This window comes from Janthinobacterium sp. GW822-FHT07H10 (assembly GCF_058798675.1).
On record NZ_JBXAKS010000019.1, the window covers coordinates 1 to 57,428 of the forward strand.

At 65.5% G+C, this 57,428-nt stretch carries 45 protein-coding genes and 4 tRNA genes (1 of these 49 running past the window's edge); 26 read left to right on the forward strand and 23 right to left on the reverse strand.

What is annotated here, in order from left to right:
• From AC1RDJ_RS26430 to aqpZ, 9 genes are all read left to right on the forward strand, one after another.
• Positions 1-76 (forward strand) — tRNA-Glu (locus AC1RDJ_RS26430).
• A 77-nt stretch (positions 77-153) separates the two neighbouring features.
• Positions 154-229: transfer RNA gene (locus tag AC1RDJ_RS26435), tRNA-Glu, on the forward strand.
• 97 nt (positions 230-326) lie between these two features.
• The gene (gene earP, locus AC1RDJ_RS26440; RefSeq protein WP_493029214.1) at positions 327-1,496 is read left to right on the forward strand and encodes an elongation factor P maturation arginine rhamnosyltransferase EarP; all 1,170 of its coding nucleotides are present in this window, start codon (positions 327-329) and stop codon (positions 1,494-1,496) included.
• A gap of 135 nt (positions 1,497-1,631) precedes the next feature.
• Positions 1,632-2,207, forward strand: a complete 576-nt coding sequence (locus tag AC1RDJ_RS26445; protein ID WP_034778059.1) for an elongation factor P — start codon at positions 1,632-1,634, stop codon at positions 2,205-2,207.
• 206 nt (positions 2,208-2,413) lie between these two features.
• Positions 2,414-3,595: an amidase family protein gene (locus AC1RDJ_RS26450; protein WP_493029216.1), complete on the forward strand. Its 1,182-nt coding sequence runs from the start codon at positions 2,414-2,416 to the stop codon at positions 3,593-3,595.
• Positions 3,596-3,629: 34 nt separating this feature from the next.
• The gene (locus AC1RDJ_RS26455) at positions 3,630-4,040 is read left to right on the forward strand and encodes a hypothetical protein (protein WP_289889074.1); all 411 of its coding nucleotides are present in this window, start codon (positions 3,630-3,632) and stop codon (positions 4,038-4,040) included.
• A gap of 69 nt (positions 4,041-4,109) precedes the next feature.
• Positions 4,110-4,568, forward strand: coding sequence for an Ivy family c-type lysozyme inhibitor (locus tag AC1RDJ_RS26460; RefSeq protein WP_071324447.1), 459 nt, complete (start codon positions 4,110-4,112; stop codon positions 4,566-4,568).
• A gap of 11 nt (positions 4,569-4,579) precedes the next feature.
• Positions 4,580-4,993, forward strand: coding sequence for a GNAT family N-acetyltransferase (locus AC1RDJ_RS26465; RefSeq protein WP_493029218.1), 414 nt, complete (start codon positions 4,580-4,582; stop codon positions 4,991-4,993).
• Positions 4,994-5,196: 203 nt separating this feature from the next.
• Positions 5,197-5,886, forward strand: a complete 690-nt coding sequence (gene aqpZ, locus AC1RDJ_RS26470) for an aquaporin Z (protein WP_071324445.1) — start codon at positions 5,197-5,199, stop codon at positions 5,884-5,886.
• An 80-nt stretch (positions 5,887-5,966) separates the two neighbouring features.
• Here aqpZ and AC1RDJ_RS26475 read toward each other — a convergent pair whose 3' ends face one another.
• Positions 5,967-6,794 carry an AraC family transcriptional regulator gene (locus AC1RDJ_RS26475; RefSeq protein ID WP_493029219.1) on the reverse strand — a complete coding sequence of 276 codons (828 nt, stop codon included), beginning with the start codon at positions 6,792-6,794 and terminating at the stop codon, positions 5,967-5,969.
• Positions 6,795-7,029: 235 nt separating this feature from the next.
• On the opposite strand from AC1RDJ_RS26475, the gene AC1RDJ_RS26480 reads away from it, so the two are divergent.
• The 4 genes from AC1RDJ_RS26480 to AC1RDJ_RS26495 all read left to right on the forward strand — a co-directional run bounded on the left by AC1RDJ_RS26480 (position 7,030) and on the right by AC1RDJ_RS26495 (position 10,971).
• A complete protein-coding gene (locus tag AC1RDJ_RS26480) occupies positions 7,030-8,181 on the forward strand; it encodes an MFS transporter (protein ID WP_071326577.1) in 1,152 nt (383 codons plus the stop codon).
• Between the two features lie 238 nt (positions 8,182-8,419).
• Complete coding sequence (gene cysS, locus AC1RDJ_RS26485; protein WP_493029221.1) at positions 8,420-9,796, forward strand: cysteine--tRNA ligase; 1,377 nt, start codon at positions 8,420-8,422, stop codon at positions 9,794-9,796.
• A 61-nt stretch (positions 9,797-9,857) separates the two neighbouring features.
• Entirely contained in the window at positions 9,858-10,427 is a 570-nt protein-coding gene (locus AC1RDJ_RS26490) for a hypothetical protein (RefSeq protein WP_493029223.1), read from the forward strand.
• A complete protein-coding gene (locus tag AC1RDJ_RS26495; RefSeq protein WP_493029224.1) occupies positions 10,420-10,971 on the forward strand; it encodes a hypothetical protein in 552 nt (183 codons plus the stop codon). The genes AC1RDJ_RS26490 and AC1RDJ_RS26495 overlap by 8 nt, the downstream gene beginning before the upstream one ends.
• On the opposite strand, the gene dbpA is transcribed toward AC1RDJ_RS26495, so the two are convergent.
• The 7 genes from dbpA to AC1RDJ_RS26530 form a co-directional block, all read right to left on the reverse strand.
• A complete protein-coding gene (dbpA, locus tag AC1RDJ_RS26500) occupies positions 10,958-12,385 on the reverse strand; it encodes an ATP-dependent RNA helicase DbpA (protein WP_289889067.1) in 1,428 nt (475 codons plus the stop codon). The two genes, AC1RDJ_RS26495 and dbpA, sit on opposite strands and share 14 nt — an antisense overlap.
• Before the next feature lie 107 nt (positions 12,386-12,492).
• Positions 12,493-12,729: a hypothetical protein gene (locus tag AC1RDJ_RS26505; RefSeq protein WP_071324439.1), complete on the reverse strand. Its 237-nt coding sequence runs from the start codon at positions 12,727-12,729 to the stop codon at positions 12,493-12,495.
• A 217-nt stretch (positions 12,730-12,946) separates the two neighbouring features.
• The gene (locus tag AC1RDJ_RS26510; RefSeq protein ID WP_071324438.1) at positions 12,947-14,611 is read right to left on the reverse strand and encodes an acid phosphatase; all 1,665 of its coding nucleotides are present in this window, start codon (positions 14,609-14,611) and stop codon (positions 12,947-12,949) included.
• 116 nt (positions 14,612-14,727) lie between these two features.
• A complete protein-coding gene (locus AC1RDJ_RS26515) occupies positions 14,728-17,184 on the reverse strand; it encodes a TonB-dependent siderophore receptor (RefSeq protein ID WP_493029225.1) in 2,457 nt (818 codons plus the stop codon).
• A gap of 159 nt (positions 17,185-17,343) precedes the next feature.
• Positions 17,344-18,351 (reverse strand): FecR domain-containing protein, encoded by a 1,008-nt coding sequence (locus AC1RDJ_RS26520; protein WP_493029226.1) that lies wholly within the window; start codon positions 18,349-18,351, stop codon positions 17,344-17,346.
• 1 nt (position 18,352) lies between these two features.
• Positions 18,353-18,871, reverse strand: a complete 519-nt coding sequence (locus AC1RDJ_RS26525; RefSeq protein WP_071324435.1) for a sigma-70 family RNA polymerase sigma factor — start codon at positions 18,869-18,871, stop codon at positions 18,353-18,355.
• Positions 18,872-18,885: 14 nt separating this feature from the next.
• Positions 18,886-19,050, reverse strand: coding sequence for a hypothetical protein (locus AC1RDJ_RS26530; protein ID WP_493029227.1), 165 nt, complete (start codon positions 19,048-19,050; stop codon positions 18,886-18,888).
• A 142-nt stretch (positions 19,051-19,192) separates the two neighbouring features.
• Between AC1RDJ_RS26530 and AC1RDJ_RS26535 the strand changes: the two genes are divergently transcribed.
• On the forward strand, positions 19,193-19,768 hold the full coding sequence (locus tag AC1RDJ_RS26535) for a hypothetical protein (protein WP_493029228.1): 576 nt from the start codon (positions 19,193-19,195) through the stop codon (positions 19,766-19,768).
• 59 nt (positions 19,769-19,827) lie between these two features.
• Here the strand turns inward: AC1RDJ_RS26535 and AC1RDJ_RS26540 are convergent.
• The 6 genes from AC1RDJ_RS26540 to AC1RDJ_RS26565 form a co-directional block, all read right to left on the reverse strand.
• Positions 19,828-19,904 (reverse strand) — tRNA-Met (locus AC1RDJ_RS26540).
• Positions 19,905-19,966: 62 nt separating this feature from the next.
• The gene (locus AC1RDJ_RS26545; RefSeq protein ID WP_493029229.1) at positions 19,967-20,458 is read right to left on the reverse strand and encodes a hypothetical protein; all 492 of its coding nucleotides are present in this window, start codon (positions 20,456-20,458) and stop codon (positions 19,967-19,969) included.
• A 107-nt stretch (positions 20,459-20,565) separates the two neighbouring features.
• A tRNA-Met gene (locus AC1RDJ_RS26550) sits at positions 20,566-20,642 on the reverse strand.
• 90 nt (positions 20,643-20,732) lie between these two features.
• Positions 20,733-21,911, reverse strand: coding sequence for a methyltransferase (locus AC1RDJ_RS26555; protein WP_493029230.1), 1,179 nt, complete (start codon positions 21,909-21,911; stop codon positions 20,733-20,735).
• Between the two features lie 59 nt (positions 21,912-21,970).
• Positions 21,971-22,819, reverse strand: a complete 849-nt coding sequence (locus tag AC1RDJ_RS26560; protein WP_493029231.1) for a hypothetical protein — start codon at positions 22,817-22,819, stop codon at positions 21,971-21,973.
• 61 nt (positions 22,820-22,880) lie between these two features.
• Positions 22,881-23,090 carry a hypothetical protein gene (locus AC1RDJ_RS26565; protein ID WP_034755039.1) on the reverse strand — a complete coding sequence of 70 codons (210 nt, stop codon included), beginning with the start codon at positions 23,088-23,090 and terminating at the stop codon, positions 22,881-22,883.
• A gap of 178 nt (positions 23,091-23,268) precedes the next feature.
• On the opposite strand from AC1RDJ_RS26565, the gene AC1RDJ_RS26570 reads away from it, so the two are divergent.
• Positions 23,269-23,436 (forward strand): hypothetical protein, encoded by a 168-nt coding sequence (locus AC1RDJ_RS26570; protein WP_493029232.1) that lies wholly within the window; start codon positions 23,269-23,271, stop codon positions 23,434-23,436.
• Positions 23,437-23,468: 32 nt separating this feature from the next.
• On the opposite strand, the gene AC1RDJ_RS26575 is transcribed toward AC1RDJ_RS26570, so the two are convergent.
• From AC1RDJ_RS26575 to AC1RDJ_RS26590, 4 genes are all read right to left on the reverse strand, one after another.
• On the reverse strand, positions 23,469-27,227 hold the full coding sequence (locus tag AC1RDJ_RS26575) for an AAA family ATPase (protein ID WP_493029233.1): 3,759 nt from the start codon (positions 27,225-27,227) through the stop codon (positions 23,469-23,471).
• 39 nt (positions 27,228-27,266) lie between these two features.
• Positions 27,267-27,908, reverse strand: a complete 642-nt coding sequence (locus AC1RDJ_RS26580) for a hypothetical protein (protein ID WP_071324429.1) — start codon at positions 27,906-27,908, stop codon at positions 27,267-27,269.
• A gap of 57 nt (positions 27,909-27,965) precedes the next feature.
• Positions 27,966-29,192 carry an exonuclease SbcCD subunit D C-terminal domain-containing protein gene (locus AC1RDJ_RS26585; protein WP_493029234.1) on the reverse strand — a complete coding sequence of 409 codons (1,227 nt, stop codon included), beginning with the start codon at positions 29,190-29,192 and terminating at the stop codon, positions 27,966-27,968.
• A 64-nt stretch (positions 29,193-29,256) separates the two neighbouring features.
• Positions 29,257-32,280 carry a PAS domain-containing protein gene (locus AC1RDJ_RS26590; protein ID WP_493029235.1) on the reverse strand — a complete coding sequence of 1,008 codons (3,024 nt, stop codon included), beginning with the start codon at positions 32,278-32,280 and terminating at the stop codon, positions 29,257-29,259.
• Between the two features lie 280 nt (positions 32,281-32,560).
• Between AC1RDJ_RS26590 and AC1RDJ_RS26595 the strand changes: the two genes are divergently transcribed.
• On the forward strand, positions 32,561-32,932 hold the full coding sequence (locus AC1RDJ_RS26595; RefSeq protein WP_034755042.1) for a YajD family HNH nuclease: 372 nt from the start codon (positions 32,561-32,563) through the stop codon (positions 32,930-32,932).
• A gap of 23 nt (positions 32,933-32,955) precedes the next feature.
• The gene (locus tag AC1RDJ_RS26600) at positions 32,956-33,624 is read left to right on the forward strand and encodes a response regulator (RefSeq protein ID WP_493029236.1); all 669 of its coding nucleotides are present in this window, start codon (positions 32,956-32,958) and stop codon (positions 33,622-33,624) included.
• A 62-nt stretch (positions 33,625-33,686) separates the two neighbouring features.
• Here AC1RDJ_RS26600 and AC1RDJ_RS26605 read toward each other — a convergent pair whose 3' ends face one another.
• Complete coding sequence (locus AC1RDJ_RS26605) at positions 33,687-35,840, reverse strand: TonB-dependent receptor domain-containing protein (protein WP_493029238.1); 2,154 nt, start codon at positions 35,838-35,840, stop codon at positions 33,687-33,689.
• A 249-nt stretch (positions 35,841-36,089) separates the two neighbouring features.
• On the opposite strand from AC1RDJ_RS26605, the gene AC1RDJ_RS26610 reads away from it, so the two are divergent.
• Positions 36,090-37,451, forward strand: coding sequence for a sensor histidine kinase (locus AC1RDJ_RS26610; RefSeq protein WP_493029239.1), 1,362 nt, complete (start codon positions 36,090-36,092; stop codon positions 37,449-37,451).
• A 27-nt stretch (positions 37,452-37,478) separates the two neighbouring features.
• Here the strand turns inward: AC1RDJ_RS26610 and AC1RDJ_RS26615 are convergent, their stop codons facing one another.
• A complete protein-coding gene (locus AC1RDJ_RS26615; RefSeq protein WP_493029240.1) occupies positions 37,479-40,694 on the reverse strand; it encodes a di-heme oxidoredictase family protein in 3,216 nt (1,071 codons plus the stop codon).
• A gap of 416 nt (positions 40,695-41,110) precedes the next feature.
• Here AC1RDJ_RS26615 and AC1RDJ_RS26620 point away from each other — a divergent pair, with 416 nt between their 5' ends.
• The 8 genes from AC1RDJ_RS26620 (at position 41,111) to AC1RDJ_RS26655 (ending at position 54,264) form a co-directional block, all read left to right on the forward strand.
• Positions 41,111-42,382: a winged helix-turn-helix domain-containing protein gene (locus AC1RDJ_RS26620; RefSeq protein ID WP_493029263.1), complete on the forward strand. Its 1,272-nt coding sequence runs from the start codon at positions 41,111-41,113 to the stop codon at positions 42,380-42,382.
• On the forward strand, positions 42,379-43,371 hold the full coding sequence (locus tag AC1RDJ_RS26625; RefSeq protein WP_071324422.1) for a DUF2804 domain-containing protein: 993 nt from the start codon (positions 42,379-42,381) through the stop codon (positions 43,369-43,371). Before AC1RDJ_RS26620 ends, AC1RDJ_RS26625 begins: the two co-directional genes overlap by 4 nt.
• A 260-nt stretch (positions 43,372-43,631) precedes the next feature.
• A complete protein-coding gene (locus AC1RDJ_RS26630; RefSeq protein WP_493029241.1) occupies positions 43,632-46,298 on the forward strand; it encodes a bifunctional acetate--CoA ligase family protein/GNAT family N-acetyltransferase in 2,667 nt (888 codons plus the stop codon).
• Positions 46,299-46,480: 182 nt separating this feature from the next.
• A complete protein-coding gene (locus AC1RDJ_RS26635) occupies positions 46,481-47,065 on the forward strand; it encodes a hemerythrin domain-containing protein (protein WP_071324420.1) in 585 nt (194 codons plus the stop codon).
• 191 nt (positions 47,066-47,256) lie between these two features.
• On the forward strand, positions 47,257-49,836 hold the full coding sequence (locus AC1RDJ_RS26640) for a DUF349 domain-containing protein (RefSeq protein ID WP_493029242.1): 2,580 nt from the start codon (positions 47,257-47,259) through the stop codon (positions 49,834-49,836).
• Positions 49,833-50,306, forward strand: coding sequence for a molybdopterin synthase catalytic subunit MoaE (moaE, locus tag AC1RDJ_RS26645; protein ID WP_493029243.1), 474 nt, complete (start codon positions 49,833-49,835; stop codon positions 50,304-50,306). Before AC1RDJ_RS26640 ends, moaE begins: the two co-directional genes overlap by 4 nt.
• Before the next feature lie 121 nt (positions 50,307-50,427).
• Positions 50,428-53,034, forward strand: a complete 2,607-nt coding sequence (gene clpB / locus AC1RDJ_RS26650) for an ATP-dependent chaperone ClpB (RefSeq protein WP_071324418.1) — start codon at positions 50,428-50,430, stop codon at positions 53,032-53,034.
• Positions 53,035-53,148: 114 nt separating this feature from the next.
• Positions 53,149-54,264, forward strand: coding sequence for a polyamine ABC transporter substrate-binding protein (locus AC1RDJ_RS26655; RefSeq protein ID WP_289889037.1), 1,116 nt, complete (start codon positions 53,149-53,151; stop codon positions 54,262-54,264).
• A gap of 207 nt (positions 54,265-54,471) precedes the next feature.
• On the opposite strand, the gene AC1RDJ_RS26660 is transcribed toward AC1RDJ_RS26655, so the two are convergent.
• The 3 genes from AC1RDJ_RS26660 to ppk1 form a co-directional block, all read right to left on the reverse strand.
• Positions 54,472-54,597: a hypothetical protein gene (locus AC1RDJ_RS26660; protein WP_257786856.1), complete on the reverse strand. Its 126-nt coding sequence runs from the start codon at positions 54,595-54,597 to the stop codon at positions 54,472-54,474.
• Positions 54,598-55,105: 508 nt separating this feature from the next.
• On the reverse strand, positions 55,106-55,564 hold the full coding sequence (gene sixA / locus AC1RDJ_RS26665) for a phosphohistidine phosphatase SixA (protein WP_070304180.1): 459 nt from the start codon (positions 55,562-55,564) through the stop codon (positions 55,106-55,108).
• A gap of 33 nt (positions 55,565-55,597) precedes the next feature.
• Positions 55,598-57,428 carry the 3' portion of a polyphosphate kinase 1 gene (gene ppk1 / locus AC1RDJ_RS26670; RefSeq protein ID WP_493029244.1) on the reverse strand. Its footprint extends 263 nt past the window's final position, so the window shows 1,831 of its 2,094 coding nt (coding positions 264-2,094); its start codon lies off the right edge, out of view — the gene reads right to left on this strand; the stop codon is at positions 55,598-55,600.

The window sequence follows — 57,428 nt, forward strand, 5'->3', positions numbered from 1 at the left end:
GTCCCCATCGTCTAGAGGCCTAGGACATCACCCTTTCACGGTGAGTACAGGGGTTCGAATCCCCTTGGGGACGCCAGATTCGCAAGTAGTCAAGCAAGTAGCAGTGTAAATAACAGGTCGGGGTGCAAAGCAGCGCATTCAGGACAGATTTCTGTCCCCATCGTCTAGAGGCCTAGGACATCACCCTTTCACGGTGAGTACAGGGGTTCGAATCCCCTTGGGGACGCCAGACCGGCTGAATCAGCCAACAACAAAGCCGCCTGGTAACAGCGCGGCTTTTTTGTTTTCCGCCGCTATGCCAACGTTACTCATTTTTTCGCTTATTCATGCCACTGCCTACCGATCACACGCCATCTCTGGCCATCTTCTGCAAAGTCGTCGACAACTACGGCGATATCGGCATTTGCTGGCGTCTGGCGCGGCAGTTGTGCGGCGAGCATGGCGTGGCCGTCACCTTGTGGGTCGATGATTTGTCCAGTTTCAAGCGCATCTGCCCCGATATCGATGTGCGCGCCGAAGTGCAGCAGGCATCCGGCGTGACGGTGCGGCACTGGCGCGGCCAGGATGGCGTGTTTGTGCCCGGCGACGTGGCCGACATCGTCATCGAGTTTTTTGCCTGCGACATTCCGCCCGGCTATATCGCCGCCATGGCGCAGTGTGCGCCGCACCCGGTGTGGCTGAACCTGGAAGGCTTGACGGCGGAAGAGTGGGTCGAGGGCTGCCATGCGCTGACGTCGCCGCGCCACGGCATGATCAAGCATTTCTTCTTTCCTGGCTTCACGCATAAAACGGGCGGCTTGCTGCGCGAGGCGGCGCTGGACGAGAAAAGGCTGGCGTTCCAGGCTGATGCGGGCGCCATGGCGGCATTCCTCGGGCAGTTCGGCGTGACGCCGGCAGAGATGGCCGCCTTGAAGGTATCGCTGTTCTGCTACCCGTCCGCCCCCGTCGCCGAGCTGTTTTCGGCCTGGAAGGCGGGAAGCGAGCCCGTGGTGTGCCTGGTGCCGGAAGGCGTTGCGTTCGATGCCGTTCAAGCCTTTATCGGCGACGATGCGGCTATCGCTGGCGCGGCCCGCACGCGCGGCGCGCTGACGGTGCGCATCTTGCCCTTCGTGCCGCAGGACGATTACGACCGCCTGCTGTGGGCTTGCGACGTCAACCTGGTGCGCGGCGAGGATAGCTTCGTGCGCGCGCAATGGGCCGGCAAGCCCTTCCTCTGGCATATCTACCTGCAAGATGAAAACTTGCATCACGTCAAGTTGCGTGCATTCCTGCAGCGTTATGCGATCGACGCCGAGGGGCCGATCGCCAGCCTGGTGCAGGCGGCGCTGGCCTGGAATGGCGCCGGCGCACAGGCGCTGGGCTGGGCGGCGCTGTGGCCCGCATTGCAGGCCGACATGCCGCGCATCGGCGCGCGCGCGCAGGACTGGCAGCGGCAGATGCAAGCCCATGGCGATCTGGCAAGTAACTTGCTGGCGTTCGCCGGTGCGACGAGATAGGCGCTTGCCAAAAATTAAGGTAAAATGCCCGGTTATTTCTAACGTATTTTTAACCGATCAAACGCAAGCTTGCGGCGCTGATGGCTCCGAAGCGGCAGATGGTCTTCATGCAACCCACTTTTTACGTACATTCCTATGAAACCCGCAAAAGAAATTCGTGTTGGCAATATCATCATGGTCGACAGCAAGCCAATGATCGTGTTGCGTTCTGATGTCAACGGTTCGAGCCGCACGGGCTTCACCTACAAATGGAAGATGAAAAATCTTCTGACGAACACCCCGATGGAAAACGTGTTCCGCGGCGACGACAAGTTCGACGTGGTCGTTCTGGATAAAAAGCCAGTGACGTACTCCTACTTCGCCGATCCGCTGTTCGTCTTCATGGACGCCGAGTACAACCAGTACGAAATCGAAGAAGAAAACCTGGGCGAAGCGCTGAACTACCTGAAAGATGGCATGGAATGCGAAGCCATTTTCTACGACGGCAAAGCCATCTCCGTTGAACTGCCTACGACCATCGCCCGTCAAGTGGTGTACTCGGAGCCTGCAGTCAAGGGCAATACGTCGGGCAACGTCCTGAAAGAAGCCAAGATCGAAAACGCCATCGACGCGCACCGCCACACCGTGCAAGTGCCACTGTTCGTTGCGCAAGACGATGTCATCGAAATCGACACCCGTACCAACGAATACAAGCGTGTCGTACGCAACTAAGAGAGCGTCATACTGCGTTGCATGCGGGGCCTGGCGAATGCCGGCCTGGCTTGCCCCAGTTGTCGATCATCAAGAAACGCTGCCTTCGGGCGGCGTTTTTTTTGCTTAAAAAATAATTCCTTATCGCAACTATTTGCTGGCCAGGACTGCTATGCTATGGCAAGCACACTGTTGCGTTAGCAACATTGAAGTTCTCTGGAGATAGCATGCAGCGCAGTCACCTGTTATGGAATGGCCCATCCCGGGGCGCGACGCCTGCCGTGACGGCTGTTCCGGCACGCGCCTCGCGTCCCGTGCTGGCCCGTGCCACGGCGCCAGCCAGCCCCATGGCCCATTTGCTCGATGCCGGGGTCTTGCCGCAGCAGCAGATGATGCAGGCGGGCAAGCTCAGTTCGCATGCGCTGACGTCGCAGTACCTGGCGCGCATCCGTTCGCTGTGCAGCATCGGCGCGCGCGCCTATCCCGGCATTGAAATCAATCCCGACGCCTTGAAAATTGCCCTGGAAATGGACCGCGAGCGGCAAGGGCGCAAGGTGCGCGGCCCCTTGCACGGCATCCCCGTCGTCTTGCGCGATAATATCGCCACGGGCGACCGCATGACGACGCGCACGCAGGCGCCGGCGGCCACGCATGCGCGCTGCGATTCCTTCGTCGCCGCCCGTTTGCGCGCGGCCGGCGCCGTCATCATCGGCAAGAGCAATTTGCGCCAGTGGGCCGCTGTCAGCGTGCCGCATGCGAGTGCCAGCTGGGCGGGCCTGACCATCCTGGCCGTCGACAGCGAGGCGGACGGCTCCATTGTCGCGCCCGCCTCCACGTGCGGCCTGGTCGCCATCCAGCCGACGGGCAGGGCAGCCGCCGGGCAGGCGGGCGAACCGGCCGCGGCAGGTCCGATGGCGCCCAGCGTGCGCGAGGCGGCCTGGCTGCTGGCCGCCCTGTGCGGCGATACGGCGACCCATGGCGCAGCGCTGGATGTTGCTGGCCTGCACGGGCGCCGCATCGGCGTGGCGCGCGGCCTGTTTGGCCGCTGCGCCGCGACCGATGCCGTGATCGAGCAGGCGCTGCAGGTATTGCGCGGGCAGGGCGCCGAACTGGTTGAACTGCCGCCGGCCTCCGTGCCGGGCGCCATCGAAGAATTGCTGCGCGCGCAGGCGCTCGATGCGCTGGTGGGCCCCACGTGCCACGCCGTGCCGCCGGCGCATGCCATCCAGCCGCAGATCACGGTACCGGCCGGCGCCGTGCGCGGCTTGCCGGTCGGCCTGTCTTTCATCGGGGCCTTGCATGCCGAGGCGCAGCTGATCGCCATGGCCTATGCGTATGAACAGGCGACCTTGCACCGGCGTACGCCTGCGTTGCCGTCCAGCATTACCCTGGCGCTGCGCCTGCCATGATTTATCCTTTCTTTTCGTTCTCTATTGACCTCCTATGCTTGCAACTTTGCTGCTGAGCGCGGCCGTGACTGCCGCTCCCGTACCGTTCGATGTCACGCAATTGTCGGGCAGCTGGTCCGACAGCTTCAATACGAATAGCGTGTGCGACGAAGCACGGCACTTTACGCGCATGCAGTTGTCTGATGATCATCAGCGGCTGGCGATCTTCAATGACCGTACCTGGAAAAGCAAGCTGGGCGAGACCAACCGCTTTGCCGCGACGGTGATGGCGGAAACGGAACGCAGCCTGACTTTGCGCTACGACAATGAAACCCGCACGAATGCGAATGGCAAGCTGGTGGAGTGGCAACTGATCTTCGTCGCCCCCGGCGTGTACCGCTGGCGCGAGACGGACTGGCCGGAAGGCAAGGTCAACGGCGTGGTCGGCATCCGCTGCTCGCCGTGATGCCGTGCCAGGGGTAAACATGCCATTCTGCTATGCTGTGCGCATTATTTGTTGCTTTCAGGAGATTTCATGCACGCACGTTCGCTAGTCCCCCTGTTCGTCAGCGCTGCCATGGCGCTGGCCGTCATGCCGGCGCAGGCGCGCACGCCCAAACTGTCGCTGATCGAGCAGGCGCAGAGCTGCGACGGCAGCTCGGCCTGCCCGTATTTCCCTGAGGTCTACAAGGCTGACTACGCATTTCGCACCGCCTTCAATGTGGGCTTGAAGAGGGCCGGGCTGAAGAAGCAACGCTGGGTGCCGAACGGCGTGACGAGTCCGCTCAAGCCCATCGAAATCGATGGCAAGGCGCTCCTCCTGACGAGTGTCTGCGAGCCGCACAATTGCGGTCACCGCTACAGCATCCTGTATGACCCGGCCCAGCGCAGCATGACGGGCGTGTATATCGGCAGCGACGACAAGGGCGGCGTGCGCACCGTGTACTTCGGTGAACCCAGCATCGCGGAAGCCGACGTGCTGATCAAGAACTGATGAAGGCGAGCATGCGCATCTCCACCGACCGCGGCGAGCTCGATGTCGCCATGATCCATCGCTACCTGAGCGAGCAATCGTACTGGAAGCGCGGCGTGGCGCTGGAAACGGTACGCAAGGGCATCGACAACGCCCTGTGTTTCGGCGGCTATGTGGATGGCCAGCAAGTGGCCTTCGCCAGGGTCATCACCGATTGCACGGACTTTGCGTACTTGCGCGACGTTTTCGTGCTGCCCGCCTGCCAGGGCAGGGGATATGGCAAGCAATTGGTGGCTGCCGTGCTCAATGACGAACGTTTGCGCGATGTTGCCTGGATGCTGGGCACCGATGACGCCCATGGCTTGTATGCGGGCTTCGGCTTCGCGCCACTGGCGGCGCCACACAAATACATGCGCCGCGAGGCGCGAGGAAAATTATCAAAATAGCCTTTAGGTGTCAAGAGAACCATTAACATTATTATACATAATAATGTTGCCTTGATAATGACGTTGTGTCATTATGCGCGCTCTGCGGCTCGATGTGGAGCGTTGCCTGCTGTCGTTGTGGCCATCCGGGTCGAACGGAGGCGGAACTGAAGTGCGGTTGGTCATCCCTAGCGCGTTTTCTCGTCACTTTGAAGGAATACATCATGAAACAATATGGAGCCGAGTTTCTCGGTACGTTCTGGCTGGTGCTGGGCGGCTGCGGCAGTGCGGTGCTGGCCGCCGCCTTCCCCGGCCTCGGTATCGGTTTTGCCGGCGTGGCGCTGGCGTTTGGCTTGACGGTGCTGACGATGGCCTACGCCATCGGCCACATCTCGGGTTGCCACCTGAATCCCGCCGTGTCGATCGGCCTGTGGGCCGGTGGCCGCTTTCCCGCCAATCAATTGCTGCCCTACATCATCGCGCAAGTGCTGGGCGCCATCGTGGCCGGCGGCGTGCTGTACGTGATCGCCAGCGGCCAGGCCGGTTTCGACGTCAGCAAGGGCTTTGCCTCGAACGGCTACGGTGCCCATTCGCCGGGCGGCTATTCGATGCTGTCGGCCCTCGTCATCGAAATCGTCCTGACGATGTTCTTCCTGATCGTCATCCTCGGCGCCACCGACAAGCGCGCCCCGGCCGGCTTCGCGCCATTGCCGATCGGCCTGGCGCTGACCCTGATTCACCTGATCAGCATTCCGGTCACCAATACCTCCGTCAATCCGGCCCGCAGCACGGGCGTGGCGCTGTACGTGGGCGACTGGGCCACGAGCCAGCTGTGGCTGTTCTGGCTGGCGCCTATCATCGGCGCCTTGCTCGGTGCACTGGCTTACCGCCTGATTTCCGGCGAGAAGAAGTAAGGCGGCTTAGTCCGCAGGGCGTAAGCCGACAGCCAGCGCAGCTTGTCGGCTTACGCGTGGCCTTGCCGCGCTAAGCCCAGCTACGCGCCGCGCCATTCGCCCAGGTAATGCTGCGGCGTGCGTCCCAGGATGCGGCGGAACATGGCGCTGAAGGCGCTGGGGCTGGCGTAGCCGAGCGCATAGGCGATGGCGGCCACGCCTTCGCCCCGGTCCAGGCGGCAGAAGGCCTCGGCCAGGTGGACTTGCTGCAGCCATTGACGGTAATGCAAGCCCGTTTCCTTGGGGAACAGGCGGATCAGCGTGCGCGCGCTGGCGCCCGCGTCATGGGCCCAGTCCTCGATGCTGCGCCGGCTGCCGGGCGCCGCCATGATGGCGGAACAGACGGCCACCAGACGCCGGTCGCGCGGCCAGGGGATGGCAATCGGCACGGTGTCGGCCAGGGTCAGTTCGGACAGGATCAGGTGCGCCAGCCAGTCGCCGCGGCCCGCCAGCGCGTACTCGACGGGCTCGGCCAGCAGCGCCAGGATCAGCTCGCGCAGCAGCCGGCTGACCTCGAGCACCTTGCAATCGGGGCCGAACGGGGTGGCCACCTGCGCATCGATGTACACGGTGCGCATGCTCAGTTCGCTAAGTATATGGACTTCATGCACGACGCCGACCGGTATCAGCAGGGCGCGGCGCGGCGGCAATATCCACACGCCGTGCTCGGCCGTTACGCGCATCACGCCTTCGGTGGCGTACAGCAGCTGGGCCCGCACATGATTGTGCGGCGCCGTATGGTCGCCCGCCGCGTATTGCTTGGACATGGCCGTCACGGGGCGCGGCACGTGCTGGTAGTCGTGCGCATTGGTGCTGCGGCTGAATGGGATGCCGTCCGGCTGGGCCAGGACAGGGTGGTCGGTATGCATGTGTTGTCTGTCGCCGGCCAGGTCGCCGCGCGTGTCTCAGGGTTGTCACTTAAGCGACGATTATTGGAAGTTATCAGTCCAGCGACCATACTATACTGCTTTCTTTGCCGGGCCGCCTGCCGGGCCCGATCACTGCGGATGAACCATGCACACAACCACACCTGCCCCGACATTGGCCACGCCGATGCCGGCGGCCCCTGCGCTCCATAATTCCCAACAACAATCAGGCCTGGCCATGCACATCCTGGGCGCCGTCGCCTTCGTGCATTTGCTCAATGACCTGATCCAGGCATTATTGCCGTCGATTTATCCGATGCTGAAAGCCGAGTTTTCACTCAGTTTTACCCAGGTCGGCCTCATCACCCTGACGTTCCAGTGCACGGCATCGCTGCTGCAGCCCTGGATCGGCTTGTACACGGACCGCCGTCCGCTGCCATTCCTGTTGCCTGTTGGCATGTGCTTTACCCTCGCCGGCGTGCTGATGCTGTCCGTCGTCACGACCTTCCCGACGCTGCTGATCGCCTCGGGCCTGATCGGCGTCGGCTCCTCGACTTTCCACCCGGAAGCATCGCGCGTGGCGCGCATGGCCTCCGGCGGGCGCTACGGCTTTGCCCAGTCGCTGTTCCAGGTGGGCGGCAACGTCGGCTCCGCGCTGGGCCCGCTGCTGGCGGCCGCCGTCATCGTGAACCGTGGCCACGGCAATATCGCCTGGTTCAGCCTGCTGGCCGTGCTGGCCATCGGCGTGCTGTACAAGGTCAGCCACTGGTATAGCGGCCACCTGGCCAGCTTCAAGCCGAAGGCGGGCGGCCAGGGGCCCAACCTGTCGCGCAATAAGGTGATGGGTGCGCTGGGCGTGCTGGCGCTGCTGGTGTTCTCGAAGTACATCTATATGGCCAGCCTGTCGAGCTATTACACGTTCTACCTGATCGACAAGTTCCACCTGTCGCTCGGCGATGCCCAGTTGTATTTGTTCCTCTTCCTCGCCGCCGTGGCGGCGGGCACCTTCATGGGCGGCCCCATCGGCGACCGCATCGGCCGCAAGCGCGTGATCTGGATTTCCATCCTGGGCGCGGCGCCATTTACCCTGTTGCTGCCATATGTCGACCTGTTCTGGACGGCCGTCTTGACGGTGATCATCGGTTTCGTGATTTCCTCCGCGTTTTCCGCCATCGTCGTTTTCGCGCAAGAACTGGTGCCGGGCAAGGTGGGCATGATCGCGGGGATCTTCTTCGGCCTGATGTTCGGCGTGTCCGGCATCGCGGCCGCCGCCATGGGCCACCTGGCCGACGTCTCGGGCATCGCCTATGTCTACAAGATTTGCTCCTACCTGCCGCTGCTGGGCATCCTGACGGTGCTGCTGCCGCATATCGAGCAGGCGAAAAAATAACACAGCGCCGCCGACGGGCTTGACGGCCCGCCGGCGCGCATGCGATATTCTCCCTCATGACCTCTTTCATCCTCCATCCAGTCCCTGCATACCGCGCCGCTGCCGCGCTGTGTCCGTGTACCTGGCCCCGGGAGGATGCGGCCTTGCGCCGATAAGTTTTTACTCCTCATTCCGATGGCCACAGTGTTGAAAGACCTGTGGCCATTTTCTTTTTCCGCAACGCGCATGAAAGTCCCGCATGACACTTCATTTGTACGACACGTATAGCCGCAGCCTGCGGCCCTTCGAAACCATCGCCCCGGGCCAGGCGGGCCTGTATGCCTGCGGCCCCACCGTGTACGATTACGCGCATATCGGCAACCTGCGCACCTATCTGTTCGTCGACGGCTTGCGCCGCGCGCTCGAGTTCAACGGCCTGCAGGTGCGTCACGTGATGAATATCACGGACGTGGGCCATTTGACGTCGGATGCGGACAGCGGCGACGACAAGGTCGAAGCGCGCAGCGCCCGCAGCGGCAAGTCGGCCTGGGATATCGCCGCCGCATTCACGCGCGCGTTCGAAGACGATCTGCACCGCTTGAATATCCTGCCGCCCACCGTCTGGTGCCGCGCCACCGATCACATTCCCGAGCAGATCGCCTTCATCCGCGACCTGGAAGCGAAGGGCTATACCTACCGTACTAGTGACGGCATCTATTTCGACACGACGCGCCAGGACAGCTATGGAACACTGGCGCGCTTGCAGCGCGATGGCCTGCAGGCGGGCAAGCGCGTGGAGTTGGGCGAGAAGCGCGATATCTGCGACTTCGCGCTGTGGAAGTTCAGCGGTGCGCCGGGGCAGCGGCAGATGGAATGGGACAGCCCCTGGGGCCTGGGCTTTCCCGGCTGGCATATCGAATGCTCGGCGATGGCGGAAAAGCACCTGGGCGCGTATTTCGACATCCATTGCGGCGGCGAAGACCATGTGGCCGTCCACCACAGCAACGAGATCGCGCAGACGGAAGCGCGCCATGGCACGCGCCTGGCCAATTTCTGGCTGCACGGCGCCTTCCTGAAGACGCAGGATGCGAAGATGTCGAAATCTTCCGGTGACTTTTTGCGCTTGCATAGCCTGCTGGAGCAGGGCGTCGATCCGCTCGCCTACCGCTACCTGTGCCTGGGCGCCCATTACCGCAGCAGCCTCAATTTCACGCACGATGCCTTGCGCGCCGCCGCCAGCGGCCTGGCGCGCCTGCGCGCGACCGTACATGGCCTGGGCGAGGCGGCGGGCGATGCCGATCCCACATGGCTGGCGCGCTTCGCGGCACAGCTCAACGATGACCTCAATTACCCGCGCGCGCTGGCCGTGGCCTGGGAACTGCTGAAAAGCGATATGCCGGATGCCGTGAAAAAGGCCACCATGGCCCGCTTCGATGCGGCGCTGGGACTCGACCTGCTGCGCTGGCGGCCGGCGTCGGCGGCCGTGCCGGAGCAGGTGCGGGCGTGGCTGGAAGAGCGCGCCGTGGCCCGCGCACAGCGGCTGTGGTCCGAGGCGGACCGCCTGCGAGAACTGGCGCGGGCGGCCGGCTACGAGATCGAGGATACGCCGCAGGGCCAGCAGGCGCGCCCCTTGTGAGCGTGTGGCCGTATCCGCGCCGGCCATGCATAATGGCCGCCTGATGGAAACGGGAGATGCCGTGAAGCGTGCTGTGCTGTTGTTCAGTTGTTGTCTTGCCTTCTCGTCCGCGCAGGCGGCCAGCGAATGCCCGGGCTTCCCCGTGCTGGCCACGTCCGGCGAGGCGCTGCTGGCACAGGTGCGCGCGCTGCCGCCCGTCGGCATCGACCGCGAACGGCAGGCGTGCGCGCCGCAGACCGTCATCGACTTCGCCTACAGCGGCGGCACCTTGTGCCGCTTCGGTGGCGTAGCGGAAGCAGCGACGGCTGCCGTCACGCGCCTGGCCGACGGCAATGAACTGGTCGAATACCTGTACCTGTTCCCGTATGCGCCGCAGACGCACGCGCGCCTGCTGGCGCTGCTGGCCGCGCACTTTGCCCGGCTGGACAAGGCGGCGTATCCCGCCTTCCTGCGGGCCGCCATGCCGGGCAAGGAAACCACAGCCGTGTTTGCGCACGACGGCTACTATATTTCGCTGGGCAAGCCCAGCGACGGCGATCCGGCCGGGTGGTATTCGAATGTGATCTTTGAAAAGAGGGATAAGCCTGCGCTGGGCGTGCGCAAGACGTGCAGGGACGCGTCCGATGACTGAGGCGCAGGCCTTGCCGGCGGTGCTGGCCGATACGCTGGCGCACCTGTTGCCGGCCTTGTCCAGCGGGCAGCCGCACGCTCCCGCAGGCGTGTTCGAGGTGCGCCAGGATGGCCACCTCCTGCGCATACCGTTGCGCACGTATTATGGCCGCGAGCAGCTGCTCGCTTGCACGCGGCTGGCTGGCGACGCGGGCGTGATCGCCCTGTGCCTGGGCACGCGCCACCATGACGGCCACTTGCGCGAGCACTGCGTGGCGCAGCTGTTGCGGCAGGAGCGGCCGTGGACGGTGCCGTTCCTCGTGCACCTGTGCGGCGAATACGTGCTGGAGATCGTGGAAAGAATCGGGGCGGCGCTGCCGGCCTGGAATGCCGATGCGCTGGCGCGTTATCTGCGGGAGAACCCCGCGTATGTCGCGACCCTGGAGCGGCGCGCCGCCAGCTACTGGAACTGCTATTACCGCGGGCGGTATCCCGCCTGGGCAGGCTATCCGGGGCGCAGGGTCATGGCGACCCTGCGTGCCTTGCAAAGCCTTACGCCTCGATAAAGCGCATCTTGAAGCTGCGGCCCTTGATGTTGCCGAAGTCGCGCCCCAGGGTATTACCCGCGTTCAGGCGCTTGAAGGCCGCTTCGGCCACGTTGCGGTCGAGCGCCACATAGGTCATGAACTCGAACACGTTGATCTTGCCCACCTGCTCCTTGGTGAGGCCGGCGTCGCCCGTCAGCGCGCCCAGCAGGTCGCCCGGACGCAGCTTGTCCTTCTTGCCGCCCATGATGCACAGGGTGACCATCGGCGCCGGCAGCGCCTCGGCGCCGTCGTCCTCGTCCAGTTCCTTCAGCGCGTGCCATTCGGCGGCGCTGTTCTGGTATTGCTCGATCAGCTTGACCCATTTCTTTTCGTTCGGCGCGCACAGCGACAGGGCCAGGCCCTTCTTGCTGCCGCGGCCCGTGCGGCCGATGCGGTGGATGTGCACTTCCGTATCCTTCGAGACGTCGACGTTGATCACGGCGCCCAGGTCGGAGATGTCGAGGCCGCGCGCGGCGACGTCGGTGGCCACCAGCACGGAGCAGCTGCGGTTGGCGAACAGCACGAGGATTTCATCGCGCTCGCGCTGTTCCAGCTCGCCGTACAGGGCCAGCGCGGAAAAGCCTTGCTGGCGCAGTTCTTCTGCCAGTTCGCGGCAATGCACCTTGGTGTTGCAGAAGGCCAGTGTCGATTCCGGCTTGAAGTGCTTGAGCAGCTTGCCGACGGCCGCATTGCGCTCGTCGAAGCCGATTTCATAGAAGCGCTGTTCGATCTTGTCGTTGTCATGCTGCGCTTCGACCGTCACTTCCAGCGGGTTGACGAGGAACGACGCGGTGGCGCGGCGGATGTCTTCCGGGTACGTGGCCGAGAACAGCAAGGTCTGGCGGCGCGCCGGGCAGGCGCTGACGATGCCGGCGATTTCCTCGTAAAAACCCATGTCCGTCATGCGGTCCGCTTCATCGAGCACCAGCGTTTGCACGTGGTTCAGGTTGATGGTGCCGCGGCCCAGGTGATCGCGCAGGCGGCCCGGCGTGCCGACGACGATGTGCGCGCCGTGTTCCAGCGAAGCGATTTGCGGGCGCATCGGCGCGCCGCCCGTCAGGGTCAGGATCTTGATGTTGCCGGCCGCGCGCGCCAGGCGGCGCAGTTCATTGGCCACCTGGTCGGCCAGTTCGCGCGTGGGGCAGAGCACCAGGCCCTGCACGGCGAACCAGGCCGGATTGAGCTTGTGCAGGATGCCGATGCCGAAGGCGGCGGTCTTGCCGCTGCCCGTCTTGGCCTGGGCGATCAGGTCGCGGCCGTCGAGCACCGCCGGCAGGCTTTGCGCCTGGATGGTGGTCATCTCGTGATAGCCGAGCGAGTCCAGGTTGGCCAGGAAGGCGGGCGTCAGCGGCAGGCTGGAAAAAGCGGTGGTAGTGTCGGAGGTGGTGTTCATAGGGGGCGTAACCGGTAAAAGGCGGGTGGATGGGCACAGTCTACAGGCTTACGCCCTTGTGCGGATGGTGGTGTGGAAGCTGGCGGCAAACGGCCGCCGGCATGGGGTCAATTGTCGGGCGCCCAGACCGGCAAGCCGGTCAGGTCGAGGCCGGGGTCGCGCGTCCAGACGGGCAAGCCCGTGGCATCGGTCGGCTCCAGCAATTCCAGCTGCACCTGTTTCAAGGCCACCTTGCGCGTGCGCACGCGGCGCTGCGGTTCCGGCGCCGGCTCTGGCGCGTCGGGCGCCGGCGGCGGGCCGAAGCCGGGCAAATCGATGGTGGCGTTGTCTTTTTTATCTCTCATTTGCTAACCTCTGTCCCTGGCTTGCGAAAGCCAGGGGACGGGCAAGGTGTTGCCCGCCTATGTCAATACGCTTTAACTTCATCCACAAAACAAAAGCCCGGCTACTGGAGTCGGGCTCATTGTTGGGACAACCATCAGGAAAACTTGTCCTGCGGATTTAAGTGCGGCACGCAGTGTATCACAGGCGTGCCGCATTGTGGGATGCGCTGTTGTTCTATCAGCGGAAGCTCAGGGCGCCCGTCAGGTCGCCGGGCGGCAGCGCGCCACGGGCCGCGAACGCGTCGTTGCGCACTTTCAGGCCTTCGAGCAGTGGCAGGTCGTGCAGGCGCGTGATCAGGCGCAGGATCGACGTGGTGTCGTAGAAGCTGTGGTCGACGGCGCCTTTCTTCGCATATGGCGAGACGACGATGGCGGGAATGCGCGTGCCCGGGCCCCAGCGGTCGCCCTTCGGCGGCGCCACGTGATCCCACCAGCCGCCGTTTTCGTCGAACGTGATCACCACGATCATGTCCTTCCACTGCGGCGACGCCTTCAAGTGGGCGATGATGTTGGCCACGTGCTGGTCGCCCGACTCGATGTCCGAGTAGCCGGCGTGCAGGTTCAAATTACCCTGCGGCTTGTAGAAGGTCACGGCCGGCAGCTTGCCCGCCACGGCGGCGGCGAGGAATTTGTTCGAAATCGGGCTGTCGCCCGTGCCGCCGTCGCGCAGGTGCTCGGCGCGCGCCGCCGTGCCCGGGGCGAACTGCTTGAAGTAATTCAGCGGCTGGTGGTGGAACTGGAAGTTCGGCTTGCTGCCGCCGCCCTTGTGGTCGAGCGCCGCTTGCCAGCCGCCGCCATACCACGCCCAGCTGACGCCCTTGCGCGACAGTAGGTCGCCGATGGTGTCGTAGGTTTGCGGCGGCAGCGTATTCGCGTCGGCCGGATCGGCGTGCAGCGGGTCGCCGTCAAAGGCGGGGCGGATGTAGCTGGGCTGGTAGGGCGGCGCCATGGTGTTGACGGCATAGCCGTCCGGCGTGATGGCGCCGTCGTTCACGTATTTCGGCTTGCCCTCGAGCGCCGAGGCCGGGCACTCGGGCGAGATCGCCAGGCGCACGCCTTGCGGACCGTCCGACAGCACGGCGATCTTTTTCTTCGCCGCCGTCTCGGATGCGTTGAAGTATTCGTTGGCGCGGCCCGTGACCAGGAACTGGTGGTTCATGTAGGAGCCGCCGAAGGCCGCCATGAAGAAGTTGTCGCACAGGGTGTACTGTTCGGCGATCTGCCACAGATTCAGGTTTTTCGACGTTTCGCCGTAATGGCCCATCACCAGCCCGCCGCTGTCGGCCCAGGCGGCAAAGCCGTCGTTCTTGCCGCCGTTGATCTGCATCTGGTTGTTATAGAAGCGGTGCACGAGGTCGCGCGTGATGATGCTCTCGGGCAGAGGCTTGCCGGCCGCGTCGCTCAATTTATAGGGCGCGTTCGGCAGGCCGGAAATCTGGTCTTCCTTGATCAGGTAATCGATGCCGCCGATATTCTGCTGGTTCGGCACCAGGCCGCCCCAGATCTTCGGCAGGGTGGCCAGCGGCTTGCCGTCGCGGTCCAGCTGCTGCGCCTGTTCCGCCGTGACGGCGGACAGGGGCGCGCTGGTGCCGGGGAAGTTGGCGAACAGGTTGTTGAAGCTGCGGTTTTCCAGGTAAATCACGACCACGTTCTTGACGTGCGCCTTGAGTTTCGCGTCGAGCGAACCTTTGACGATGGTCTTCCTGGCTGGCGCGGCGTCGGCCAGCGCCGGCAGGCTGGCGGCCAGGCCGACTGCGGAAGCAGCCTGGAAAATGCGCCGGCGCGAGGGATTGGCGGGTTGGTCGGCCGGATCGGCTGGCAGGGCGGGGGCGAGGTCCTTCACACATTCTCCTTGGGTGTCTCTATGGGCACGGGCGTTGGCGGCAATGACCGGCAACGCCCGTGAAGCGGGAAAATTGTATCACCGGCCCTGCGCCAATGTGAAATATTCAGCCGACCCTAGAACTGGTAGCGCACGCTCAACGCCACCTTGCGTGCCGGGCCATACATGCCCGAGTACCACCAGTCCGACACGGAAGCCGTGTACTGTTTGTCGAACAGGTTGGCCACGTTCACGGTGGCAGAGAGCTTGTCGCTGACGTCGTAGCGCGCCATCAGGCTGGCCACCGAATACGCCTTCTGTTCCCAGTGCAGGGTGCTGTTGATTTGCCACGCATCGATGTCGGAGTACACGCGGCTTTGCCAGTTCACGCCGCCGCCCACCGTCAGGCGATGCAAGTCGCCGGGCAGGCGCCAGGTGGTCCACAGTTTCACCAGGTGGCGCGGGAAGGTGGTCAGGATCGCCTTGCCGGTATTGTTTTCCGTCTGGCTGTAGGACCACGATGCCGAAATGTTCCAGTCCGGCGTCAGGGCACCCGTCGCTTCCAGGTCCACGCCCTGGGTCTTGGCGCCCTTGATGGCGCGGTTTGCGGGATTGTTCGTGCCCGGCACGGTGTAGCCGGGATCCGATTCGGCCAGGTTGCTCTGGCGGATCTGGTACAGCGCGACAGAGGTGTTCAGACGGCCATCGAGCCAGCCGCTCTTGACGCCCGCTTCCAGGGTCTTGCCCTCGCGCGGCGCCAGCAGCTTGCCGTAGCGGTCTTGCTGGGCCTGTGGCTGGTAGATGGTGGAATAGCTGGCGTAGGCGCTGTGCGTGCCGTCGATGTCGAACACCAGGCCGCCGTACGGCGTGAAGACGCGGCTTTCCGAGGCGGGGGAGGCGCTGTAAAAATTCACGGAAGGCGCATCCGAGATGTAGTTCTCGCTGTAGCGCAGCACCTTCGCGCCAGCGATCAGTTTCAGGCGCTCGGACAGGTTCAGGCGCGTGGCGGCATACGCGCTGGCCTGGCGGCGCGTGCTGTCATAGGTGACATAGGTGTCGCCAAACACGGGCGTTGCCGTGCGATTCCAGCGGTACAGGTTGGCGGCCTTGCCCTGGATATTCCAGTCGAACCTGCCGTCTGTCGTGCTTTGAAATTCGTTGTAGTCCATGCCCAGCACCAGTTCATGCTGGCGGCCGAACGCGCTGAACGGGCCGCGCACATTGACGTCCACGCTGTTGACCTGGAGCTGGTAATCGCGGTAGTCGGCGCTCAAACGCAGGCCATCGCCCGTGGCCTGGTCGGGAAAACCCTCGCTCACGTTCAGGTAGACGGCGCGCTCTTCCTGCGACGATTGCACGCGGTTGGCCGAGATTTTCAGCTTCCAGTCGTTGCTCAGTGCGTGTTCCAGGGTGGCGAAGAGGTCGGTCGAATTGGTGCCGAAGCGGTTCGACGTGGCCGCCGGGCTGAAGGAGCGGGGCAGGTCCGTCATTGCGCCATTGCTGTAGAACAGGGGGAAGCCCAGGTAGGACAGGGATCCGTTCGAGCGCTTGCGCTGGTGCGTGACGCCGGCCGTCAGTTTCGTGTCGCTCGAGAGATCCGCCTCGACCACGCCATACACCACTTTCTTGTCGCGGCTGTAGCCGTCGATGATGCTGTCGCCTTCCTCGTACACCGTCACCAGGCGGCCGCGCAGCGTGCGCGCTGCGTTGAGTGGGCCGGCAACGTCGGCCATGACGCGCCGTTCATCGTAGGAACCCAGTTCGCCCTCGACGGACGCCTGGAACTGCGCCGTCGGCTTCTTGCGCACCATGTTGATGGCGCCCGAGGCGTCGCCGGCACCCGTCATCAGGCCCGAGGCGCCGCGCAGCACTTCGATGCGGTCGTACAGCGCCATGTCGGCCAGGCTTTGCGACGGTATCGCATTGAGGCCCAGGTTTTCCGAATGCGTGCTGACGCCATCGAGCTGGTAATTGGTGATCGAATAGCCGCGCGAAGTGAAGCCCGTGCGCTCGCTGCCCAGCGCGAACAGGGTGATGCCCGGTGTTTGCGCCATCACCTGCGCGATGGTGCTCAAGCCCTGGTCCTGCATGCGCTGCTGCGTGATGACGCTGACCGACTGCGGCGTTTCCCTGATCGACAGGCCCAGCGGCGTGGCCGTGGCGATCGGCAGGGGGGAGACATACGCGCCCGAGCCTTCGGTGGCATCCTGCTGCGCCTTGACCGACACTTCCGGCATCATGGACAGCGCCTCGCCCCTGGCTTCGGCATCGGCCGGGCGCAGGACAAAGCTGCCATTCGCGCTGCGTTCCGCCTTCAGGCCGGTGCCGCGCAAGACGCCGTTCAGGGCGGCCAGCACGTCGTGGCGGCCGGTAAGGCTGGAAGAGGTCTTGCCGCGCGTCTGTTCCGGCGTGAAGCTGAGGATGACCCTGGACTGGCTGGCGACCTGGCGCAGCGCCGTTGCCAGGTCGCCGGCCGGCACCTGGAAGTCCTGGCTGGCCGCTGGCGCCGCCGTGCTGTCCTGCGCCAGGGCGGGCGCCTGGGCGTTCAGCAGCAGGGCCGAACCGATGAAGACGAACTGGACGGCATGCGCCATGCGCGTGCGCCGCGGGCGCGGCCGGGACCGGGACTGGGAAGACATAACTGGAGACATGGTTACCTTGTGGTGTAGTCGTCAAAAAGAACGTTGCCTACACAGGTCACGCGAGAATCGAAAGCGGGTAAGTTTTTTTTGCGCTGGCGTCAAAATATATCTTCAGCGCTGCTGGCGCGCTTCCACCTGCACCCAGTAGCGCGTGCGCAGGCGCACGTCCACCGGCAGGGATTCGGGCAGCGACAGCAGCACGGCATCGAGGTCGGCCAGCGGGAAGACGCCGGAGATGCGCAGATGGGCGACCGTGTCGTCGCAGCCCAGCAAGCCGTGGCGGTAGCGGCTCAGTTCATGCAGGAAGTCGCGCAGCGGCATGGCGTCGGCCAGCAGCAGGCCCTGGCGCCAGGCCCAGATGTCGGGCGAGACAGCGTGCGCGGGCAAGACCTGCTGCGCCGTCATGCTGGCGGCCTGGCCCGCCTGGACGAGCAGCTTGCCGTCGCCAAGGCGCGGCAGCAGCCGGACGGCGCCTTCCTCGACGGCGACGAGGGTGCTGCCCTCGGCCTGGCGCACCGAGTAGCGCGTGCCCAGCGCCTGCGCATGGCCGTGCGCGGTCTCGACGAGGAAGGGGCGGTAGGGGCGGCCCGTTTCACGGGCGGTGGCGATGAAGACTTCGCCCTGCACCAGTTGCAGCAGGCGCTGCGTGCCCGTGTAGCGGATGTTGACGGCGCTGCCGCTGTTGAGGTGCAGATGGCTGCCGTCCGGCAGGGTCAGTTCGCGGCGCTCGCCCACGCTGGTGGACAGGTCGGCCAGCGCGGCGCGGGCGAAGTCGGGCGCGTAGGGCGAGCGCGCGCCGAACCAGCCCGTGATGCCGATGGTCGATACCCATGCCAGCAGTTGCAGGCTGGTGCGGCGCGAGATTGAGCGCGAACTGGGACCTTGCAGCAGCGCCTTGCGGCTGGCCTGGGCATCGAGTTCGCGCAAGCCGCCGCTGACGCTTTCGATGTGTTTCCACGCGCGCTCATGATCGGGGTGTGCCTGGCGCCATGCTTGCCAGGCCGTTTTTTCCGCCGGCGTGGCTGCGCCGCTCATCAGGGTGGTCAGCCATTCGGCCGCCTGCATGGCGATGGCCAGGTCGATGGGCTGGCCCTGGGCGTAGACGGTGGCGCCGCGCATGTCAGGGCGCGGCAAAATCGGGCACGGCGAAAAAGCACAGCAGATTGGCCTTGCTCAGGTATTTTTTGACGGAGTGCGTGGTGGTGCCCAGTTCGGCGGCGATCTCGGCGTAGCTCATGCCGTCCAGGTGGGCCAGCAGGAAGGCGGCCTTTGCCTTGGCGGAGAGGCGGTCCAGCGCGCGGTCGATCCGTTGCAGCGATTCGAGCAGGATGGACATCGCTTCCGGCGATGGCGTGCAGGCTTGCGGCTGGTGCAGCAGCGCGTCGAGGTAGGCGCGTTCGAGCTCTTCGCGGCGGCAGTGATTGGCCAGCAGGCGTTTCGCGATGGTGGCGAGGAAAGGGCGCGGCTGCGCGATCCCGGCGCTGCTGCGCGCAACGAAGATCTTGATGAAGGTATCCTGCGCCAGATCGCCGGCCAGTCCCGCATCGTGCAGGCGACGCTTCAGCCAGTGCAGCAGCCACGCGTGGTGCTCGGCATACAGGGCCTGGAAATCGGACGACGGGGAGGGGGCGGACAGCATGCGTGCAGGACGTCTTAATCTAAATGAGAATTGTTCTCATAATAGCGCAGCGGCGCGCGCCAGGCAATCAGGGAAAACGCGGCGTTGTTGAAATGCGACTGCGCGCTCGGGCCGCATGCGGCCATGGATTTGCGCTGCCGCACGGCAGATGTAAAAGTTTCCTTGGCGCAAGCTTTCATGTGAGAAAATGCGGGCTGTTGATGTGGTGCGGAGCGAAAAATGATGTGGATGGTTGGCGGTGCCCTGGTTCTTCTGGTCGCCAGATTTTTATGGTTGGCCTACTTCCACCGGGTCAACGCGATGTCGCGCCAGGCGGAGTTGATGAACTGGCTGGATATCGGTCGGGTGTCGAATGCCGATGGCGGCAAGGATATCTTGTTGGCGAGAAATGAGCGCGGCGCCAGGATCGACTGGCGCACGGGCGAGGTCTGGCTGATGAATCCCAAGGTGGCCGAGCCGTTTGCCGATTTCCTCGCCGTCGAGCGCTGGCTCACGCTGCGCGACATGCCGACGGCGGACAAGCCTGCGCCCGCCGCGCCTGCGCCCGCACCAGCGGAGCCGGAGCCCGCAGCGGTGCCGGACGCCGGGCCGCTGCGCGATAGCTTGCCGGCCTTCCAGCAAAAGGTCGACGATTGCCTGGCCAAGGCCGAGGGCGGGCAGGAGTTGCTGGAAACCAAGCAGGCGTTCGAGGCGGGCAGCGAGCCTTACCTCGAGGCGTCGACGGCATTGAGCAAGACGGCGCTGGAGCTCGACGTCTCGCCGGCGATGGTGGCCACGTTTCATGTCAGCGCATTTGCCGCGCTGGCGGAAACGGCGGGCGCCGACAAGCTGGAGCGCGTGGCGGCCAGCCTGCATGCGGCGGCCAGGCAGATCAGGGCAAGCGCCGCCACCGCATAAAGGCGGCCAGCAATGAAAAAGCCGCTGATCTTTTGCAAGAATCAGCGGCTTTCCGGTATTGGTTGCGGGGACAGGATTTGAACCTGTGACCTTCGGGTTATGAGCCCGACGAGCTGCCAGACTGCTCCACCCCGCAGGCGAATTATATACGAGTTTGCTGCGTTGCGGGAAGGATCTTTGCCGGGCCTGCCTGGGTACTTACTTTTGCCTGAACACCGTGGACGTACCCTGGCGCGTAAAAGGCGTGCCCATATGCACTTGCGTGCCGCGCAGTTCGTACGGCAGGAAGGTGACCACCGAATACCCATCGCGATGGTCGAGCGCGACGGCGATCGCATCGGACGGTTTGCCGGATGCGGGCAGGGGGACTGTGGCGTCATATACGAGGGCGGTTGTTTTGTAGTCGCCGTCGGCGGCACCTTGCTCGAGGGCTTGCTGTATCTGTTTGATGATGTCGGCCGGCAGTAGTCCAGGCGTGGAGGTGCTTACGGGCATGAGAACGAAGTTGTCGGTCCGCTTCAGGGCCGCGCCGAGCGGAAGGAATTGGCCGCGCCTCTCAAGTTGCAGTTTGGCCAAAGGGATGATGAACTCTTGCAGATATTCCGCATCCCGCTGCGCTTGGGACTGGGCTTGGGCCGTGGTGGAGAAGAGCGCGGTGGCCAGCAGGCAGGTAGTGCGGAATGCTTTCAAGGTGTCGCCCTTGCAAATTAAAAGTGGCAATTTAACATGGCTGACCGGCACGGGGCGGAATAAAAAAAGCCGCTGATCCTTTGCAAGAATTAGCGGCTTTCCGGTATTGGTTGCGGGGACAGGATTTGAACCTGTGACCTTCGGGTTATGAGCCCGACGAGCTGCCAGACTGCTCCACCCCGCAGGCGAATTATAGCGGAGTTTGCTGCAATGCGCAATGACCGGGTGCCGATCCCTGTTCAAGTCCCGTTGTTAGTCCTGTTTGAGTCCTGCCTCAGGCCGCCGCCAGGCGCCACAGCGACGTGGTTTCCTGCGAGCGGGCCGCGTGCAGGCTGTCGCTGGCGTCCTGTGCGCGCGGGTGCGTGGGTTTCACGTCCAGGCGGTCGACGACTTTCAAGCCCGCCTGGGCTATCCACTCGAGCAATTGCGCGCGCGGGCGCAAGCCCAGGTGCTCGGCCAGGTCGGACAAAATCAGCCAGCCTTCGCCGCCAGGCTCCAGGTGGCCGGCCAGGCCGGCGAGGAAGCCGCGCAGCATGCGGCTGTCCGGATCGTAGACGGCGTATTCGATCGGCGAGCTGGGACGGGCCGGCAGCCAGGGCGGGTTGCACACGACCAGCGGCGCGCGGCCGGCGGGGAACAGGTCGGCCTGCACGACGTCGACCTTGTCCTGCAAGTCGAGGCGCGCCAGGTTTTCGCGCGCGCAGGACAGGGCGCGCGGGTCCTGGTCGGTGGCGACGATGCGTTCGATGCCGCGCTGCGCCAGCACGGCGGCCAGCACGCCCGTGCCGGTGCCGATATCGAAGGCCAGCTTGGCGCGCGCGGGCAGCGGCGCGTCGGCCACCAGGCCCACGTATTCGCCGCGGATCGGCGCGAATACGCCGTAATGCGGGTGGATGCGCTGGCCCAGGGCCGGCAATTCCACGCCCGTGCGGCGCCATTCATGCGCGCCGATCAGGCCCAGCAGCTCGCGCAGCGAGGCGATGAACGGCTCCTCGCCGCGGCCATACGCTTCATTGCAAGCCAGTTTCACGTCCGGCGCGCGGCGCAGCGGAATCGTGTAATCGGCATCGAAGGGCAGCAGCAGCATGGCCAGCGTGCGGGCGCGCTGCGACTGGGCCTGGCGGTGCAGGTGGAATGCTTCCGTGGCGGACGGCTCGGGCTTGGCCAGCTTGGCGGCCTTGGCCTTCTTGCCGGGCTTGTCGTTCTTGTGGTCGGCGCGTCGCGCCAGCGCCTGCAGCAGCTGGCGCGCATTCTGGAAGTCGCCGCGCCACAGCATGGCCGTGCCTTCGCAGGCCAGGCGGTAAGCCTGGTCGGCCGTCGTGCGGTCGTCGGCGATGACGACGCGCTTGGGCGGCGGCATGCCGCTTTCCGAGCGCCAGCGGGCCGAATGCTCGGCGCCGTTTTCGCTCCAGTGGATCTGCGGATGGGCGGTATTTGAAGAAGTGTCGGACATGGGTTTCAATCGAAAGAAGGTGGGCGCGCGGCATGGTCGCCTGCGCAGGCCGTCTTCTATTATACGTCGCTGCCCGTGCTGCCTGGACCGTCCGTGCCATATGCCTGGGCCAGCGCGCGGGCGCGCGCCTGCGCTTCGGGCGTGGCTTCTGCCGTTTTCTTGCCGGCGTCGGCCGGCTTGTCCGGCTGTACCAGATTGAGCAAACGCAAGCTCAGGCTGCCTGCCGGGTCGCCAGCACTGCCGCTGACGCCGTCTGCGTCGCGCTTGCCATGGTAGACCTGGCTTTGCAGCTGCTGGCCCAGCAGCTTGAACAGGTCGTGCAGATTGCCGGCGAAGTCCGTGGCGGGCAGCTCTCTGGCGGGCAGGTCCGCCTCATCGGCGGCAGCGTCCGGCTGCGGCGCATCGGGACCGTGCGTTTGCTCAAGCAAGCCGGCACTGATCGTCGATTGGTATTGCACTTCCACTTCGAAATCGAAGGTCTGGCCGTCGGCCGTGGTGATCTTGCCCTTGCCGATGAAGTGGGCGTTTTCATCGAGGCTGAAGGCGGCCATGCGGCTGCCGGTGCCCGAGACGCTGCCACTGCTGAAGCTGGCTCCCGCCTGCAGGTCGACCTTGTCGAAGGCGATGCTGGCGCCGTCGCCGAACAGCTGGCGCGTCATGGTGGAGAGGAAGTCCTGCGCCACGTCGACGGTGGCGTGGCCCAGCGCGTCCGTGCGCTGTTCCAGCCCCCTGGCCGACAGGTCCAGGCCGTTTTTCGACAGCGCCACCACGTCCTGCGCCGTGCGCTGCATCAGTGGCGAGGCCGCCAGGCCGGTCTGGCTGGCGCCGGATTTTTGGGAAGCGGGTCCCGCCAGGGCGTTGGCGGCAGGCTGGCGCGAGCCGGCAATGAGGGCGGGAAGCTGGGACATGGTGACATTCTTGAATGGGCAAGTACCCGATTAACGGCACCCATGGCCCATTCTTTAACCATTAGTGGTGGTGCGACCAGCTACCGTCAGCCGATTCCAGGTAGGACTTGACGGCATCGGCCTGGCCCGTGGCGTGGCGCTTGAGCTCGCCGCAGGCGCAAATGCCCTGGTAGGGCTGGATATGCGAGCAGGCGGAGACTTTTTGCAGGTAGACCTGCATGGATTTGTGACATTTGACGCACTTGAAGGTGAGGCTGCGGGCGGCTTTCATGGGATTCCTTGAACTGTTGCGGGGCGTAGGCGGTTGCTGCGCGAAGGCCGGGATTTTAACCCACTCCGCGCCTGCTTACATACTGTTGCAACTGCGCCACGCCCAAGTCAACTGAATCTGCGCCATGACGTTGAACGTATATAGGAGGTCGTCTGGCCGCCATTGAAGAGGTAGCATCATGGAAAAGCGTGACAAGGAACAGCCGAAGCAACCTGGCAAGGAATTGGTCAGGAAATGGTTGCACGCGGAACTGGCGCAGCGCCGTCCGCCGCCTGACCCCGAGCAGATCCGCCGCGAACTGGGCTGGGAACTGCTGAGGCTGGGAAGGGAGGCCGTGCCGCGCTGACGTCCCGCCCTTGCTGCCTCGCTGGTGCGCCGCTAGCGCACCGTCACCACGCTCTTGCCGCCGGAACCGGGCTGCACGAGGATGCGGGTGGCGATGCGCTCCGTCATTTCCTGCACGTGCGAGATGACGCCCACCTTGCGTCCCATCGCCTGCAGACCGTCGAGCGCATCCATGGCCACGCGCAGGGTTTCCGTGTCCAGGCTGCCGAAGCCTTCGTCGATGAACAGCGACTCCACGCGCACCCGGTTCGAGGACAGCGAGGCCAGCCCCAGCGCCAGGGCCAGCGAAACGAGGAACGATTCGCCGCCCGACAGCGAGTGCACGGAGCGCAGCTCGCCGCCCATGTCCTGGTCGCGCACCATCAGGCCCAGCGACGGATTGTTCGGATTGTCGATGCGTTCGAGCTGGTAGCGGCGCGCCAGGTGGTTCAAATGCGCATTCGCATAGCCGAGCAGCACTTCCAGCGTGAATTGCTGCGCGTAGTTGCGGAATTTCTTGCCGTCAGCCGAGCCGATCAGCTCACTCAGGCTGGCCCAGCGTCGCTCGATGAGGGCTTGCGCCTCGATTTGCGCCAGCATCGCCTGCGCGCCGTGGCGCCTGGCGTCGTCCTGCGCGATGGCCAGGCGCAGGCGCGTCGCTTCCTGGTTCGCCGCCTGGCGTTCGGCGCCCAGCGCGTCGAGCGCGGCCTGCAGCACGGCCTCGTCCGTTTCCAGCGCTTCCGGCGGCCGCTCCAGGTGGTCCGTATGCCGCTGCCGGCGTTCGGCCAGCACGGAGGCGGCCGTCGTGTGGCGGTCGGCGATGACTTGCAGGGCGGCCCGTTCCAAGCGCATGGCTTCCGGCGCGACGTCCAGGTGCGCGCGCAGGCCGGCCAGATCGGCGGGCGCATGGGCCGGATGGGCAAGCTGGAACTGGCGCAGCCAGTGCTCCAGCGCTGCCGCCGCGTCGTGGCCTTGCCGGCGCAAGGCGTCCAGGCGCAGCGCCGTTTGCGTGCATGCCTCGTCGAGACGCGCGCGCGCCTGGCTGGCCGCTTGCGCCGCCGCCTGCTGTTGCGCCAGCTGATCTTTGGCCAGCGCGATGGCGCCGGCCAGCGCGCGCTCCACGTCAGCCACGGGCTGGCCATCCCACAGCGCCGCGCGTTGCGTGTGCAGCACCTTCAGCTGCGCGTCCAGGGCGGCAAATGCCGTGTGCGCCGCCAGTGCCAGCTGCGCCGTCGTATGCGCGGCCGCGCCGGCCGCCTCCAGCTGCGCGGCCAGGGTCGCCAGCGCGTGGCTGCGGCTATCCTGCTCCGCGTGCTGCTTCAGCCATTGCCGGCTTTCCGTTTCGCGCGCCGCGCGGAAGGCGGCAGGGCCAGCACGCCAGCCATCTTTCCAGTCTTCGGCGCCATCCGTGTCGGCAAAGGCCCCATCGAGCTGCGCCAGCAAGCCATCGAGTGCGCTGCGCGACACCTCTGCCTTGTCCTGGCTGGCCGCCTGCTGCGCCTGCAACTGCGCCAGCCGCGTCTGCGTTTCGGCGACGGCAGCCGTCAGGCGCGCGTGTTCGGCGCCGGCCAGTTCGTGCGCCGCCTGCGCCTGCTCGCGCCGCGCGCTGGCCTGGCGCAGTGCCGCCTCCTGCTGCGCCAACGCCTGCAAGCCGGCCGCGGTGGCCGCCAGCTGCTGCGTGAACCAGTCCGCGCGCTGGGATTCCGGCGGCAGCTGCAGGGTGGCCGCATGCGGCTGCCACTGCGCGTCCAGGGCGGCGATGGCGGGCGGCAGCGATGCCAGTTCGGCATCCGTTTGCGCCTGCTCGCGCGCAGTCGTGGCCAGTGCCGCCCTGTGCGTGGCCAGCTGTTCCAGATTGCCGCGCGCCTGCGTGCGGCAGGCCAGCACTTCATCCTGCAAGCTGGCCAGCATTGCCTGCAAGGCGTCGTCGGCGTGGGTGTACGGGTGTTCGAGCGCGCCGCAGACGGGGCAGGGCTGGTCGTCCTGCAAGGTGGCGCGCAACTGCTCGACGCTGGCCGCGCATGCCGCTTCCGCGCCTTTCAAGGACTTTTCCGCCTGCGCCAGGCCCGCTTCCAGCAGCGCTGTTTGTGCTGCTGCCGCGGCCAGCGCCGCGTTTTCCGCCTGCGCGGCCTGCGCCAGCTGGGCGGCCCGCGCCTGTCCGTGCGCCAGCGCCTGCTGCTGGCGCGCCAGCTCCGTCCACGTCTTTTCCACCGCATTCAGCTGGCGCGCATGCTCTTCCAGCTGGCCGCGCTGTTCCTGCAGCAGCTGTGCGTCGATGGCTTGCACGGCGCCAGCCGCTTCGCGCCGCTCCGCATCGCGCGCGGCCAGCGCCAGGGCGGCGGCGACCAGCGCGGCCTGCTCTTCGCGCGCCGCGCCGCCGGCGTGCCGCAGCAGTTGCGCCGCCTGCGCCACCGCCGCATCGGCTGCATCGGCTTGCGCGGCGGCCTGGCCGGCCTGCGCGAACAACTGATCCGACAATTGCCACGACGCGGCCAGCGCCTGCCAGTGCTGGTGCGATGCCAGCCACAGGCGGCCCGTTTCCTGCTCCGCCTGCATGGCCTGCTGGCGCTGCTGCAGTGCCTGCAGTGCGCCGCGCGCCGAGTCGTTGGCCTGATCGGCCGCCTGCGCCCCGTCCCTGGCCTGGCGGTGCGCGGGCACGTGGGCGCCGATGCGCGCATCGAGCGCCTTCGCCTGGTCCAGCAGGGGCGCCGCATCGCGCTGCGCCGTTTCGTGGGCCAGCAAGGCTGCTGCCGCAAGCTGCGCGCTGGCGGCCAGTTGCGCTTCGGTCGCCGCCGCTTGCGCCGTCTGCACGCGCGCCGCTTCCAGCGCGGCACCGGTGCCGGCGATGTCGTTCGCCAGCCGCGTCACGTCGTCGGCCAGGGGGCGCGCCGGCTGCAGCAACTCCCATTGCGCCAGCGCCGCGTGGCGCGGCTGCGCATCGGCCCTCTCGGCGGCGGCGCTATCGAACGCTTCTTGCGCCGCCGTCGCCTGGCCTTGCAGCTTGTGCTTTTCCTGGTGCCAGCGCTGCTGCAGTTCCAGCACCGCCTTGCGCAGGTCGACGTGTTGCAGCGTGGTTTCGGCCGCGCCGCACAGCACCTCGGTGTCGGCCCGTTCTTCCGGTGACAGGGGGCGCTGGTCGGCCAGTTTGTCGCCCAGGCGTTCGAGGACCTGCTTTTCCTTCTTCGCCCGTTCGAAGGCGCGCATGGAAATGTCGGTATAGATGCTGCTGCCCGTCAGGGTTTCCAGCAGCTCGCCGCGTTCATTGTCTTCCGTCTTGAGGAAGGTGGAAAACTCGTTCTGCGCCAGCAGCACGGCGCGCGTAAACTGGTCGAACGAGAGGCCGATGCGCTGCTCGATTTCTTCCTTGACTTCCGTCTTGGTGCCGCCGATGGGCTGAAGCGCGGGCAGCTGGTGCAAGCTCATGGCGGTGGCTTGCAGCGCGCCTTCGGCGCGGGTGCGCGAGCGGCGCACGCTCCAGCGCGCGCGATAGTGACCGCCGTCGTTGCCGACGAAATCGACCTGTGCATAGCCTTCCGGCGTGCCGCGGCGCAGCAGGGTGCGCGTATCCTGGGCGTTGACGGTTTCCTTGCCGACGTCGGGCAGGGCGCTGCCCCGTCCCAGCACCTTCAGCAGGCGCGGCGTGGCATCGTACAGGGCCAGGCACAGGGCGTCGAGCAGGGTGCTCTTGCCCGCGCCCGTGGGGCCGCTGATGGCAAACAGGCCGGCGGACGCCAGCGGCTCCTGCTGGAAGTCGACTTCAAATTCACCGGCCAGCGAAGCCAGGTTCTTACCGCTGATTTTCAGGATTTTCATGCTGGTCTTTATGCTGGTGCAGTCGCCGCGCTGGTGCGCTTACAGATCTTTTTTCGCCCTGGCTTCTTCGGCCGCGCGCTTTTCATCGGACGCCGCCTTGATGGCGGCCTCGCGCCTGGCTTCAAGCCCGGCATCGACCAGCGTCAATTTGGTGGTGTAGAACAGGGCTCTCGCGGACCATAATTTATTGATCATCTGCGTGTCAGACGGAGAGATGGAATGTATGCGCAATATTTGATCGGCATGGTACACAATGCAGTTTTCATCGGAGATTCTCAAGTTGTCGAGCGCGGGGAGGCGGCGGAATGCATGGTTGCAGCTGAAAGTGACGGGATGGCCTTCCTCTTTGCTGTATTTCTCTTCCAGTTCGCTTTTGAGCGGGTAGAGGTCCGACCCTTCCAGCAAGACAGTGATGGCGGTAATGGTACCGTCAGCCAGCTGCTCGGTCGTGACGACGCGCGGTTTGCCGAAATAGCTCCATTTACCCAGATAGCCATCCGCCACCGATTTCCCCGCCTTGATGCCAGTGCTCAGGTCCTTGAGCATGATGGGTTTCGACAGTTGCGACGCTGCTGTCTTTTCGGCCGGCATCGGGGGCGGGTACTCGGCGCTTGGGCCGCAACCGGCAAGCGATATGAGCAACGAAACGCCCAGCAGGGGGAAATGACGGATTTTCTTCATAAAGCCTTTCAAGTGGTACCGTGGGAGAATGGATGGTTGGCGCAATGCCCCTGGGCGTCATGCGCCGGGCAGCAGCAGTTCGGCCAGGGCCGAGAGGAGTTCGGGCGGTGCTTCCTTGGCGTATTTTTGCTGGTACAGGCGGCGGAAGATGTCGTCGGGCTGCAGCTGGGCCAGCTGGTCGAGGGTCATGCTTTCCGGCGCGCTGCTGTGCGCGGCGCTCGACGTTTCGATCTTCGCCAGGCGCACGCTCTTGCCGTCGAGGGCCGTCTCGATGCGCGTGCGCAGGCCCGGCTCGGGCGCGTCCAGGCGCACGCGCACTTCGAGGAACGGTTGCGCTTCCGGTGGCGCGGCGGGCACGTCGAGGGCGGCCAGCTGCGCCAGCACCTCGTCTAGCGGCGCCGGCGTGGCAGGCACGCGCAGCAGGGGCACGGCGCGCGGCACGTCGATGGCGCGCACGGACCGCAGCTGTTCGCCGTCGACGTCGAGGCACAGTACTTGATGCCGGTAGTTGACCTCGGCGAAGGAGAGCGGGATCGGGCTGCCGCAATAGCGGATATGCGCCTGCCCGCCCACGGCTTGCGCCTTGTGCAGGTGGCCCAGCGCCGCATACGCGATGGAGGCGTCGAAGATCCCCGACGGCAGCATCTCGGTGCCGCCGATGACGATGCGGCGTTCGGAGTCGTTCGACATTTCGCCGCCCACCATGTGGCAATGGCCCATGGCGATGAGGGCTTGTCCGGGCTGGCGGCGCGCCAGCGCCAGGTCCGCCAGCTGGCGGTACAGCAGGGCGATGCCGCCCAGATAGGCGTCCTGGGAGTCGCCGGCCGGCAGTTTCGGCACGTCGCCGGGGCGCAGGAAGGGCACGGCCAGGCACCAGGCCTGCACCTTGCCATCGCTGTCGGCGAGCGGCAGCAACAGGCGTTCCAGGTCGATCTCGCCATTTTCGTCGCGCAGCAGGTGGCCGATCACGTGCGTGCCATGCGCGGCCAGCAAGGGGGAGGGCGCTTCCAGCCGTCCCGCCGAATCGTGGTTGCCGGCGACGACGACCAGCTGCAGCGCGGGCAGCCGCGCGCGCGCCTGCTGCAGGAACACGTACAGCTGCTTTTGCGAGGCGGCCGACGGGTTGGCGTTGTCGAACACGTCGCCGGCCACCAGCAGCACGTCGACCCGTTCGGCCACGAGGGTGTCGAGCAGCCAGTCGAGGAAGCGCTGGTGTTCGTAGCCCCGCTCGTGGTTATGCAGGGTCTGGCCCAGATGCCAGTCGGAGGTGTGCAGCAGGCGCATGGTGGGGCGATGGTAGGGAAGACAGGCGCCAATATAGCAGGAATGGCGCGCTGCGCAGGGCTGTTTATCCGTCCACCGTCGTACCGGCCCGGTACGTATTCCTGCCATCCTGCTTGGCTTGATATAAAAGCACGTCGGCCCGCTGCAGCAGCACGGCGGGGCTGATGTCTTCGTCGCGGTAGTAGGCCAGGCCGATGCTGGCCGAAATGCGCACGGTGATGCCATCGAGTTCGAACGGCTGCTGCATGGCGGCGACGATTTTTTCGGCCAGCAAGGCGGCGTCGTCGGGCCTGGCGATCTGCTCCATGATGATGGTGAATTCGTCGCCGCCCAGGCGGGCGACGATGTCGGTGACGCGCATGGTCTGCGTCAGGCGCTGGGCGAAGGCGCGCAGCAGCGCGTCGCCGGTGCCGTGGCCATGCGTGTCGTTGACGGGCTTGAAGCGGTCGATATCCATGTACATGACGGCCATCAGATGCCGCTGCTGGCGGCTGGCGTGCATGGCGTCGCTGAGTTTTTGCTGGAAGCCGGCGCGGTTCGACAGCCCGGTCAGGGCGTCGACCTGGGCCAGCTTCAGCAGGCGCTGTTTTTCGCGCTTTTGCACGGTGATATCCTGGCGCATCACGTGAAAGCCCGCCACCTGCAGATGGTCTTCGCCGATCTGCGGAATGTAGATCACTTCCATGCAGCGCTCGATGCCTTCCTTCAGGTCTTCTTCCTCGAAGCTCAAGGTCTCGCCCGCCAGCACGCGCGCGATGTACGGCGCCACGGTGCCGTAGCGCGCCGCGCCCACCGTCTCGAGCACGCTCTTGCCCAGCACCTGCTGGCCCGTCAGGCCGAATTCGCGTTCGTAGGCGATGTTCAGGAAGCGGTAGACCTGGTCGGCGTCGATGTAGGCGATCATGGCCGGCAGGGTGTCGGCGATGGTGCGCAGGCGCGCCTCGCTTTCCAGCAGCGCCACTTCCGATTCGCGCAAAGTGGTGATGTCGTCCAGGCTGCCCACATAGCCTTCGATGCGGTCGTCGATGAGGATGGGAGCGATCTTCACGGAGACCCAGACCAGCTTGCCGTCGCGGTGCAGGCAGCGCAGGGTGGACTGGAACGGCGCATGGCTGCGCGTGAGCTGTTCGAGGGCCACGTGCATCAGCGGGTAGTCGTCCGGGTGCAGGGCGCTGGTCCAGCCGGCCCCCAGGGCGGCCGCGCGCGGCAGGCCGGTGATCGCTTCGAAGGTGCGGTTGGCGTAGGTGCAGCGGCGCTGGCGGTCCAGGCGCACCAGTCCCAGCGGAGACGCATCCGTGACGGCGGCCAGTTCGGCCTGCTTCTGGCGCAGTTCGAGTTCCTGCTGGCGGCGCTGCGAAATATCTTCGGCGATGCACAGGATATGCTCGATCTGCTGGCGCTCGTCGAAGACGGGCACGGACACGGCATGCAGGTAGCGCAGGCTGCCATCGGCCAGGCGCAGCGGCTTTTCGGTGTGGTCGATGACGCCGCGTTCGGCCAGGATGGCGCGGTCGTCCTCGGCGTCATGCAGGCCGAAGTCGGGCGGGAAGGCCGCGCAGTCGGTCTTGCCGATGACGGCGCCCGCCAGGATGCCCGTGATGTCTTCGGCGGCCTTGTTCCACACTTCCATCTGGCCGAAATTCTCGGGCCGCGCGCTTTTCACGTACACCAGCACCGGCAAGTGATCGATCAGTGATTGCAGGAAGCTGCGGTTGTCCTGCAGGGCCAGTTCGTCGTGCTTGCGCGCGCTGATGTCGCGCGAGGTGACGGCCACGCCATCGCTGATCGGCACCACCTGGTGGCGCAGCCAGCGCGTGCCGCCCGAGGCCAGTTTCAGCTCGAATTCGTCCTCCAGCGGCTGCCCTGTCTCCATCACCAGCACGAAGCGCTTGAAGAAGCGCTCGCCGCGCAGCAGCGGCACCTGGGCCAGCACGCGCTGGCCCAGCAGCTCGGAGCGGCGCTTGCCCAGCATGTCGGCGGCGCGCTCGTTGATGTCGGCGAAAATGAAGTCTTCCACCGGCTTGCCCGGGCCGGGGCGCCAGGCTTTCAGCAGCAGCACGGCATCCAGGCTGCCCTGGTGCGCCGCGCGCAGCAGCGCCTGCGCTTCCTTCTGCTGGCGGATGCTGCGGCGCAGCCGCGCGCTCTGGCGCGTCAGCAGGGCGGTAAAGCCGGCGATCAGCAGGCTGGCGGCGATCAGCGCGCCGAAATACACGTGGCGGCGGTGTTCGAAGCGGGCCAGGGCGACGGCGCGGCTCACGCCGACCACGGCCAGCAGCGGATAGCGCGGCAGCTCGCGGTAGCTGTAGAGGCGCGCGGTGGCGTCGACGGGCGGTTCGATCACCAGTTCTTCGGCGGCGTGCTGCGGCGGGCCGGGCATGCGGAAGTCGATGCGGTCGCTGAGGATAAGCTGTTCGCCGATGCGTCCCACCGTCAGGCCGCTGTCGCGCGCCACCAGCATCAGCACGCCGTTTTCGTCGAGATCCAGGCGGTCGTAGTCGTCGACGAAATACGTGGGGTCGACGAGGATGATGATGGCGCCGGCAAAGTTGCCCTTGCCATCGTTCAGGCGGCGCGCCAGGCGGATGGCCCAGTGCTTGCTCTCCGCGTCGAGCATGGGCGTGTCGACCAGGGCCGTGTCGGCCGGGTTGCTGGCCAGCGTACGGAAGAAGGCCTGGCGGGCCAGGTTCTCCGGCAGGTAGGCGTTGGCGCTGTCGATCACGTTGCCATGCGCGTCGACGAGGGCGATCGGCAGCTCGAGCTTCGATGGCAGCACGCTGTCGAGCAGTCCCTGGCGGCGCGTGAATTCATTCAGGCGCAGGGCGCCATCCGATTCCTCGTATTTGAGCTTGAACAATTGCGTCGCGTGGTCGGTCTGGCGCAGGATGAAGCCGGTATGGTCGGCCAGCGTGCGCGCCAGCGACTGGCTGCCGGCCACCGCATCGCGCACGGCGCTGGCGCGCTCCTGGCCCACCTGGTAGATGACGGCGCCCCATATCACGAGCAGCAACAGCAGCGCGAACAGGGGCACCAGGCTGAAGCGGTACAGGCGGCGGGCAAGGCGTTGCAGGGGTCTCGTTATCGATATCACGGGCGCTTGCAGGCAAGTGTCATGGAAAGGGGCCGGGAGGCGTGGCGCGCATGATAGCCGAAATCGGCCGCCCTGCGCGGAACCCGTTGCCGTCACTCCCGTCGTCTGTTCGTGGTCTGTCGCTGGTCTTATTTTGCGTTAAATCAAGTAGCTGTGGCGCCGCACATGCTAAAAAAGGCCCGCCAACGGCGACACGGGCCTGCGGCGTGGCAGAAAAAGTACAAATCCCGCCCTATCCTCATTAAAATGGGCGCTTCATCCTCCCATATCGAAAGTTGTCATGCAGAGTAAAAAGCCCGACGCGGCAAGACTGGACAAGATCGTGGCCGAAGCGCGCCGCGCCGCCGACCAGCGCGAGAGCGGCTACCGCGAACGCTCGCTGAAGATGTACCCGTGGGTATGCGGCCGCTGCATGCGCGAATTTACGCGCGCCAACGTGCAACAGCTGACGGTGCATCACCGCGACCATAACCATGACAACAACCCGCCCGACGGCAGCAACTGGGAGCTGTTGTGCCTGTATTGCCATGATAACGAGCACTCGCGCTACCTGGAAGCGGACCGCGGCGCCGGCCTGCTGTCGGCCGAGGTGGCGCCCGCCACGCACAATCCGTTTGCCGCGCTGGCCGGCCTGATCAAGAAAAAGGACTGAGCGGACCGCGCCGCTACCCCCCCATGCGCATTTTGCTCATTGAAGACGACCCGCAGCTGGGCCGCGCCACGCAGATCGGCCTGGAACAGTGCGGCTATGCCGTCGACTGGGTCACGACGGCCGAGCACGCCCATACGGCCGTGCGCCTGCACGATTATGCCTGCATCCTGCTCGACCTCGGCTTGCCGGGACAGGATGGCATGCAGGCGCTGGGCGTGCTGCGCGACGGCGGCTACGGCGGCGCCGTGCTGGTCGTCACGGCGCGCGACAAGGTGGGCGAGCGCATCGCCGGCCTCGACGCGGGCGCCGACGACTTCATCGTCAAGCCGTTCGACCTCGATGAGCTGGCCGCGCGCATCCGCAGCGCCTGCCGCCGCGCCAGCGGGCGCCTGCGCGAAAACATCGTGCATGGCGACCTGGTGCTCGATATCGCGGACCGCCAGGTGAAGAAAGCAGGGCATCCGGTGGCCCTGACCCTGAAGGAATTCCGCGTGCTGCTCCTGCTGCTCGAGCACAGCGGCCGCGTGCTGAGCCGCGAACAGCTGGAAAAAAGCCTGTACAGCTGGGGCGGCGAAGTGGAAAGCAACGCCGTGCAAGTGCATATCCACCACCTGCGCAAGAAGCTGGGGCGCGAGCTGATCCGCACGGTGCATGCGATCGGCTACTGCATCGACAAGGTGGCGGCGGCCTGACGAAAAAAAGGGCCGCCCTGAGGCGGCCCGTGGCGTTCGATGGCGGTTCAGCCATCAACGCATCAGAAATCCACGGTGGCCGACAGCCACAAACGGCGGCCGTCCAGGCTGTTGACGTAGCGATTGGCGTAGGTCAACGTCGGCGCCGACGATGCGCGGTAAGGTTGGTAATCGATGAAGTCCTTGTTGAGCAGGTTGTACACGGCCGCATTCAGGGTGACGCGCTTGCTCAGCTGGTAGCTGGTGCCCAGGTGCAGTATGGTGTAGCCCTTGTAGTCGCCCAGCGCGGCCTTGGCGGCGCGCGTGGAGGCCGAGGTGCCGGGATCGCGGAAGCGCTCGCTGCGGTATTCGGCGCGCAGCCAGCCGTTCCACTCGCGCGAGATATCCCAGCTCAGGCGCGCGTTGACGGCGTGCTTGGGCGTGTCGCTCAGCGGCTTGCCGGCGTTGCTGCCGCTCTTCTGCTCGCTGTCCGTGTACGTGTAGTTGGCGCTGGCCGAGAGCGTCTTGCCCAAGGGGAAGCGCGTGTTCAGCTCGACGCCGCGCGTGACGGCCTCGTCCACGTTGATCGACTGGCCAAACGCATCGACGTTGGGCCAGTTGCCGAAGCTGACGCAGCCGGGACGGTTGGGCGAGGGACGGTAGTCGCAGTTGACGAGGCCCGTGCCCGTCGTGATCTTGTCCTTGAATTCATTGTTGAACACGGTGCCGCTGGCGGTCCAGCCGGCCAGGTTGTCGAAATACGCGCCGATTTCCGCCGTCGTGCTCGTTTCCGGCTTCAGGTTCGGGCTGCCGACGAGGGGAATCGTGCCCTGGCCGCCGAAACCGTTGATGCCTGGGGACAGTTGTTCCACGCGCGGCGTCTTGTAACCCTTGCTGATGCCGCCCTTGACGGTCCAGCCTGGCGTCGCATTCCACACGGCATACGCGCGCGGGCTGGTCTGGCCGCCAAAGATGCTGTGATCGTCATAGCGGGCGCCGATGGTCAGCGCGACGGTGTCCAGCACCTGCCATTCGTCTTCGACGAACAGGGCTTTTTGCGTGAATTCGAATGTCTTTGGCGCCACGCCGTCCGTCATTTCCGCTTTCCACCATTGCGCGCCGACGGTGGCCATGTGTTTGCCCAAAGGCAGGACCAGCTTGGTGTCGAAGACCTGGCTCTCCACTTCCAGCGTGCGCGCGCTGCCGGCCACGGCGCCTGGCGTGCCCGGCGGGATCGTGCGGCCCAGGGTTTCCGTCTTGTTCACCATGTAGCTGCTGTCGAGCGTGCCGAAGCCGAAGCGGCCCGTGTGCGACAGGGTCCACTGGTCGCGCTTGTATTTCTGTTCCGGGCCGTAGCCGCCCTGCAGGCCCAGGGTGCCCAGCTGCTGCTTCGAATTGTCGTAGGTCTGGCGGCCCGCGTCGGCGTCGAGGATGACGGTATGGAAGCGGTTGGGCGTGAACGCCAGGCGCGCGCCGAAGTTGTCCACGTCCGAACGCACGGGGTTGGCGCCCATGCTGGCGGGCACCTGCACGCCGGCCGCGTTGCTGTGGCGGATGTCGGCCGCGTCGCGGCGCTGCTTGCTGCCGCGCAGGGACAGGCCCAGCGTGTCGGTGACCAGCGGGCCGCTCAGGTAGAAGCGGCCGACCTTGACGTCGCCGAAGTCCGATTCTTCCTGCAAGGTGTAGTCGGCCGAGACGGAACCCATCCACTGCTTGCCCACCTTGCGCGTGATGATGTTGATCACGCCGCCCATGGCGTCCGAACCGTACAGGGTCGACATGGGGCCACGGATGATCTCGATGCGCTCGATGGCGGCCAGCGGCGGCATGAAGCTCGTCTGCGTGCCGCCGAAGCCGTTCGGCGTGACATTGCCGGCCGCATTCTGGCGGCGCCCGTCGATCAGCACCAGGGTGTAGTCGCTGGGCATGCCGCGGATGCTGATGTTCATGCCGCCCGTCTTGTCGCCCGCCGCGCCCACGTCGATGCCTTCCACGCTTTCCAGCGCCTGCGTCAGGTTGCCGAAGCGTTCCTTCGACAGTTCCTGGCGCGTCAGCACCGTGATCGAGGCCGGCGACTGCTTGATATCCTGCTCGAAACCGGCGGCCGATACCACCACTTCCGGCATGCTGGCCGGCGCGCCCGTCTGGGCGGCGGCTGGCAGGCAGGACAGGGCGGCGATGGCCAGGGCCACGGTGGTGGGGCGCGGCAGGCTGGCGCGGCGGGTGCTGTTGGACATGCAAACTCCTGATCGTTGATTAGTTATTGGTTTATGCAGCTGAAGTAATGGGAATCATGGGGAAAATAAGAATCATTTACAATTGCGGCCGTTATTTCCCAAAAAATATTTCGCACAGAATCTTGCGCAGGAGTTCTTAAGAGATTCTTAACCAGCCCGCGGCATCATGCGAATTTCATCCCAGGCCCTTCCCATGCATATTGTTCTCACCGAAACCGGCTGGAAAGCGGGCGCCTGCCCGGCGCCAGCATGAGCGGGCGTGCCCTGAGCGCCTGGTCGCTGCGGCGCACCCTGCTGACCGTCCTGCTGGGCCTGACCTTGAGCCTGTGGGTCGGCAGCGCCGCCATCGTGTATGTCGAGGCGCGCCGCGAAAGCCAGGAGCTGTTCGACCAGTCGCTGGTGGAAACGGGCCACCTGCTGCTGTCGCTGGTGGAAAAGGAGGTGCGCGAGCACGGTTTGACGGGGCCCGTCGACCTGCCCATGCGGGGCCAGCCCAATCCGCACCACTATTTGCTGTTCAAGGTGCGCGACGCGCAGCAGCGCGTCCTGTACCGCAATGACGCGGCGTCCGACATCGCGCTGTCGCGCAGCGCGCCGGACGGCCTGTCGTGGACCGGCATCGGCGGCCAGCGCTGGCGCCTGTATGCGCTGTGGAACCAGGCGCGCACCCTGCAGCTGCTGGTGGCCGAGCCGACCAGCCACCGCGACGACATCAGCCGCGGCTTCTTTTACCGCATCGCCGTGTTCGGGCTGCTGCTGGTGGCGCTGGCCACCATCGCCATCTGGTGGAGCATCCACCGCGTGTTCCGCGGGCTGCAAACGTCGGCGCAGGAAGTGTCGGCGCGCACGCCGAACGAGCTGGCCGACGTCAACCTGGTGGGCGCGCCGGCGGAGCTGCACCCGCTGCTGCTGGAAATTAACCGCCTGTTCGGGCGCGTGCGGCAAAGCCGCGACAATGAGCAACGCTTCACGGCCGATGCGGCGCACGAATTGCGCACGCCGCTGGCCGCCATCAAGACCAACCTGCAAGTGCTGCAGCGGGCCCGCAGCGGGGCCGAGCGCGATGAATTCATCGCCGCGCTGGGTGCCAGCGTGGAGCGCGCCACGCGCCTCGTCAACCAGATGCTGGCGCTGGCGCAGCTCGATCCGCAGGCGGGCGCGGCGGTCGACCTGCGCGCGGGAGACCTGGCGGGCCTGCTGGCCGAGCAGGCCGCGCAGTGGCGGCAATGGGGCCGGCAGCACCAGCTGTCGCTGGCGGTGAGCATGGCGCCGGCGCCGTGCGCGCTGGACGCGGACAGCCTGCAGATCCTGTTGCGCAACCTGGTAGAGAATGCGCTGCGCTACACGCCGGCGCCCGGTGTCGTCGCGATCAGCTGTGGCGTGGAAGAGGGGCGCAGCTTCGTGCGCGTGGCCGACAGCGGGCCGGGCATCGCCGAGGAATTGCACGAGCGCGTGTTCGAACGCTTCGTGCGCCTGGGCGGCATCCAGCTGCCCGGCAGCGGACTGGGACTGTCCATCGTGCGCCGCATCGCCGAACGCCACGGCGCGGACATCGTCCTCGGCGCCGGCCTGCAGGGCAGGGGGCTGGCGGTGACCGTCATCTTTCCATGATGGTGCCGCCAGCGGTGTTGCAAACGTCTACAGCGACTTCAGGAAGCCCAGCAGCGCCTCGCGGTCGCTTGCCGACAGGTTCTCGAAGCGCTGGCGCGCCCGAGTCGCTTCGCCGCCGTGCCACAAAATCGCTTCCGTCAGGCTGCGCGCGCGGCCGTCGTGCAGGTAGCCGGCCTTGCCGCCATTGCCGATGACTTTTTCCGTGTAGCCGATACCCCACAGCGGGGCCGTGCGCCACATGCTGCCTTGCGCCTGGCCTTCCGTGAAGGTGTCGGCCAGCCCGGGGCCCATGTCGTGCAGCAGCAGGTCGGTGTAGGGGCGGATGGTCTGATTGCGCAATTCGGCAAACAAATGGCCGGAACCGGTCTTCATTTCTGCGGTATGGCAGGCAGCGCAGCGCATGCCCTGGAACAGTTTGGCACCAGCGGCAACCTGCTGCGGGTCGACCTTGAGTTCGTCGATCGGCGCCACGCCTTTCGGGAAGCCGCTGGCCAGGCTGCGCTGCGCCGGCACGGCCACCAGGGCCAGGTACTGGGTGATCGACTGCAGGTCCGCTTCCGAGATGCCCGGCTGGCGGCCGCCCGCCGCGCAGGCCACCGGTCCCGCCATGCAGGCGCGGTTCGGATACACGGGCGAGGTGACGGCCATGTCCAGCAGCAGCGCATCGGCCGCCTGGTGGCGCAGCGTGGCCTTCGACGCCTTCCAGCCGAAGCGGCCCAGGCGCACGGCGCCCGTTTCCGGCTCATACACATAGTTCGGCTGGCCCTTGACACCGTCGGCGTCCGGCGTGGAACGGGCGCGCGCCAGGATGTCGGCTTCCGGCACGGCTTCCAGCAAGCCCGCGCCTATCATCGGCGGCGCCGCGCGCAGCGAGACGATGGCCGGCACGGGGCCTTCGAAGGCCAGGGTCGGTTTGCGCAGTTCGACCACCGTGCCGTCGGCCAGGGTCGTCTTGCTGGTCGCAAAACCTGCCACGCTGACGCTGTTGCCCCAGTTTTGCGCCACGCCGGATGGCGACACGGCGTTCATCTGGATCGCCGTGCCGTATTGCGGATGCGGCACCTGCTGCCCCGCGCCATCGAGGCTGGCGACGCGCACGGCCATCGTGTCGAGGCGCTGGTTCAGGGCCACGGGCGCCGGGCTGCGGCCATTGTTGACGTGGCAGGCGATGCAGGCCGACTGGCCGTAGCGCTGTCCCTGCAGCTTGACGGCCGGCGCGTAGCGGTCGTTGCCTCCCTCATTGTGCTCGCCCGTGGTGAAGTTGGTGTGCACCAGGCGGCGTCCTTCGACGAAGCGCTGCATGTTCTGCATGCCGATATTGTTGTGCGGCTGCTGGAACATGAACAGGGCGTTGTCCGAGTAATTGTAGGACACGGAACCGAGGCCGCCCGACAGCGTTTCTTCCGGCAGCGGCACGGAATTGAGGCGCGGCTGCACGCCATACCACGGCCGCAGGCCGGCGCCCACCACATACGTCCATTCGTACGAGTAGTAGCGGATGCCGCCATCGTCGCCTTTCGAGGCCATCGAGGCGGTGGTGGAAAACATCGACGGCGACACTTCGATGATGTCGCCGGCCGTCAGCGCGCGGGACTTGACGTCGGTGCCATTCGGCATGCCGTTCGCATCGAGGCCGCCATGGCCCGGGTACTCCTTGATCAGCAGGGTGCAGGCGCCGTTGATGCCGTTGGCGTTCGTCAGGCGGTCGTTGGCGGGGTAGGCCATGGGCTTGCAGACGGGCACGTTGCGGTCGACCAGTTCGCCCGGCGACATCCAGCCATAGCCCGTCACGCCGGGACGGTCGAAGCCGCGGAAGAATGCCACGCCGCCGGAGAGGAAGTCGACGGTCGTGTACTGGTTGACGATCAGCGTGGGCCTGGCCACGCCGGGCACCTTGCTGTTGTCGATGATTTCCACGCCCCAGGTGCGGTTCTTGAAGTACTGCGGCACGAAGGTCAGGTAGTTGCCCGGTCCTTTGTCCCGTGGCAGGCCCGTGACGGGATCGACCGTTTCATTCGGGCCGTAGCCGATCTCGTTCCATTCCTCGCCCCGTTCGCGGCCGTGGCGCGCCAGGCCGCGCGCGCCAAAGCGCGTCACCAGGGTGCCGTCGGCCAGGGTGAATTGCAGGCTTTCCAGCGGCTGCGCGGCGGCGGGCAGCGGCGTCCAGCCATGGCCGTCGACGGGAAATTTCAGGGCCGAGGTGGCGCTCGTGGGCAGGCTGTTGTCGCTGCCCGGCGTCTTGAATGCCACTTCCAGCAGCGAGTAGCCATAGTGCGTGGCGCGCGCCACGCCCTGCAGGCGGAGATAGCGCGCGTTCACGCCCAGGTTGAAAAATTCCTCCGTGCCGCCGCGGCCATTCGTCACGTAGCGGATTTGCGACCATTGCTGGCCGTCGTCGGACGCTTGCAGCGCGTACTGCTTGCCGTACGCGTTTTCCCACAGCAGCTTCATGTAGCCGATGGGCGTCTTCGCGCCGAAGTCGAACTGGATCCAGGCGCCGTCCTCGAACTTGCTGGCCCAGCGGGTATTCGTCTTGCCGTCGATCGCCATGGCGGCCGACATGCCGTTGTTTTCCACGGGCGACGAGGTGGCGGCCACGGGCGAGATGGCCACGCCGGGCTGGTTCGGGTCGATGGTGACGGGGGGCGGTTCGGTGACGGGCGGCGTCACGGGCGGCAGCACGGGCGTGCCCGAAAATGCCTGGATTTCAAAGATCGAATAGCCGTACTGGCCCGCCCGTTTCACGCCCTGCATGCGCAGGTAGCGGCCCTGCGCGGTAAATCCCGTGATGTCCTCGATGCCGCCCTTGCTGTCGTCGATGCGCTGGACGGTGGTCCAGTGCGCGTTGTCGTCCGAGACCTGCAGCAGGTAGGCGCTGGCGTGCGCGTTTTCCCAGGCGATATGCACGCGGGTGATGCGTTGCGAGGTGCCGAAATCGAGGGTCAGGTATTCGTTGTCGGAGAAACCGCTGCCCCAGCGCGTGCCGTCATTGCGGTCGATGGCGGCGCCGGCCGACAGGTCGCCCCGTTCCGCCGAGCTGGCCGTGGCGGCGACCGGCGTCAGCGCCGTTTCAGGCGATGTTTCCGCCAGCAGGCGCTGCGCCATGGGCGGCGCGCTGGCGCCATCTCCGCCACCGCCGCCGCATGCGGCCACCAGCAGGGCCAGAGCCAGCGGCAGGCGCCGCCTGGAAAAATGGATAGGGCCGGCCTGTTGCCGCCGGGGCCGAAGCAGGGATGTGTGCATGCGATCTTCCTTGTTTTTATTGATTATGCGAGATTGGTCAGACTGGCCGTCGCCGCATCCCCGTCCATGCTGTTGCGCATGCTGCACCGTCACGGCGGCGCCCTGCGGCCAGGGGGCAGCAAGGAAGGGCATGGCGGGCAAGGATCGGGGAGCGGTTTTTAATTGCCTCATGGCAATATTTTCTCAAGTTATAGAAGCCCATGAGGCATGTCAAGAGGTCTCGTGCAGTTGTCATCAACTGTTCATGTTGCCCGGGTTTTTTGCACTATGGCGGTGCGCAAGGTGAATGAAATTGCGCGATAGCATGAATAAAATTCAGGAAAAAATGCGTGGCGCGCGACGGGAATGCGGTATCTTCCTGAAATGCCTGCCGACGACGCGTGCCCCCTTTTTTTGAGGAAGAACTGACCTTGCCGATTCCGCCCGCCGCACCGAACCTCCCGCCGCTCTCCCTGGCCGCCGCGCGCGCGCTGCACCTGGCCGCGCAGGGCCTGTTGCAGGCGCGGCGCAAGAAGGCCGTGAAGACCGACGTGCTGGCCGCCATCCGCCAGATGGGCGTGCTGCAGATCGATACCATCCACGTCGTGGCGCGCAGCCCCTACCTGGTGCTGTGGAGCCGGCTGGGCGACTATCCGCAGCCCTGGCTCGAACAGTTGCTGGCCGAGGGCGCGCTGTTCGAATACTGGGCGCACGAAGCGTGCTTCGTGCCGATCGAGGATTACGGCCTGTACCGCCATCGCATGCTCGATCCTGCCGCCATGGGCTGGAAGTATTCCGTGAAATGGATGGCGGAGCAGGGCGACGCCGTGGCCGCCGTGCTGGCGCACATCCGCGCCAACGGCGCCGCGCGCTCGGCCGACTTCGAGCGCACGGATGGCAAGGGCGGCGGCTGGTGGAGCTGGAAGCCGGAAAAGCGCTCGCTCGAAGTGCTGTTTACGTCGGGCGTGCTGATGATCGCCAGGCGCCACAACTTCCAGCGCTATTACGACCTGGCCGAAAGAGTGCTGCCGGGCTGGCACGACGGCTTGCTGCCAGCCGAAGACGCGGTGCGCCGGCGCCTGCTGCTGGCCAGCGTGAAGGCGCTGGGCCTGGCGCGTGCCAGCTGGATCAGCGACTACTTCCGCACGAAGCAATCGCGCGTCAGCCTGGCGCACGATCTGCGGGCGCTGGTGGAGGAGGGCGCGCTGCTGTGCTGCACGGTGGAGGGCTGGATTGACGCCGTGTACGTGCATGCCGAGCATGCGGAACTGGCGCGCAGCGCCGCTTGCGGCCGCCTGGCGCCCACCTTGACGACGATATTGTCGCCGTTCGATCCCGTCGTCTGGGACCGGCGCCGCGCGCTGGAACTGTTCGGCTTTGACTACCGGCTCGAGTGCTACACGCCGGCCGAGAAGCGCCGCCACGGCTACTTTACCTTGCCGATCCTGCGCCGCGGCGCGCTGGTGGGCCGGCTGGACGCCAAGGCGCACCGCGTGCAGGGGCGCTTTGAAATCAAGTCGCTGGCGCTGGAGGATGGCGTGCGCATCAGCCCGCGCCTGGTGCAGGACGTGGCCGGCGCCGTGCGGCGCCTGGCCGGCTGGCATGCCTGTCCCGATGTCGATGTTGCGCAAGCACAGCCGGCCGCGTTCGGCGTGCAGCTGGCGGCCGCCCTGCGAGATGTGGGCGACGCGGCAAGGCGGGCCGCATGATGCTGCCGCCTGCCCCTGCCCAGGTGCTGGACGCCGATGGCGTGCCCCGTTTTGGCCGCTATGCGGGCCTGGTCGGCGCGTTCGACTGGGCCGCGCTGGCGCCGCCGCATGCGCGCGGCGCCATCTGGCGTCTGTTCCATCACAAGCGCTGGCATTACGTGGCGCTGTCCACGCCCAGCGTGTTCTGCGGCGTGGCCATCGTCGACCTGGGCTGGACCAGCACCGCCTTTGCCTACGCCTTCGACCGCCACAAGGGCAAGATCGTGGCCGCCTTTTCGCAGGACGGCTTGCCCGGCCTGAGCGCTTCGGTGGCGCCGCATGCGGGGGCCAGCAGCCGTTTCCGCTTCCTGTCGCAGAGCATCTCCATCGAAGCCCAGGCCCAGCACCGCTATCGCCTGCTGCTCGACTGCGGTCTTTTTGGCATCGATGCGGAATTCGGCCCGCCCGTGGCGCCCACCTTGCTCGCCGTCGGGCCCGTGGGCGAGGGCGGCAGCGTGCACGCGACGCAAAAGTCGGGCGGCCTGCCGCTGTGGGGCACGGTGCGGTGCGGCGCCATGGGCTACAGCCTCGATGACGGCGTGGCCAGCTTCGACTATTCGAACGGCTTGCTGGCGCGCGAGACGGAATGGCGCTGGGCCTCGGCGCACGGCCTGGACCTGGGCTTCAACCTGCAGGCAGGCTATTTCGGCGCGCATGAAAATGCGCTGTGGCTCGACGGCCAGCTGTACCCGCTGGGACGCGCCCACTTCGACTTCAACCCCGACAACCCGCTGGCGCCGTGGCATGTGTGGACGGACGACGATTTGCTCGACCTGCACTTCAGGCCAGAGGGCGCCCGGCGCGAGGACAAGAACCTGTGGATCGCGGCCAGCCGCTACATCCAGCCTGTCGGCACCTTCAGCGGCTGGGTACGCGCCAGCGCGGATAGTCCCAAGCGCATCGTGGCGCAGCTGGCGGGCGTGACGGAAAGCCACCGTTCGCGCTGGTAGGGGCGCGGGATTTTTTGCAAAATGCCATGCAAGGTCAAGTTTTTTTGGCAACGCATCCTTTACACTGGCGCTAAGTAATCCTCAGGGAATTACTGTGAATTTATGAAGTACAGAAGCGGATGCCATGCAAGGCGCATGCTGCTAACAGTGCGAGCACTGTTAGCAGTAGGTAACGCCGCAGAGCGCCGCTTATGGACGTCAGAAATCCCAATAATTTATTGGGGTTACCTAGCCGCTCCGGCAATCCATGAGGCCAGAACATGAGCATCCGTAATCTCGACAAGCTGTTCAAGCCGGCCTCGGTAGCCCTGATCGGCGCCACCGCGCGCGAACGCAAGCTGGGCGCCATCGCCCTGTACAACCTGCTGGGCGGCGGCTATCAGGGCGATCTCTGGCCCGTCAATCCCAAGTACGACGAGCTGATGGGCCTGAAATGCTACCGCAAGCTGGCGCAGCTGCCGAAGGCGCCGGACCTGGCCATCATCTGCACGCCGCCGGCCACCATCACGGCCCTGATCCGCGAACTGGGCACGCTGGGCACGCGCGCCGCCATCGTCATGACGTCGGGCCTCGACCCCGTGCGCGAGCAGTCGCTGCGCCTGGCCATGCTGAAAGCGGCAAAACCGCACCTGCTGCGCATCCTGGGGCCGAACAGCATGGGCTTGCTGGTGCCGAAGCTGGGCCTGAACGCCAGTTTCGCCCACCTGGGGGCGACGGCCGGCAAGATCGCCTTCGTGTCGCAGTCGGGGGCGCTGGTGTCGGGCGTGCTCGACTGGGCCAACGCGCATGGCGTGGGCTTTTCCAAGTTCATTTCGCTGGGCGCCAGCTACGACATCGATTTCGGCGACCTGCTCGACTACCTGGCCGGCGACATCGACACGGCCGCCATCCTGCTGTACATGGAAGACATCCAGGCGGCGCGCAAGTTCATGTCGGCGGCGCGGGCGGCCGCGCGCAGCAAGCCCGTCATCGTGCTGAAAGCGGGGCGCGAAGCGGAAGGCGCGGCCATGGCGGCCTGGCACACGGGCGCGCTGGCCGGTTCGGACGCCGTCTACGACGCCGCCATCCGCCGCGCCGGCATGCTGCGCGTGTACTCGGCCGAGGAACTGTTCGATGCCGTGGAAACGCTCACGCATATCCGCTCGCAGCGCGGCGAGCGCCTGGCGATCCTGTGCAACGGCGGCGGCCTGGGCGTGATGGCCACCGATGCGCTGGTGGGCAGCGGCGGCAAGCTGGCCGAGCTGTCGCCCGATACCGTGATCGCGCTGGATAAGGCGCTGCCGCGCGGCTGGTCGCACGACAACCCCGTCGGCTTGCCCGGCGACGCGCCCGTGCAGCGCTACGTGGACGCCATCGCGCCGCTGCTCGACGAAGCGCAGGCGGACGCCTTGCTGCTGCTGCACGCGCCGACGGCCATGGTGTCGTCGGTCGACATCGCCGAAGCCGTCACGCCGCTGATCAAGGCCACGTCGCGCACGGTGCTGTCCTGCCTGCTGGGCGGCACCACCGTGGCGCCCGCGCGCCAGATCTTCAACCGCGCCGGCATTCCCACCTACGACACCCCGGAAAAAGCCGTGCACGGCTTCATGCAGATCGTGCAGTACCGGCGCAACCAGGAAACCCTGATGCAGGTGCCGGCGCAGCTGCCCATGTCGGCCACGCCGCGCCGCGCGCGCGTGCGCGAAATCGTCGCCGCCGCGCTGGCCGCCGGCCAGACGGTGCTGGGCGAATGCCGCTCGAAGGAAATCCTGGCCGCCTATGGCATACCCGTGGCCATCACGCGCATGGCGGCCGACGTGGAAGAGGCGCTGGCCGTGGCGGCGGACATCGGCTACCCGGTGGCGCTGAAAATCCATTCGCCCGACATCGCGCACAAATCCGACGTGGGCGGCGTGGCGCTCGACCTCGATACGCCCGACATCCTGCGCACGGCGGCGGCCGCCATGGAGAAGCGCGTGCGCCGCATGCGTCCCGACGCGCTGATCGACGGCTTCACGGTGCAGCAGATGGCGCGCCGTCCGCAATCGCATGAACTGATCGTCGGCGTCACGACGGACGCCGCCTTCGGCCCCGTCATCCTGGTGGGGCAGGGCGGCATCGCCGTGGAAGTGACTGCCGACCACGCGATCGGCCTGCCGCCGCTGAACATGGTGCTGGCGCGCGACATGCTGGCGCGCACGCGCGTGTCGAAACTGCTGGCCGGCTACCGCAACCAGCCGCCGGCCGACATCGACGCCATCTGCTACACGCTGATCCAGGTGGCCGAACTGGTGGCCGACATCGGCGAGCTGGCCGAACTCGATATCAACCCGCTGCTGGCCGACGCCCACGGCGTGATCGCCCTCGATGCGCGCATCCGCCTGCAGCCGGGCCAGAAGAGCGACCGCCTGGCGATCCGCCCGTATCCGCAGGAACTGGAGGAGCAGGTGACGTGGATGGACCAGCCCATCCTGCTGCGTCCCATCCGTCCCGAGGATGCGCCGCAGCACATGGAACTGTTCCACGCGCTGGACCCGGACGACGTGCGCCTGCGCTTTTTCACTTCCATGCGCGAACTGCCCGTATCGCAGCTGGCGCGCCTGACGCAGATCGACTACGACCGCGCCATGGCCTTCATCGCCACGCACACGGGGCCGGACGGCAAGCCGGAAACCCTGGGCGTGGTGCGCGCCGTGGCCGACCCGGACAATATCCATGCCGACTTCGCCATCGCCGTGCGCTCGGCCCTGAAGGGCAAGGGACTCGGGCATATCCTGTTTGAAAAGCTCGTCGACTATTTCCGCAGCCGCGGCACGGAGGCGCTGGTGGGCGAGGCCATGGCGCGCAACAAGGGCATGCAGCGGCTGGTGAAAAGCTTTGGCGGCGACGTCACGCCGTCGGAAGAGCCGGGCGTCGTCAACCTGCATATCGGCTTGCGCGCGCCGTAAAGGAAAGCGCGAGAAAGCGCGGCTGGCCCGCTGCGGGTTTGTGCAGGATCAAACCCGCCCCTGTCGGTAGTCTTTACACTTTCATTTCCAGGATGATCTATCCGGCACGCTTTGGGAGTGAGTGCATGCTAACGGCAACATACATATTGGTTTCCCTGTCAGTGGAGCAGGCGAGTATTCGCATGAGTTTGCTTGCCTTTCAAAAATACATGCATGTGCAGCTGCGTCACCAGAGCCGCCTGAGCCTGGCCCAGATGCAGTACACGGGAGACTGGTTGAGCCGGCTGTACCAGGGGGGCTACTGGCGCAAGGTGGAGATGTATCTGATTCCCGCCATCCGCCAGGCCACGCCCCATGCCGATGGTTTGCTCAATGAGTTGAACGGCTTGAACCACGCCGCGCTGGAAAGCATCAATGCCGTGCAGCAGCGCGCGGGCGCCGCCATCGACAATTCCGAATTGCAGGCCGAACAGTTGTGCGCGGCCATCGACGCCTTTTGCGCCGCCTTGCTGCAGCGCCTGGAAAAGGAGGAGCGCGAACTGTTCGCGCTGGCGCGCAAGGTCATCGTGGGCGAGGCATGGTTCGCCATCGCCTACCAATTCCTCGCGCACGATGCGCGCGCCCAGGAGGCGCGCCGCGGCCGGGCGCAAGTGCTGCCTTTCGTGTTGCCGGCCGCCGGCACGCCGGACGCCGCCACGGCAATCCCGGACGCCGCTGCCGGCGCCGGGCCGCTTGCACCGGATCAGCCTCAGCGCGCGCGGGCTTGAACCGGTAGCGAGCGCACACGGCGCAGGGCGGCACGGGCCGCTGCCGCGGTTTTGCCGTGAAGGCGGCGCCGGCATGGGGAAAATGCTTGCTTTAATTTTTACTTGATTCATTTGGCAACTTGTTCAGCCCTGTCCGATGCGATACCCCGGGCTTTGTTATGATGGTGGTTTTGATCCACGCGAAACCCGTCATGTTCGAATTTCTTTTCAAGCGTTCTGCCAGCAAGCCATCCGCACCAGACCCTGTCGTGGCAGAACAGGCCGCCGCCTCGGCGCAGAGCGCATCGCGCCGCGCCGAACAGGTGGCGCGTGCCCATGCCGTGGCGGGCGACGAAGCCGCCGCCGTTGAATTCATCGTGTCCAGCGAATTTGCCGATGCCCGTCTGATCGCTGCCGAACACGTCCATGCCTTGCCCCTGCTGGAAAAAGTCCACCAAGCCATGCGCAACACGGACCGCCGCGTTGCCAAGCTGATGCAGGGCCGTATCGACTTGATCCGCCATCAGGCGGCCGAGACGCAGCGCGCCCAGGCCAGCATCGACACGGCGCAGCGCCTGTTGAGCGATGAAAAGCTGAGCCCGAACCAGGTGGCCGAGCTGGACCGCCAGTGGCAGGTCATCAAGGCCACGCCCGAGCTGGCCGCCGCCTTTGCCGCCGCGCGTGCCGCGCTGGCCGCCCGCCTGGAAGCGCAAGTGCTGCTGCAGCGCGCCGTGATCGACGCCGTGGCCGCCGCGCGCGCGCTGGCGAGCAATGGCCAGTCCGCCGAGCAGCTGGCGCAGGCGCTGGCAAGCCTGGACGCGCAGCATGCACGCCACGCGCAGTCGCCCGAACGCGCTTCCTTGCCCAAACATCTGGAAAGCGACTTTGCCCAGGCGCGCGAGCAGGCGCAGTCCGCCCTGCAGGCGCTGCAGCAGCACCAGGCCGTGTTCGATGCGCGCCAGGTCGCGCTGGCCGGGTGGCAGGCCCAGGACGCCGCCACGCTCGACGCCGACGCCTTGAAACGCGCCTGGCAAGCCTTGCCGCGCCTGCCCGAGTCGCCGCTGTCCGACAGCCTGCAGCAGCAATTTGCCGCCCTGCTGGCCAGCGCGCCGGCACCCGCGCACAGCGCCGTGGCCGCCGCCACGCCTGCGCAGGCCGAGCCAGCGTCGCGCAAGCCGCGCCAGGAGCATGCGCCCGTGTCCAAGGAAGCGACGGAACAGTTTGTCAAGACCCTCGACGCCATGGAAGCGGCGCTGCAGGATGGCTTGCTGCACGTGGCTTCCGAGCACGACAAGACCTTGCGCGATAGCAAGCATGGCCGCCTGACGCCGGCCCAGTCCGACCGCCTGGCCCATGTGCGCGCCGAATTCAAGCGCCTGGCCGACTGGGCGCGCTGGGGCGGCAACGTCTCGCGCGAAGAACTGGTCAAGGCGGGCGAGGAATTGCCGGCGCAGCAGCTGGCCATGGCCGAGCTGGCCAAGAAAGTGGGCAGCCTGCGCGAACGCTGGAAGTCGCTCGATACCCTGTCCGGCCCGGCGCCCAAATCCCTGTGGGAGCGTTTCGACGCGGCCTGCAGCGTGGCGTACGCACCGGCGGCCCAGCATTTCAAGCAGCTGGCCGAAGAACGCCACGGCAATGCGGCCAAGGCACAGGAACTGATTACGGAAACGGCGACCCTGGCTGCCGAAGAAAGTACCGACTGGAAACACATCGCTTCCGCCTCGCAGCGCTTGCGCCAGGCCTGGACGCGCCTGGGCACCATCGACCGCAAGGAAAAGAAACGCCTGGACGCCGAGTTCGGCGCCGCGCTGGACGCCCTGTCGAAGCCGCTGGACACGCAGCGCCAGATCGAGACGGCGCGCCGCGAACAATTGATCGTCGAAGTGGGCTTGCTCAAGCCGTCCGAGCGCAACACGGTCGACATGCTGAAAGCCCTGCAGGATAAATGGCAGGAGCTGGCCAAGGCCCTGCCGCTGGAACGCCGCGCCGAACAGGCGCTGTGGCAGCGTTTCCGCGCCGCCTGCGACGATATCTTTGCCAAGCGCAAGGAAACGGCCCATGCGGCCGACCACGAGCGCCGCGAACACCTGCATGCGCGCGAAGCGCTGTGCGCGGCACTGGAAACGGCGGTCGTGCCGGACGGCGACGACAGGGCCCGCACGGCCTTTATCAACCACTTGCTGCGCGACACGCGCGCCGCCTGGAACGCCACCGGTCCCGTGCCGCGCGCCAGCGAAGCGAAGATCGAACAGCGCTACCAGGCGGCCGTTGCCGGCGTGCAGGCGCAGGCCGACGCCATCGCCGAGCGTGCCGGCGCGGCGCAGGCGAACGCCTTGCGCGACAAGCTGCGCCTGGCGCAGGCGCTGGAGACCGTCATCGCCGATGGCGGCGACAGCGCCGACGCGCAAGCGTGGGGCGAGCGCTGGAGCGCCTTGCCGCCGCTCGACGCCCAGTACGAACGCAGCCTGCAGCAGCGCTTTGCCGCCGCCCAGGCCGCACTGGGCGAAGGCAGCGCCGCCTATGCGCAGCAATTGCAGGCCAACCAGGCCCGCTTGCTCGATGAAGTGCTGCGCCTGGAAATCGTCGCCGGCGTCGACAGCGGTGCCGAATTTGCCCGCGACCGCCTGAAGATGCAGGTGGAAGTGCTGCAATCGTCGCTGAAGTCGGGCCAGAAGCCGCTCACGCAAGTGTCGCAGCTGATGCAGCTGTGCGCGATACCCGCCAGTACCGATGCGCGCACGGCCAGCCGCATCGAAACCCTGCTGCGCCGCATCGGAGGCCATGCCAGATGAGCACTTCCGTCCGCGTCCAGCAGGCCGATTTTGACCTGACTCAAGAAATCGCACAATTGCGTGCAGGCAACCCCAAGGTGGGCGCCGTCGTCGGCTTTGTCGGCACGGTGCGCGACATGAACGAGGGGCTGGACGTGGCGGCCATGGAGCTCGAGCATTATCCGGGCATGACGGAGAAATCCATCGAGGCCATCGTCGAGCAGGCGCGCGCGCGCTGGCCGCTGTCCGGTGCGCTGGTGATCCACCGCGTCGGCCCCTTGCTGCCGCAGGAGCAGATCGTGCTGGTGGCCGTGTCGTCCGCGCACCGGGGCGAGGCGTTCGCCGCCTGCGAGTTCATCATCGACTATCTGAAGACGGAAGCGCCGTTCTGGAAGAAGGAAGACACGCCCGACGGGGCGCGCTGGGTCGATGCGCGCGACAGCGACGAGACGGCCCTGGACAAATGGGCGGCAAAAGCAAGCCCCATTTGAAGCGTGCGCGCGGCGCACGGTAGCATTTGCCCAAGTGCATCGGTTTTCTGCTTTGTGTATGCTTGAAAAGTACTGCCTCACCCCAATTTGGTTAACAACTAATTAACCGGGAGCGCTTTTCATGCGACAAGATAAACTGACTACCAAATTACAGGAAGCCCTGGCCGATGCGCAAAGCTTGGCCGTGGGCAATGACAATCCCTATATCGAACCAGTTCACCTGCTGACGGCCCTGTTGAACCAGGACGACGGCGGCGCCCGCTCGCTGCTGCAGCGGGCCGGCGTCAACGTGGGCGGCCTGTCCAAGGCCCTGGGCGCCTCCATCGAACGCCTGCCGAAAGTGTCGGGCACGGGCGGCGACGTGCAGGTCAGCCGCGAATTCGTGGCCTTGCTGAACCTGGCCGACAAGGAATCGCAGAAGGCGGGCGACCAGTTCGTTTCCAGCGAGATGGTCTTGCTGGCGATGACGGAAGACAAGTCCGACTGCGGCAAGCTGGCGCGCGAAAATGGCTTGAGCCGCAAGGCGCTGGAAGCGGCCATCGAGGCTGTGCGCGGCGGCAACAAGGTCGATTCGCAAGAGGCCGAAGGCCAGCGCGAAGCCTTGAAAAAATACACCCTGGACCTGACGGAGCGGGCGCGCAAGGGCAAGCTCGACCCCGTGATCGGCCGCGACGATGAAATCCGCCGCACCATCCAGATCCTGCAGCGCCGCAGCAAGAACAACCCCGTGCTGATCGGCGAACCGGGCGTGGGCAAGACCGCCATCGTCGAAGGCCTGGCGCAGCGCATCGTCAACGGCGAAGTGCCCGAATCGCTGAAAGGCAAGCGCGTACTCTCGCTGGACATGGCGGCCTTGCTGGCCGGTGCGAAATTCCGCGGCGAATTCGAGGAGCGCCTGAAATCCGTGCTGAAGGAACTGGCCATGGATGAAGGGCAAACCATCGTCTTCATCGACGAGATGCACACCATGGTGGGCGCGGGCAAGGCCGAAGGCGCGATGGACGCCGGCAATATGCTGAAACCGGCGCTGGCGCGCGGCGAACTCCACTGCGTGGGCGCCACCACGCTCGACGAGTACCGCAAGTACATCGAGAAGGATGCCGCGCTGGAGCGCCGCTTCCAGAAAGTGCTGGTCGACGAGCCGACCGTGGAAGCGACCATCGCCATCCTGCGCGGCTTGCAGGACAAGTATGCGCTGCACCACAAGGTGGAAATCACGGACGCGGCCATCATTGCCGCGGCCGAACTGTCGCACCGCTACATCACGGACCGCTTCCTGCCCGACAAGGCGATCGACCTGATCGATGAAGCGGCGGCGAAGATCAAGATCGAGATCGATTCCAAGCCGGAAGTGATGGACAAGCTGGAACGCCGTTTGATCCAGTTGAAGATCGAGCGCGAAGCCGTGAAGAAGGAAAAAGACGAAGCGTCGTTGCGCCGCCTGGGCCTGATCGAGGAAGAAATCGTCAAGCTGCAGCGCGAATACAATGACTTCGAGGAAATCCTGAAGGCGGAAAAAGCCGTGGTGCAAGGCAGCACGCACATCAAGGAAGAGATCGAGAACGTCAAGCTGCAGATGGAGCAGGCGACGCGCGAGAGCAACTGGCAGAAAGTGTCGGAATTGCAATATGGCAAGCTGCCCCAGCTGGAAGCCCAGCTCAAGCAGGCCGACAGCGGCATGCCGAAGGTCGATCCCGATCATCCGAAGCTGCTGCGCACGGAAGTGGGCGCCGAGGAAATCGCCGAAGTGGTGTCGCGTGCGACGGGCATTCCCGTGTCGCGCATGATGCAGGGCGAACGCGACAAGCTGCTGCACATCGAAGAGAAACTGCACGAGCGCGTGGTGGGCCAGGATGAAGCGATCACGGCCGTGGCCGATGCCATCCGCCGTTCGCGCGCCGGCTTGAGCGACCCGAACCGTCCATATGGCTCGTTCATGTTCCTGGGACCGACGGGCGTCGGCAAGACCGAGTTGAGCAAGGCGCTGGCGACCTTCCTGTTCGATACGGAAGAATCGATGATACGCATCGACATGAGCGAGTTCATGGAGAAGCATTCCGTGGCTCGCCTGATCGGCGCGCCGCCCGGCTATGTCGGCTACGACGAGGGCGGCTACCTGACGGAAGCCGTGCGCCGCAAGCCGTACAGCGTGATCCTGCTCGACGAAGTCGAGAAGGCGCACCCGGACGTCTTCAACGTGCTGCTGCAAGTGCTCGACGATGGACGCATGACGGACGGCCAGGGCCGCACGGTGGACTTCAAGAATACCGTTATCATCATGACCTCGAACCTCGGTTCGCATAAAATCCAGGCCATGGAAAGCGATGACCCCGGTGTCGTGAAGCTGGCCGTGATGGCCGAGGTGCGCTCGCACTTCCGTCCCGAGTTCGTCAACCGTATCGACGAAATCGTCGTGTTCCACGGCCTCGACGAGAAAAACATCGGCGCGATCGCGAAGATCCAGCTGAAGATTCTCGAAGAACGCCTGGCGCGCATGGACATGGCGCTGAGCTTGACGGACGCTGCCTTGCAGCAAATCGCCGAAGCGGGCTACGACCCGGTGTATGGTGCGCGTCCGCTGAAGCGGGCGATCCAGCAGCAGATCGAAAATCCGCTGTCGAAGCTGATCCTGGAAGGCCGCTTTGGCCCGAAAGACGAGATCCGCATCGACGCCCAGAATGGCAACCTGGTGTTTACGGGCGCCACGGTGGGGCTGGACAAGGTGTAACGTTGTCCGGGGCCTGGCCCCGGCAGTGAAAGCAGGGCGGTATCGGGCTGGACCTGATGCCGCCCTTCTTGCTATCATCGGCACTATTTTCTGACTAATTCCGGAGGCGGTACGATGGCAAACACATGGCAAGCAGGGCGGCGCATTCGAGTGGGATTGACCTTGGCGGCAGCCGTGCTGGCATTGCCTGCCTACGCCCAGGAAGAGAAAGTACTGAATATCTACAACTGGTCGGACTATATCGGCGACGATACGATCAAGAATTTTGAGAAGGAAACGGGCATCAAGGTACGCTACGACGTTTTCGACAACAACGAAATCCTCAACGCGAAACTGGTGGCGGGCAAGTCCGGCTATGACATCGTCGTGCCGACGGCCCAGTGGGCGCGCCTGCAGATCGATGCGGGCCTGCTGCGTAAACTCGACAAGAGCAAGTTGACGAACCTGGGCAACCTCGATCCGGGCCTGCAGGCGAAGCTGTCGAAGATCGACCCGAACAACGATTACCTGGTCGACTGGCTGTGGGGCTACACGACCGTGGGCATCAACGTCAACAAGGTCAAGGCGGCGCTGGGCGGCATGCCCATGCCCGAGAACGCCTGGGACCTGGTCTTCGACCCGAAGTACGCGTCGAAGCTGAAGTCGTGCGGCGTCTCCTTCCTCGACTCGCCGTCGGAAGTGCTGCCGGCCGCGCTGCAATACCTGGGCAAGCCCGCGTATTCGAAAGCCAGCGCCGACTACCAGGAAGCGGGTAAGGTGCTGCAGGCGATCCGTCCCTACGTTACCCTGTTCAGCTCGTCAGGCTACATCAATGACATGGCCAACGGCTCCGTCTGCGTTGCGCTGGGCTGGTCGGGCGACATCAATATCGCGCGCCAGCGCGCCATCGACGCGAAAAACGGCAACGTGATCCAGGTGCTGGTGCCGAAGACGGCCGCGCTGATGTTCGACACCATGGCCATCCCCGCTGACGCGCCGCACCCGGGCAACGCGCACCTGTTCATCAACTACATCCTGCGTCCGCAAGTGCATGCCAGCCTGAGCAACAAGGTCTTCTACGCGAATCCGAATCCTGCCAGCATCAAGTATGTGCGCAAGGACATCGGCGAGAACAAGGCCATCTTCCTGCCGGACGCCGACAAGCAGCGCATGGCCGCGCCGGAAGCGACCACGGCCGATATCCGCCGCCTGATGACGCGCATCTATACGAAGTTCAAGACGGGAGTGTGAGGTAGGGGCGCCCTGCAAAACAGTAGCGGGCGCAAGGGCGTTGTGATCGCGAAGCGGAACTGTGCCGTGCACGGGGCCGCTGCGGCAGCGAGCATCGCCGCTTGCAAATCGCCACGCGCAGTACGTTTTGTCGGGAGATACAAGGATGGCGCGAGAGACGGACCTGTAGGCCGTCGCTGGCGCCATGCGATAGTGCCGAGGTGAACACTACTCGTGATAGCGATCCATCAGCTTGTGGTTGCTGCCGCGCATTTCTTCGATCAGTTCAAAGGCGACGAAGCCGATGATGGCGGCGAAGATGGCGATGAAGAGAAAAACGAGGAAGGTTAACATGGTCTTTCAGCCGCCGTTGGACGGCTGTCCGCTGGGTTGCTCAAGGTGACAGGGCAGTGCTCCGACACGTAGTTGATGCAATTAAACTCTAGCAGATCGGCCGCGCTTTACAAGGCTGCTGTGTTGTAAATTCCACCAGTATTTGTTCCAGCGCATTATTTTTCATTTTTCCCTGTCTGACCACCAGGCCATGCGCCATCACGGCCTTCAGATACACGCTGACGGGCTCGCCTGGTTCGGGCCGGGAAAACCTGTGCATCCTGCGCTGGCCTTGCGCATTGTCCCTATTTCACGACGAGATCATGCGCCATCACGGCCTTTCAATACACGTTGACGGGTTCGCCTGGTTCGTGCCGGGAAAACCTGTCCATCCTGCGCTGGCCTTGCGCATTGTCCCTATTTCACGACGAGATCATGCGCCATCACGGCCTTCAGATACACACTGACGGGTTCGTCCGTTTCGCGCCGGGAAAACCTGTCCATCCTGCGCTGGCCTTGCGCATTGCCCCTATTTCACGACGAGATCATGTGCCATCACGGCCTTTAAATACACGCTGACGGGATCGCCTGGTTCGCGCTGGGAGAACCACCAGGCGCTGGCCTTGCGCATTTCCCATTCCTGTTCTTCGCCCGTCAGCAGCAGGGCGGCCGCCTGGCCCAGGGTGGGCTGGTGGCCGACGATGAGCACGGTTTCCTTGCCGCCGGGCCAGTTGGCCGCCTTCAGGATGTCTTCCGCTTCCGCGCCGGGCGCCAGTTCCGGCATCAGCTTGAACTTGCGTCCCAGCGCCTCGGCCGTCTGCAGGGTGCGCAGGGCCGGGCTGACAAGGATGCGGCAATTCTCGGGCAATTGCGAAGCGAGCCATTCGCCCATGCGGCGCGCCTGTTTCTGTCCCTTGACTGTCAGTGCGCGCTCCAGGTCCGGCACGCCCGGCTCGGCTTCTGCGTGCCGCCACAAGATGAGGTCCATGCTGTACTCCTCTGTGTTGAACGTCGTTATCGCTTATTCGCCGACCTCCGCGCCCGGCGTGCCCAGTGTCTGCATCAGGTATTGCTGGGCGCTGAACGGGCTTTGCTTGCCGCGCGGCTTGCGGCGCGCATAGTGGCCCGTCGGCTCCAGTTCCCATGCATTCGTATTATCCTTCAAATACGGATTCAGGCCCTCGGCGATCACGCGCCGCTTCAGCGCCCGGTCGAGTATCGGGAAGGCCACTTCCACGCGGCGGAACAGGTTGCGGCTCATCCAGTCCGCGCTGGCCAGGTAAACATCGTGCGCCAGGTCATTGCGGAAGTAATAAATGCGGCTATGCTCGAGGAAACGCCCGATCACGGAGCGCACCTTGATGTTTTCCGACAGCCCAGGCACGCCCGGCTTCAGGGTGCAGGCGCCGCGCACGATCAGGTCGATCTTCACGCCATCGGTCGAGGCCGCATACAGGGCGCGGATCACGGATTCGTCGACCAGCGCGTTGACCTTGACGATGATGCGGCCGCGCCGGCCCGAGCGGGCGATCTTCGCCTCGTTGCGGATAGCCTTGATGATCTCGCTTTGCAGGCCGAACGGCGCCAGCCACAGGTGGTTCAGGTTGTGCGGCTTGGTCAGGCTGGTCAGGTGGATGAAGACTTCATTCACTTCCACGGCCAGGTCCTGGTTCGCCGTCAGCAAGCCGAAGTCCGTGTACAGCTTGGTGGTGGTGGGGTGGTAGTTGCCGGTGCCCAAATGCGCATAGAAGCGCAGCGCGCCTTCTTCGCGACGGATGACGAGCGCCACCTTGGCGTGGGTTTTCAGGCCGACGACGCCGTACACCACTTGCGCGCCAGCCTGCTCGAGCTTGTCGGCCCAGTTGATATTGGCTTCCTCGTCGAAGCGCGCCATCAGTTCCACGATGACGGTCACTTCCTTGCCCATCTTCGCCGCCGTGATCAAAGACTCCATCAAGTCCGAGTTCATGCCCGTGCGATAGATGGTTTGCTTGATGGCAACGACGGATGGATCGTAGGCGGCGCTGCGGATGAAGTCGATGACCGTCTGGAACGACTGGTAGGGGTGGTGCAGCAGGATGTCGTGCTTGTTCAGCGCGGCAAAGATGTCGTTGCCGATGGCTTTGTGCGCGAGGCCGGGGAAGAACGGCGGGAAACGCAGCGCGGGCTGCTTGACGTGGTCGATCATCTCCGACAGGCGCACCAGGTTGACGGGGCCGTTGACGCGGTACAGGCGGCTTTGATCCAGGTTGAACTGGTCGAGCAGGAACTGTGACAATTCCGGTGGACAGTTGCGTGCCACTTCCAGGCGCACCGAGGTGCCGAACTGGCGGCCCACGAGTTCGCCTTTCAGGGCCTGGCGCAGGTTCTTGACTTCATCTTCGTCGACCCACAGGTCGCTGTCGCGCGTGACGCGGAACTGCGAATAGGCAATCACTTCGCGCCCGGCGAACAGGTCGGAAATGTGGGCATGGATGACGGACGACAATAAACAGAAGGACACGCCGTCGCCGGAAATCTCGTCCGGCAGCTTGATGACGCGCGGCAAGACACGGGGCGCCTTGACGATGGCGATGGCCGTGCCGCGGCCGAATGCATCCTTGCCGCTCAGCGACACGATGAAATTGAGACTCTTGTTGACCACTTGCGGGAACGGGTGGGCCGGGTCGAGGCCGATCGGCGTCAGCAGGGGCCGCACTTCGCGGTCGAAGTATTGCTTTACCCACGCGCGCTGCGCCTCGTTGCGGTCGCTGTCGCGCAGCAAATGCACGCCCGCTTCGCGCAGGGCCGGCAAGACGTCGCTATTTAATATCTCGTACTGGCGTTCCACCAGCGCATGGCATTCCTTGCCG

What these genes read in the sequence shown, in the direction of transcription:
- earP (WP_493029214.1), top strand. Translation starts at nt 327, where the DNA reads ATGCCACTGCCTACCGATCACACGCCATCTCTGGCCATCTTCTGCAAA.
- AC1RDJ_RS26445 (WP_034778059.1), top strand. Translation starts at nt 1,632, where the DNA reads ATGAAACCCGCAAAAGAAATTCGTGTTGGCAATATCATCATGGTCGAC.
- AC1RDJ_RS26450 (WP_493029216.1), top strand. Translation starts at nt 2,414, where the DNA reads ATGCAGCGCAGTCACCTGTTATGGAATGGCCCATCCCGGGGCGCGACG.
- AC1RDJ_RS26455 (WP_289889074.1), top strand. Translation starts at nt 3,630, where the DNA reads ATGCTTGCAACTTTGCTGCTGAGCGCGGCCGTGACTGCCGCTCCCGTA.
- AC1RDJ_RS26460 (WP_071324447.1), top strand. Translation starts at nt 4,110, where the DNA reads ATGCACGCACGTTCGCTAGTCCCCCTGTTCGTCAGCGCTGCCATGGCG.
- AC1RDJ_RS26465 (WP_493029218.1), top strand. Translation starts at nt 4,580, where the DNA reads ATGCGCATCTCCACCGACCGCGGCGAGCTCGATGTCGCCATGATCCAT.
- aqpZ (WP_071324445.1), top strand. Translation starts at nt 5,197, where the DNA reads ATGAAACAATATGGAGCCGAGTTTCTCGGTACGTTCTGGCTGGTGCTG.
- AC1RDJ_RS26475 (WP_493029219.1), bottom strand. Translation starts at nt 6,794, where the DNA reads ATGCATACCGACCACCCTGTCCTGGCCCAGCCGGACGGCATCCCATTC.
- AC1RDJ_RS26480 (WP_071326577.1), top strand. Translation starts at nt 7,030, where the DNA reads ATGCACATCCTGGGCGCCGTCGCCTTCGTGCATTTGCTCAATGACCTG.
- cysS (WP_493029221.1), top strand. Translation starts at nt 8,420, where the DNA reads ATGACACTTCATTTGTACGACACGTATAGCCGCAGCCTGCGGCCCTTC.
- AC1RDJ_RS26495 (WP_493029224.1), top strand. Translation starts at nt 10,420, where the DNA reads ATGACTGAGGCGCAGGCCTTGCCGGCGGTGCTGGCCGATACGCTGGCG.
- dbpA (WP_289889067.1), bottom strand. Translation starts at nt 12,385, where the DNA reads ATGAACACCACCTCCGACACTACCACCGCTTTTTCCAGCCTGCCGCTG.
- AC1RDJ_RS26505 (WP_071324439.1), bottom strand. Translation starts at nt 12,729, where the DNA reads ATGAGAGATAAAAAAGACAACGCCACCATCGATTTGCCCGGCTTCGGC.
- AC1RDJ_RS26515 (WP_493029225.1), bottom strand. Translation starts at nt 17,184, where the DNA reads ATGGCGCATGCCGTCCAGTTCGTCTTCATCGGTTCGGCCCTGCTGCTG.
- AC1RDJ_RS26520 (WP_493029226.1), bottom strand. Translation starts at nt 18,351, where the DNA reads ATGCGCGGCGCCACCGTCTACGCCCAGGGCCAGCCCATCGACCTGGCC.
- AC1RDJ_RS26525 (WP_071324435.1), bottom strand. Translation starts at nt 18,871, where the DNA reads ATGCTGTCCGCCCCCTCCCCGTCGTCCGATTTCCAGGCCCTGTATGCC.
- AC1RDJ_RS26530 (WP_493029227.1), bottom strand. Translation starts at nt 19,050, where the DNA reads ATGAAAGCTTGCGCCAAGGAAACTTTTACATCTGCCGTGCGGCAGCGC.
- AC1RDJ_RS26535 (WP_493029228.1), top strand. Translation starts at nt 19,193, where the DNA reads ATGAACTGGCTGGATATCGGTCGGGTGTCGAATGCCGATGGCGGCAAG.
- AC1RDJ_RS26555 (WP_493029230.1), bottom strand. Translation starts at nt 21,911, where the DNA reads ATGTCCGACACTTCTTCAAATACCGCCCATCCGCAGATCCACTGGAGC.
- AC1RDJ_RS26560 (WP_493029231.1), bottom strand. Translation starts at nt 22,819, where the DNA reads ATGTCCCAGCTTCCCGCCCTCATTGCCGGCTCGCGCCAGCCTGCCGCC.
- AC1RDJ_RS26565 (WP_034755039.1), bottom strand. Translation starts at nt 23,090, where the DNA reads ATGAAAGCCGCCCGCAGCCTCACCTTCAAGTGCGTCAAATGTCACAAA.
- AC1RDJ_RS26570 (WP_493029232.1), top strand. Translation starts at nt 23,269, where the DNA reads ATGGAAAAGCGTGACAAGGAACAGCCGAAGCAACCTGGCAAGGAATTG.
- AC1RDJ_RS26575 (WP_493029233.1), bottom strand. Translation starts at nt 27,227, where the DNA reads ATGAAAATCCTGAAAATCAGCGGTAAGAACCTGGCTTCGCTGGCCGGT.
- AC1RDJ_RS26580 (WP_071324429.1), bottom strand. Translation starts at nt 27,908, where the DNA reads ATGAAGAAAATCCGTCATTTCCCCCTGCTGGGCGTTTCGTTGCTCATA.
- AC1RDJ_RS26585 (WP_493029234.1), bottom strand. Translation starts at nt 29,192, where the DNA reads ATGCGCCTGCTGCACACCTCCGACTGGCATCTGGGCCAGACCCTGCAT.
- AC1RDJ_RS26595 (WP_034755042.1), top strand. Translation starts at nt 32,561, where the DNA reads ATGCAGAGTAAAAAGCCCGACGCGGCAAGACTGGACAAGATCGTGGCC.
- AC1RDJ_RS26600 (WP_493029236.1), top strand. Translation starts at nt 32,956, where the DNA reads ATGCGCATTTTGCTCATTGAAGACGACCCGCAGCTGGGCCGCGCCACG.
- AC1RDJ_RS26605 (WP_493029238.1), bottom strand. Translation starts at nt 35,840, where the DNA reads ATGTCCAACAGCACCCGCCGCGCCAGCCTGCCGCGCCCCACCACCGTG.
- AC1RDJ_RS26610 (WP_493029239.1), top strand. Translation starts at nt 36,090, where the DNA reads ATGAGCGGGCGTGCCCTGAGCGCCTGGTCGCTGCGGCGCACCCTGCTG.
- AC1RDJ_RS26615 (WP_493029240.1), bottom strand. Translation starts at nt 40,694, where the DNA reads ATGCACACATCCCTGCTTCGGCCCCGGCGGCAACAGGCCGGCCCTATC.
- AC1RDJ_RS26625 (WP_071324422.1), top strand. Translation starts at nt 42,379, where the DNA reads ATGATGCTGCCGCCTGCCCCTGCCCAGGTGCTGGACGCCGATGGCGTG.
- AC1RDJ_RS26630 (WP_493029241.1), top strand. Translation starts at nt 43,632, where the DNA reads ATGAGCATCCGTAATCTCGACAAGCTGTTCAAGCCGGCCTCGGTAGCC.
- AC1RDJ_RS26635 (WP_071324420.1), top strand. Translation starts at nt 46,481, where the DNA reads ATGAGTTTGCTTGCCTTTCAAAAATACATGCATGTGCAGCTGCGTCAC.
- AC1RDJ_RS26640 (WP_493029242.1), top strand. Translation starts at nt 47,257, where the DNA reads ATGTTCGAATTTCTTTTCAAGCGTTCTGCCAGCAAGCCATCCGCACCA.
- moaE (WP_493029243.1), top strand. Translation starts at nt 49,833, where the DNA reads ATGAGCACTTCCGTCCGCGTCCAGCAGGCCGATTTTGACCTGACTCAA.
- clpB (WP_071324418.1), top strand. Translation starts at nt 50,428, where the DNA reads ATGCGACAAGATAAACTGACTACCAAATTACAGGAAGCCCTGGCCGAT.
- AC1RDJ_RS26655 (WP_289889037.1), top strand. Translation starts at nt 53,149, where the DNA reads ATGGCAAACACATGGCAAGCAGGGCGGCGCATTCGAGTGGGATTGACC.
- AC1RDJ_RS26660 (WP_257786856.1), bottom strand. Translation starts at nt 54,597, where the DNA reads ATGTTAACCTTCCTCGTTTTTCTCTTCATCGCCATCTTCGCCGCCATC.
- sixA (WP_070304180.1), bottom strand. Translation starts at nt 55,564, where the DNA reads ATGGACCTCATCTTGTGGCGGCACGCAGAAGCCGAGCCGGGCGTGCCG.